Genomic DNA, 57,671 nt, shown 5'->3' with positions numbered 1-57,671 from the left:
GAGAATCTCCGCAGCCCAGCGGGCCGAGAACGAGAACCGCATCCGGGCCGCCATGGACCGGCTCCTACGCGGAGAGATCCCACCCGGCGGAAAGTGCGACGTCAAGACCCTCGCCCGCGAAGCGGCCGTCGATCGCACCGCGTTCTACGGAACCCGCCCCTACGCTCACCTCCGCGTCGAGCTCGAACGCCGCCTGCAGGCCCTTCAGCAGGCTGGGGAGATCCCCGATCCGCGCGAGGCTCAGATCGCCCGGCTCAAAGCCGAGGTCTCCGCGCTCAAGACGCGGCTGGCCACTGCGGAGAAGACCAACGAAGAGCTCAGCGAGTTCCGCACTCAGGTCCTGGCCCGGCTCGCCGCCCAGCACGACGAGATCCTCCACCTCCGCAGGTCGGCGGCGACGGTCAGCGGCGTGACACGCCTCCCAACAGTCCGAACCACGACGATCGGATCCTGCAGTTAGGCAACCGTCCCGACCTGCGGCGCCGTCAGCAGCGGATGCGATGATCTGCCCATGGGTGTTCTCTACGGCTACTTCGCCGCCGCTGATGACGACGACGCTGTTCGAGCCGTCGTCCGAGACGACGGCGAGCCCAGCGGGACCGGCTATGACCAACTGGTGATCAAGGGCATCGATCCGGTGGTGGAGCTGACGCCCGCCGAGGCGCTCATGACAGGACGGTCCGCCGCCGATGTCCAGTCCGCCCCCCGACACGGCAGCCTCATCGGGATGCTGGGGGACGGCGAACTGGTGGTGGTGTCGCTGACGGACGCCTTCCGGGACGCGCTCGCGACCTGCGAAGCCACGTCTTTGCGCGACATCGCCTCCAGCTGGTCGAGCACCGAGGGCGTCTTCTACTACCCGGCTGATCCAGAGAACCTCGCCAGCTTCCTGGAACAGCTGTCCGAACTCGCCGGCCGAGCGGTCGCCCGAGATGCCCGTCTCTACTGCTGGATCTGTCCCTGACCCCGTCGCCGCCCCAATGGGCCCGCGAGACCGCGACCCCGATCCGCGAGAGAACGGACTCATGACCAGTCTCATCGAAGTGAGCGAACGCGAGTACTTCTCCAACGTCGGCAAGCGGCCTGGGATGTTCGTCGGCCGACCTACCTTCCACGCGCTGACTGCGTTCCTCACCGGATACGACCAGAACGCGGCCCGGCACGGGTCTCCAGGACTGGCGGGATGGCGCGAGTGGCTTGTCTCCCGGCGAGGACAGGGCTGCAACCACGCATGGCCCGGTCAGGTCCTGCACATCGCCCTTCCCGACGGCTGGGACAACCCCTGGGCCCTGCCGCCCGAGGACGAAGCCCGCGCGATCGAGGTTCTCTTCCAACTGCTCGACGAGTTCCTTGCGGATCGCGAGAACAACGAAGAATCCCAGGTCACCTGAGCATCGAGGCAGCAGTATCCAGGAGGAATCGCATGTTCGACGACGTTCACGGCCTCACCCCTGACCGAGCCGCCCGCCTTACCTCTCTGGTCGAGCAGAGCCTTTCACTGCTCGGACGGGAGCATGGGATGGAGGCCGTCCAACGCTTTCTGCACAGTCAGGGGGCCAGCGTCATCGACTCCATCGTCGTCACCCGCGAACTGCTCGGCGCAGGCCAAGGATCCCTCGGGACGGCGAAGGAGATCGTACTCACGAGTGCTGCCCGGGCCACCGAGCTGAGGGAACATCAGCGGCTCGTCCAGGGCATCGAGGAAGCGTGATCAGCACGCTCCAGGGGCGTCACCCACAAGTGTGCTCTGTCTCACATCTGGGCGGCTGCAATGCAACACAGCCCGAGAGAAACGCGGCGAATGACCCCGCCCAGTCCCGCCAGCTCAAAAACAACACGGGCTGATCCGCACACGGCCTCTGCGGACACAAGACACATCTGCGCGTCCGAGCTCTACCGAGGTGGGCTGGATCTCGTCGCAATTCAGGAGGTATTGGGACATTCCTGGATCGCCACGACGATGCGATACGTCCACGTCCAGCAGACCCGGGTCGAGGACGCCTGGCTGGCCGGGCAGCAGCGGGCCGCGAAGCGGCTGGAAGGACTGATGGGATGAAGTGGAACCTGCGGCTGACCGCCGCCAACAGGGGCATCTGGAAGGCGTCCGAGCTGCACCGGAGCCTGGCCGAGCACGGCCTGGTCATCTCGGCCGGGAAGATGTCCGGGTTGTGGTCCGGCCAGCCGGTCTCCCTCAAGCTGGAGGACCTGGACGTCATCTGCGTCGTGCTCGGCTGCGAGATCGGCGACCTGCTGATCCCCGAGCCCGCGAAGGTCGTCCGGCCCGGCGAGCAGACCGCTTCGCAGACCACCGTCGCAGCGTCGGGGCCGGCGGTGGTGCCCCGCCGGCGTGACGGGCGCTCGCTGCCCCCGATGTGATGGCCTACGTCCTGCCGGCGGGGAGATGCAAGCCGCCGTCCAGCTGCCCGACCTGCTTCGGCTGGGGCGTGCTGCCCGGCCGCGCCTGCGGAGCGTGCGCGAGCTTCCGCCGCACCGAGGAACCGGCCGAGTGCAGCGGATGTCACCGAGTCGTGCGGCTGAAGAACGGCTATTGCCGCCTGTGCTGGCATCAGGCGAGCCAGGATGCCAAGGGCGAAGTCACCGTGCTGCAGCCATACTTGGAGAAGGTGCGGCATCACCAACTGTTCCTGACCAACCTCCACCGCCCGCGGTGCCCGGGCCCTCCGCGCGGCAAGCGCCGGGGGCGGCCCCGGCTTCCCGACCCCGCCCCGGCACATCCCCCGGCCTCCGGCTGGTTCCAACCGGCTCTGTTCGAGGCTCGCCGCGACTTCACCTGGTTCGACCGCCGCGAGCACGCACGGCTCGACAACCCATGGCTGGCCTGGGCCCGGCATGCCGCCCACCGCCTCGGCGAGGCCCACGGTTGGCCCCGACGCGTCCGCCTGGACGTCGACCGGGCCCTGGTCATCGTGCTGTCCGGCCACACCGGCGGCGACGTTGTCCGTTACTCCGAGGTGTTCCCGGCCCTGCGGTCCCGTGGGCTCAGCGTCGAACGCACCGCGGAAGTGCTCGACCACATCGGCGTCTTCCTCGACGACCGGCCATCCTCCTTCGACCTGTGGCTGGAATCCAAGCTTGACGGCCTCGCGGCCGGCATCCGGCGGGACGTCCAGGGCTGGGCGCGGCTCCTGCGCGACGGCGGCCCCCGCTCGCAGCCCCGGGACGTGGCGACCGTCTGGGGCTATCTCAACCGACTGCGGCCAGTGCTGCTGGAGTGGTCGAACCGCTACGACCACCTGCGCGAGGTCACCCGCGACGACGTCCTCGCCCACCTGGCCACCGTCCACGGCTCGCAGCGCAAGCACACCCTGGTCGCTCTGCGGTCGCTGTTCACGCGGGCCAAGAAGAACGGCACGATCTTCAAGAACCCGACCAGCCGCATACGTGTCGGCCAGCAGGAGAGCGGTGTCATCCAGCCCCTGGAATCCAAGGACGTCCGGTCCTCCGTCGCCGCGGTGACCCGCCCGGCGGACCGGCTGATCCTCGCCCTCGCGGCCGTCCACGCAGCCCGGCCCGGGGCGATCCGCCGCCTCCAGCTCGACGACCTCGACATCGGCAACCGCCGGCTCGTCATCGACGGCCGCGTCCGGCCCCTGGACGAGCTCACACTGCAGGTCGCCCTCGCCTGGCTGGAGCACCGGCGGCAGCGCTGGCTCGACACCGCCAACCCGCACCTGCTGATCAACAAGCAGACCGCGCTGGAGACCGGCCCCATCAGCGGCGTCTCCGTCTCCGCCGCGCTCCGCGGCCAGACAGCCACACTGGAAAGGCTCCGTGTCGATCGCCAGCTCGAAGAAGCCCTCGTCCACGGCCCCGACCCGCTCCACCTCGCCGAGGTGTTCGGCCTGGCCGAGAAGACAGCCATCCGCTACGCGGAGTCGGCGCGCGTGCTTCTGGGTGAAGCTGCTGAGCAGTCAGCGCAGTGAAACCCGCTCGACCTGGCTACCTTCTTGAAGGGACCCTACGGGCATGGAGTTCTTCTGCTACCACCGCGACCGACCCGGCTCCGTAGCGTTGCGCAACGAACTGCGGGAACAGCATTGGTCCTACATGGACCGATACGCGAAGGAGCTGATCGCCCGGGGCCCGACCCTCACCAGCGACGGCGACGCCCCGACCGGCAGCGTGCACATCATCGACCTGCCCGATCCCGTCGCTGCCCGCGCGTTCGCCTTCGCCGAGCCGGGCTACCAGGCCGGCGTCTACCGGGACGTGCTGCTGCGGCGGTGGAGCAACACGCTGGGGCGCACCATGTGGGACTTCCCCGGCGGCCGCACTGGTGGCAACCGGTACTTGGTGCTCGGCCTAGGCACAGGGCAGGCCGCCGACCTCGCCGTGCCGACCGACCGGGACGAGCTGATCGCCTACGGGCCGCTGTTGTCCGACGACGGCACCGCCTGGCTGGGCACGGCCGCGTTGCTCCGGGCGCCGGACCCGGATACGGCAGGAGCCATCCTGACTCGGGACCGATACGCCGAGATAGAGGTGCACAACTGGCAGTTCGGCGGGCGGCCGTCATAACCCGAGGCCGTCCAGACCGACGTCACGCGGGATGCCCTTCGGATCGCTCCGTCCTCGTGTTTCATCCGAACTCACGGGTCCGTCGGCCTGAAGCACACCGGTGGACCCGTGAGTTCGCGCTGAAGGACCTTCGGTTTCCCCGAACCCACGGGGGTCGGGGGGTGCCGTTAACGATCGTGTCAGGGGCCCAAAACGGGCTGACGGCTACTCGGCGGCCGTGATGCGCGTGGCGTAGACCCCGTAGGCCTTGCGCTCGGCGGGCCCGGCCCTGTCGGCCGCGAGGGCGGAGCACTGCTGCAGCGCGGCGCGGTGGAGGTCGAGTGGGGCGGTGATTCGGAGCGAGTGGCCTTGGCCGCGGCGGATGGTCCGGCCGGAGGCGAGCGCCTGGCGGACGGTCTCGTCGCCAGCGGTGGCGAGGTGGTCGGCAAGCAGGCCGGGCAGGTCGAGGACCACCACCGGGTCCGGCGCGGGCTGCTGGTCGCCGGTGTCGGTCGGGGCGACGTCAAGCTGTTCGGGCAGTTCGCGGGCGCCGGCGGCGTCCAGAACGCGGCGGATGGTCTTCGGGGCGACCTTGCTGCCGGGCGAGGGCCTTGACGGCGGCGCCCTGCTGGTACGCCTCCACGACGTCGGCGGCCTGGGCCTCGTCCAGCGCGGCTGGGCGGCCCAGCACTTTCCCGGCGGCTTCGGCGGCGGCGACGCCTTCGCGGGTGTTCTCGCTGATCATGTCGCGCTGGAACTCGAGTACGGCGGCGAGGACGGAGACCATCATCTTGGTGCCGGGGTCGTCGGAGGCAAGGTCGATGCCGGACAGCAGCCCGGACTCGACGCGCAGGTGCAGGCCGCGGCGGATCAGCACCGGGCGCAGGGCGAGGATGTCGGCGACGGAGCGGAAGAGGCGGGCGGCGTCCGCGATGCGGATAGTGTCGCCGACGGCGGCTTCGTGCAGGAGCTTGGCGAAGCCGGCTCGGTCGGGGGAGAGCTGGCGGGTGGAGGTGGCGGGGTCGTCGTAGACGGGGACGCCGGCGGCCAGCAGCGGTGCGAGGGCGTGGCGCTGGCGGGCGTCGGTCTGCTTGTCGGTGGAGTGCCGCAGGTAGATCCGGTCAGCCTTCCCCGGGGTGGGCCGGGCGGCGCCCGGCGGTGTCCGCAGCCCTCCTTGGGGGGCGAAATGGGGAGGCGGAATCATGGACCGGATCCGATTGGATCGGCGCGGCGTTTCCGCTGGTCGGCGTCGCGTGCCGATTGGATCGGCCGCTGGGGGCGGAATTGACCAATTCAGCCCCCGCGTGTCGCCCGACCGTCCCGCGGGCCCCGAGTCGGCCGTCACCATGGCGTCACGGTGGCGGTGGAGCGGACGGGCCGGGTCGGGAACCGGCTTGATTGTTAAGGCGGCGTCGGTCGGGTGGGTGTGGGAGGCTTCGGGGCGTGCCAAACGGGCTTCTGCTGACGGCGATCGGCAACTCGGTGGACGACCCGGAGCTGCGGTTCACGCCCGGCCGGGGTCCCGGCGGCGAGGTTCGGCATGGAATCGACTCCGGCAGGTGAAGGTGATGAACGCCGTGCGATCAGGCCTGACGCGCCGCCGCGAGCGGCATCACCCGGGCATGGAGGCGGTCCAGGATGTCGTAGTACCAGCCGAGGTTCGGATCGCCCTGCCAGGTCTGGATTTTGGCCCAGGTGGCCGGGTTCAGGATGTCCCACATCTGGACCAGACTCAGCTCGTTGTCTCCCGGAGCGTTCGGGTATGCGGTTGGCAAATGGATCTGGTTGTATTGCCGTATCGTTCCGGCTTGGATGTCACGGGCGGCCTGTGCGGCCTGGGCCAGGGAGATGGCGCCGGCGTTGTTGACGAGTACGTTCAGATTCGCCATGGTGGTGCTGATATATGATGCGGAGTATTGAGATCCTGACGGATCCTGCCACGTGTGAAAATCTGTGACGGGTTGGCCGGCGACTGAGTATCCCGTCTCCTCCCAGAATTCGCGGAACGCGCCTGCTTCCACGGTCTCGTTGACCAGCTCGCCGCCGGGCAGGCAGTTCAGGGTGGCTCCATGGGAGCGGAGGCCGTTCGCGTACACTCTGCCCCGGCTGGTCAGAGAGTCCCCGAAGAAGTAGCCCCGCGCGAGCTTGGTCGCGACCAGGACGTAGCAGCGGTGCGGAGGCGCGTCGTCGTTGTACACCACCGCGTAGACGTAGTTGCTGGGCATGATGGGTCCTCAGATCGGATATGGGTGGTCTGTCTTACGGGCTGGGTCCGGCCAGGGACGGGATCGGCCGGCGATAAGGGGCGTGGTCATGAGGACGAGCAACTGCCGGTGAGCTGGCAGATCGCGGTCACGATCGCAGGTACCGCGCTGGTGCCCTTCTTGGCCAGCGAGCCGATGAAGGCCAGCGTCGCTTCTGCACTGATCCCGGCCAGGTCGGCCAGCCAGATCACGACCGCGGATTCCGGAGCCAGCATCGCCACGCCGTAGGCGATCGCCCCCGCGACCAGCAGCGCGCCGGCGTACGCGCCAAACCGGCAGGCCGTGCAGCCCCAGGACAGGTCGCCTGCGGCGGGTCCGGCACCGGCCAGGGTGTCCTCACCCATCTCCTGCAGGGTCGCCGCGATCGTCTGCTGCACGTCGAGGACCGGCAGGGTCGTCAGTGTCACCTGGAAGTCCTCGTCGTCCACCTGCGCGCCGACCACTGTGACCTTCCAGAGCCCGGGCATCGGGGCTTTGATCAGCATCGAGGTGACGTAGCCGTCGTCGTTGAGCTGGACGACCGCGTTGTCGTTGTTCGGCAGGCTCGGTTCGTCCACCACCGTTCCGTCCGGCCGCGTCACTGTAAGGCCGATGCCCGGAATCGACTGGCCTTCCGCGTCCTGAACTGCGGCCAGCAGGAAGGTGGATGTTTCCTCAACCGTCAGCGTGAACGTGCTGTCCAGCACGACCTCGCCCCGTCGCAGCCGTGGGCGGCCGGGCGCCGCCTGTGCGGTGCCGGGCGCCGCGACGCTGACCGAGTATTGCTGCTCACCGTTCCCGGTCACCGAGCGCAGCGGCAGGGCCGTGCCCACGGCGGCGAGCGGCACCCAGCCGCCGCCCTGTCCCTCTATGCAGTAGACCGTGCCGTTGACCGCAGGCGCCAGCACGGTCAGCCCGCCGCGCGGTGCGGCGCGCAGGCCGGCCGACAAGGCGGCGGCCAGCGGGGCGGCCTTGGGCTGTCCCAGCGGCGTGAAGACGACCGGGCTCTTGGCGAGCGGCGCAGTGTAGCCGTTGTTGTCGGTGCCCACGGCGAACGCGGTCAGCTGGCCGGCCGAGTCGGCCGCCACGGCGACCGGTCCTTGAAGCAGTGCTGACTTGGGGTGCCCGATGCAGGTCCAGGCGCCGGTCAGTGCCGGAAAGAGCGCGTAGAGCTGCCCGTCCGAGGCGGTGGCCGCAGCCGCCAGCCCGCCGCCGGGCACAGCGGACAGCGCGCAGGGACCCGTGAGCGAGAGCCCGGGCGGGGAGCCGTGGCTGACCCAGGACGACCAGGACCCGCCCGGCGGGCACGCCACGCTCCACAGGCCGCCGTCGGTGCCGACTGCGGCGGCGTACGAGGTCGCGCCTGCGTCCAGCGCGATCGCGCAGCCAGCGTTCAGGAGTGCGGAGGGGGGATGGCCGACAGGCGTCCATGAGGTCGACCAGCCGGTCGAGGCCGGCGAGTCGGCGTAGTAAAGCGCGCCGTCGGTACCGCCCGCAACAGCCGCCATCACGTCACCGGACTCGATGCCCGCGATGGCGGTGCTGCGGAACGCGACCGGCGCCTTGGCCAGCGCTCCCCAACCGCTCCACTCCTCGCCGGGCAGCGCCTGGAAGCAGAGCGAGGCGACACCTCCGGCCAGGCCGATGGCGACTGCGTTCGTGTCCGCACCGCCCACCAGCCCGGCCGCCGTTATCGGGCCGCTCACGAGCCCGCGCCAACCGCGTGCGAGACAAACACCGACTCCGCCGCGCCCGCCTCACCGTTCCCCTCCACGGCCGCATTGGAGCCCTGGTACGCCACGATCCACGCGTTCACCGAACCGCTCCACGGGCGCTTGTTGACGTTGTTGTCGCGCAGGGTCACCGTGGCCTGAATCTGCTGGGTGCTGACGGCATTCAAAAAGACCTGCAGTTCACCGAACCCGAACTCCTGGTTGTTCGTGTAGGACAGGTCGAATCCCTGCAGGTAGGCCATCACAACGTTGGTCCCGGGCGGAACCTGGATGGAAGCCGACGCCGTGACGGTGCTCTGGGTGGTGGGCCCGAAGTTGAAGGTCACGCCTTGCATAAACTGAACGGTGTACATGGGGGTCCTCTCGGTTCCGCGCAGACCCGGCCCCGACGGCCGGATGTGAGCAACGCCTTGCACACAGATGCCTTCTGAGCATGGGTCCGGTGCATCCGCACGCTTGAGGACGGCGCCGATCCGGACCCCATGACAATTCCTTCGTACCCCACCGACACCGGGTGCGCAGCTTCATTCGCCTGTCAGGGGGGCGCATTCGGCAAGCGCGTATACGCTCCCCGAACGGCGACCGCCGAGTGCGCGTCAGCGCAGTCGATGTTGGGTGCAGCTCGGGCTGAGCGAGCCGCGCTTCACGACCGGCGCGCTACTGCTCGCAGGTCAACCATGTGGGCCTTAAGACCGTGACTCAGCCCTTCAAGATCATCCCATGGCACGGGCGCCGCCGATCCACTCGATGCAGACCTCGGTCTCGGTGTCCCGGGTCAGGTCCCGGGCGAGGCGGTACGCCTGGCTGCTGCGGCTCACTGTGCACCGCCGGCCGCGTCGAGCCCGCCCAGGTCGGCGCGGCCGATCTCCAGGCGGGAGGCGAGGTTGAGCTTGACCTCGCCGTAGGGGCGTACGTGGCCCCAGACAGCGGGGTCAGGCCGCGCCGGTCGGCCGGTCCGAGCAGGTCGGCCCAGGCGGGTTCGGCGAAGACAGCCTGCAGCATGCCCGTGCCCGCCTGGCTGGAAGGATAGGGCGGGCAGCCGGAGGGCTACTGCCACCGGCAACTGGTCGACGCCGTGCGCTACCTGGTCGCGGACGGCATCGCCTGGAGGGCGGTGCCCGCGGACTTCCCCGCATGGGACCGCGTCTACGCCTTCTTCCGGCGCTGGCGCGACAGAGGCCTGGTCGCCGAGTTCCACGACCGACTGCGCGACCAGGTCCGGAAGGCAGAGGGCCGGGATCCGGAGCCGACCGCCGGGATCATCGACGCCCAGTCGGCGAAAGGGGCCGCGTCGGTGCCGGCCGCCAGCCGGGGGTTCGACGGAGGGAAGAAGGTGAACGGCCGCAAGAGGCACATCGTCGTGGACACCCTTGGGTTGCTGCTGGCCGTGATGGTCACCGCCGCGTCCGTCACCGACCGCGAGGCCGGCCGGACGCTGCTGGAGCGACTGCGGATACGGCACTGGCGCATCTCGCTGGTGTGGGCCGACGGCGGCTACACCGGACGCCTGGTCGACCTCGCCCGCGATGTCCTGCGGATCGCGCTGACGGTGGTCAAGCGCGGCGACGACGCGACAGGCTTCGTGGTACTGCCGAAAAGGTGGCTGGTTGAACGGACGTTCGCATGGCTGATGCACTCACGCCGCCCGGCCCGCGACTACGAGACTACCCGCTGCCGCGCAGCACGCTCGCGCTCCTCCGGCAGCCCCATCACCGACGGCATCCGACACCTCCACAGAACGCCTACCCGGACGCCCGCCGCCTGCTGATCACCGCGGACAGCGGAGGCTCCAACAGCTCCCGCGCCCGGGCCTGGAAGGCCAACCTCGCCGTTCTCGCCACCGAGACGGGCTTGGAGATCAGCGTGTGCCACCTGCCGCCGGGCACACAATGCCGTTGCTTGAATTTCGAGAACAACTGCCGCGGAACGGGTGACGGTGTCGGGGCGGGGTCGTTGGTCCGGTTGTGCATCCGTGGAGTGGCTTGTCCGACGAGGTACGGCTTGGTGTCCTGACCGAGTGGGTGCCGCCGGGGTTGGTGGACCAGGCGCTGGCGGAGTGCCGTCGGCGGGACCGGCGTCCGGGGGCGCTGCCGTCCCGGTTCATGGTCTACTACGTGCTCGCGTTGGCGCTGTTCCATCAGGACTCCTACGACGATGTCGCGGAGAACCTGGTGGGTGCATGGCCGGATATGTACGAGGCGATCCCGAACAAGTCCTCGTTCACGCGGGCTCGGCGGCGGCTGGGCGAGGCGGCGCTGGAGGCGGTGTTCCGGAAGCTGGCCGGGCCGGTGGCGCCGCTGGGGCTTTCGGGTGCGTTCTACCGTGGGATGCGGGTCGCGGCGGTGGACGGGTTCGTGCTGGATGCGCCGGACACACCGGCCAACCGGGCCGAGCTGGGCGGGCTCCTGGACGTGCGAGGTAACCCGGCCGGGTTCCCGCAGGTGCGGGTGGTGACCTTGACGGAGGCCGCGACGCACGCGTCGGTGGACGCCCGGGTGGGCGCATTCAGCGGCGGGGAACGGGAGTTGGCGGTGGCGATGGCTGGCAGCGCGGCGGGGATGCTCGTCATCATGGATCGCGGCTTCCCAGGCGTCGAGCTGTGGAAGGCCTACACGCGGGCCGGGGCTCACCTGCTCCTGCGGGCCCGCTCAAGCGTGGCCCGCCGCCCGGTCGAGCACCTGCCGGACGGCACCTACCTGGCGCGGATGAACCTGGCCGGACAGAAGGGGAACCACCCCGGCGGGGTGTTGGTGCGCGTCATCGAGTACCGGGTCGACGGCGGCGAGGTCATCCGCCTGCTGACCGATCTGATGGACCCTGACGCCTTCCCCGCCGCGGAGTTGGCGGCCCTGTATCACGAGCGCTGGGAAGCGGAGACCGCCTATCGGCAGATCAAGACGTTCCAGCGCGGTGGTCTGGCGATCCTGCGCTCCGCCGACCCGGAACTGGCACGCCAGGAGGCGTGGGCGCACTTGATCATCCATCACTGCCTGGCTCGGATTGTCATGCGCGTCGCCGACCGCGGCCGGCTCGACCCCGACCGGATCTCCTTCCTCAAGATCCTCAAGCACGTCCGGCGCAGCGTGGTCCGGCAGAGCCAGCACACCCCGGCCAGGATGAAGCAGTTCCTGGCGAACATGGCAGCGAAAGTCCGCCGCAAGCTCGACAGCGGCCCCAGGCGGCTCAGGGAAGCCGACCGGCTCCTGAAACGCGCCGACGGCCGCTACTCAATCCGCAAGGCAGGTCAACCACGTCGACCGACCCGACGTGTCCCAGCGAAGACCATCACCCTGAACCCTGTGATAGTTCACTGAGTCAAGCAACGGCATTGGCCGAGCGGGTGCCAGTGCGGGGCGACGGGGCCCTACCGGACGGGGTCTTCGACGCGGGCGGCACCGGCTGCCGCCCGCCGCGCTCAGCGGTCACCGCCGCCACCGCCGTTGCTGTGCTGGGGGCTGTGAGGCGTGACGTTGGTCGGAAGCGGCCGGAGCGGCCTCGCTCGGGAGCGCATGACGCCGGGCTGCACCCCCGCCCGCGGCGGCCGGCAGAAGTAGCCAGGGTCCGCTAGTTCTGCCTGTGTTACTGCCTGGTAATGCCCGATGGGCGGGCCGTACCGTACTGGACGGCGCGCGAAACCCGGCGGCCGGGGAGCCGTCGGCACGCCGCCAGGCCCCGGCGCCCGGTTCTCCCGCGCACATTCCCTTTGTCGGCCCTGCCGGAATCCGAGGTCCCCCCTTGCCCCTTGCCACCCTGTCCCGCCTGCGTACCCGCACCCGAGCCTTCGCCGCCCTGCCGGCCGTGGCCGCGCTGGTCGGCGCGCTGGTCGTCCTGCCCGCGAGCGCGGCCCACGCGGACACGCCGGACCACCACTCCACAGCGTCGTACAACTCCCAGGGCGCCCGCTGGAGCGACGTGCGGGCGATCAGCAACGACAACGACATCGTCGCCGTCCAGGAGGCGGGCTCCAACCCGCACCAGTACGGCATGTCGCTGCTGAGCACGACCTCCCACAACGGCTACACGGTCTACCTCTTCCGGTGGGGCTCCCGTTACGTCTACTGGTTGGACACCGACCCGACCGGGCACCGGGTCACCCTGGCCACCGTCACCCACACGATGGCCCACGAGATCTTCGTCGCCCCGCCCGGCCGTGCCGGCAACCGGCCCGCGCTCGGACTGCGCTTCGACGACGACATCTACTACAACGTCCACGCCGCCGCCTCGGGCGCCAACAACGAGGCGCCGCAGCTGCTCGCCAGCATCGCCCAGCAGGCGACCGCCGCCGGACACGCGTGGACGGCGATGGGCGACTTCAACCGCGACCCGAATCAGGGGATGTTCACCGCGGCCGCCGGCCTGCACGGCTTCGTTTACCACAGTGGTGTGGCGACCCAGCAGAGCGGGGGCGAACTCGACTACATGATCTCTTCCCGCACCATGGGCAACTTCCGCGGGATGCGGGCCGCCGGCCGCAGTTCCGACCACTACCCGATCTACTACCGGACGCAGATCGTCGGTGCCGGGTCGGTGGTCGACCTGGTCGACGACACCAACCCCGGCAGCTTCCTCGGCTTCGAGAGGCGCAGCAACGCCAACGGCACCCGCGTGGTCGCCGGCGCCTACGACGCACAGGGGAGCCTGTGGACCATGCGGCACGTCGCGGGCGGCGGCCAGTGGGACTTCAACTTCGTGAACAACGCGACCGGCAAGTGTGTCGACGTCGAAGGCGGCCCGAGGGCCTCCGACGGGTCGCCGCTGAGCGAGGGGTTCTGCCAGGGGACGTACTCCCAGATCTTCACCTTGACCTGGTGGCCCGAGGAGCCGGGCGCCTGGATGATCACGCATAAGAACACCGACCTGTGCGTGGACAACGCGGGCATCCTGATGCTGCACCCCTGCTACGCGAGCACCCCGAGCGAGCGCTTCCTGCCGCACTTCCACTGACCCGTCAGCCCACCGCCCCGGCCCCCGACGGGCCTGGGCGGTCGGCCGTCGACGCGAGTCGAACTCGCCAGTGGCGACGCTTCTCGGCCCGCCACCACCCGCCGACCGCAACGCGGTACCACCGCACGGGGTGCAACACGGGGTGCAACACAGGGGTGCAACGCGGCTCCGTGTTGCACCCCTGACCTGGCCTTTCCCCCTCGGGCGGGCTGGCCGGGCCGTGATAACACCTCGGTGGCCCGCTCGCGGGATCGGCCTGCTATTCCCAGCGCATGCCGAGTTCGGTGAGGCGTGCGGCGCGTTCGGCGGGGATGTCGGCGCGTCGGCTGCGGCTGTTGGCGATGAACAGGCCCAGGCTGATCTGGACGGTGCTCCCGTCGGCCAGGACCAGGGTTCCTTGGGCCTGCGGGGGACGTTGAGGTGTCCTTCGCGGGTCCGGTACTGGGCGGCGGCGGCGAGGTTACGGGCCTCCTTCTCCGCGTGCGAGACCTTCCCGGCCGGCTTCTGTTCGGCGGGCAGCGGCTCGAGTCCGAGGACGTGTTCCAGCGCCCACTGCTGGGCGGGGGCGAGCTTGTCCCAGCCGGCCTGCTGGGCGCGGCCCCACCCGGCGAGGTCTTCGCCCTGGCCTGACGGACGGCCGGGATCCCGGCAATGGCATACCTGATCGATCACTTCCTCCCCAGCGCCCTCGTCTGGGGCCGGCCGCGAATACGCGACACCTGAACATGCGAGCTCACCAGTCAAGTCCCCGCCGCTGGCCTGCGGTTCCTGGTCGTTCTGCCCCGTGAGGTCGGGACGCGCCGGCGAGTGGCGTGCCTGCGGGTGCAGTGTGTCCGCGCGGGCACCGGCCACCGCAGTGATCACGGAGCGTCGCAACTCCGTGATCACTGCGGGCAGGCCCCCGCCGCGGCTGTCCGCGCGACCTCCCACCCGGTCTTTCGTTCGGACCGTCCTGCTCAGCGGGCCAGGAGCTTGCGGAGCAGCGCGGTGATCTGCTCGCGGGCTTCCTCCGCCATGATTTCCCGGCCCAACGCCCACCGCGCGTTCACGGGGACTGCGGCAACCGGGTGGAGAGCAGGTCCCACCATTCGGCGAGGGTCCGGCGTTCCGCCAGCTCGACGAAGCTCAGGTCGATCCCTGCCCGGCGCCAGCCCTCGACGAGTTGCATCAGCCGGATCGAGTCCAGGCCGAGCAGCTGGAGTTCGTCGTGATCGGAGATGTCGGCGGGCTCTTCACCCAGCAGGGTGGCGACGGCTTCCTTCATCGTCTCCTGGCTGAGCGGGTTGGGACTGTCGGACATGATGGACCCCTCGGGTGGTTGTGGTGGACCGGTGGATTGCGATCACTTGGAAGGCCGGATACGGGCCGAGGTCAGTTCGACCTGTTGTCGCCGGTGCCGAGTAGTTGTCGGGCTGTCCGCGCGGTGGGGAGCACGACCGCACAGCGGCCAGCCGCCCATTCCAGGGCGCGGCGGTGCTCCTCGGCACTGAAGTCGGCGACCGCGTCGGCGACGAGGAAGGCCTGGATGTCCCGCTGGAAGGCATCGGCGGCGGTCATCAGGCAGCCGATGTGGGCGTAAATGCCGGTGACCACCAGTTGGTCGCGGCCGTGTGCGGCGAGGAGTTCGGCCAGCGGCGTGCGGTGGAAGGCGCTGTAGCGCCATTTGGTGAGCACGGTGTCGCCGGGTTCGGGGGCCAGCTCGTCGATGACGGCTGCCCGGGCCGGGTCGTCGCCGACCCCTGGACCCCACCAGTCGAGTTGCAGGCCGCGTTGGCGGGCCGACTGGCCGCTCGGTTGGGCGCAGTAGATCACGGGCACGCCGACAGCGCGGGCGGTCCGGACGAGCAGGCGCATGTTGGCGATGGCAGGTTGGATGGGTTCGGTGCCGGGGGTGAACGCATCGACGAAGTGCCGTTCCATGTCGTGCACGAGCAGGACGGTGCGGGCGGGGTCGACCGTCCAGCGAACCCGGTTGTCCGGCAGGTCCTGCTCGCGGGGGAGGGGGTAGGAGGCGATGGCCGGGAGCGCCATGGGAGTCGGCCTTTCGAGGTGATGGATCGGGAGGGTGGGGTCAGAAGGTGGCGGCACCCGGCCGCTCGCGCAGCAGCCGGCGCAGTTGCGCCTTGCTGACCTTGCCGACGCGGGTCTGCGGGAACGCTTCGAGGACCACGACCCGGTCAGGGATCTTGTAGTCGGCCAGCCCCCTGGCGCGCAGGAACTTCTTCACGGCGAGGGAGGACGGCGCGTCACCTCGAGGCAGCAGATACGCGCAACTGCGTTCGCCGAGCCGCTCGTCGGGGATCGCGACCACTGCGGCATCCAGCACCTGCGGGTGGGCCAGCAGGTGGTTCTCGACCTCTTCCGGGGCGATCTTCTCCCCGCCTCGGTTGATCTGGTCCTTGGCCCGGCCTTCCACCACGAGGTGCCCCCCGGCGGTGCGCCGCACGAGGTCGCCGGTGCGGTAGAAGCCGTCGGAGGTGAAGCTGCCGGCGTTGTGGGCGTCGGCTTGGCCGTCCGGGTTGTAGTAGCCGCGGATGGTGTACGGGCCGCGCGTGAGCAGGTGGCCGGTGGTGCCGTCGGGCAGCTCGCGGTCCGCGTCGTCGACGATCCGTATCTCGTCGTCGGGGCTGATCGGCCGGCCCTGGGTGGTGCAGCGGACGTCCTCGGAGTCCTCTGGGCGTGTGTAGTTGACCAGCCCTTCGGCCATGCCGAAGACCTGCTGCAGGGTGCAGTTCAGCACCGGTCGGATCTGGCGAGCGGCCTCCTCGCCGAACTTCGCGCCGCCGACCTGGAGCAGGCGCAGGCTGCTCAGGTCGGGCGTGCCCGCGCGCTGTGCCGAGGCGGCGGCCTCGGTCCAGACCAGAGCCAGCGGGGGTACCAGGGAGGTGACGGTGACGCGTTCGGACTCGATCAGGGCGAACGCCTCGTCGGGGCTGGGGTTCGCCGCTAGAACCAGCCTGGCCCCCGCGTACAGGGCGCCGAGGAAGCCCGGGGAGCTCATCGGGAAGTTGTGCGCCATCGGCAGCACGCACATGAGCACGCTGTCCTGGTCGAGTTCGCAGATCCGGGCACTGGCTCGCACCGAATACAGGTAGTCGTCATGGGTGCGTGGGATGAACTTGGGCAACCCGGTGGTGCCACCGGACAGCTGCAGGAAGGCGACATCGGCGGGATCCGGTTCGGGTACCCCGGCGAGTGCGGCCGGTCCGGCCCGGTGGCCCTCGACGCGCAGGTCGTCCAGGCTTACCGCACCGGCGGCGGCGCCGGCGTCACCGACCACCACGAGGTGGTGCAGCGTGCCGCATCGGGCCGCGGCCTGGCCGAGCAGCTCGCGGTGATCGAAGCCGGCGTGCTGGTCGACGGTGATGTATCCGACCGATCCGGTGCCGTTCACGAAGTGCAGGATCTCGCTCAACCGGTGGCCGGGCAGCGCGTACACGGGTAGCACGCCCAACCGGAACAGGGCGAAGACGACCTCCAGGAACTCCGCGCGGTTGGGAAGTTGCACCACGACCCGGTCGCCGGAGCGCAGCCCGCGCCGGTGCAGCGCCGCGGCCAGTGCCTCGGAGCGGGTGGCCAGCTGCGCGTAGCTCCAGCGGTCCGATCCGCTGACCACCGCGAGACGCTCGGGGTGATCGGCGGCCCGCGCGCGGAGCATGCCGTGGAGGGTTTCGCCGCTCCAGTGGCCGGCCGCGCGGTAGCGGTCGGCGAACTCGCGGGGCCAGGGGGTGAAACCGGGCAGCGTCATTGGGAATCCTCCTCCGGAGGCGGTGGCGTGATGGCTCGGGGGGCTCGGCGGTCAGCCCGGTTGGAGCGGGCGGTGGGCTCAGAGCGATCGCGGGTCGACGCCCGCAGCCAGCAGGAACGTGCGGAACTTCACGTCGGTTTCGACGAGTTCGGCTTGCGGGTCGGAGCCTGCGACGATCCCCGCGCCCGCGAACAGGCGCAGCCGGTCTCCTTCGGCCTCGGCGCAGCGGATGGTGACGGCCCATTCGCCATCGCCCTCGACGTCGCACCAGCCGAGGGCTCCGGTGAACCATCCCCGCTCGAAGGGCTCCAGCTCGCGGATCAGGGCGCGGGCCCGGTCCGGCGGTGTGCCGCACACGGCGGGAGTCGGGTGCAGCGCGAGGGCGAGGTCGAGCGAGCCGATGTTCCGGTCGGCGACGTGACCGGTGATCCGGGTGGACAGGTGCCACAGGGTGGCGGTGCGGATCAGCGAGGGCTGGGCGGGCACGTGCAGTTCGCGGCAGAGCGGGGCCAGCGCGTCCCGGATCGCGGCGACGACGACGGCGTGTTCGTGGCGGCACTTCTCCGAGGCGAGCAGCCGCTGCCCGATCTCGGTGTCCTCGACCGGGTCGGTGGACCTCGCCGCGGACCCCGCGAGGGGGTTGGCGGTGAAGACGTCGCCGTGGCGGGCGACCAGCAGCTCGGGGCTGGCACCGAGAAGGGTTCGCGGCGCGCCGCCGGGGGAGGACGGTAGGTCGAAGGCGAAGGTGTAGCCGTTCGGATCGCGTCCGGCCAGGTTCCGCAACATGCGCGGCAGGTCGAGCGCGGACCCGGCGGGTCGGTCCGAGACGGGATGCTCCGAAGCGGAACGGGTCAGAAACAGGGAGCGTGACAGTACGGCCTTCTCCAGGTCTCCGGCGCGTATCCGGCGGACGGCTTCGGCGACGGCCGCTCGGTAGGCGGCGGCAGCGGGCTCAGCGGTGACGTGCCAGTCGGCCGCTCCGCCGGTCGCCGGTGTGCCGTGGTCGGCCAGCGGGGGGTGCGCCGCCAGTGGCGGGGCGTTGCGGACGGCGCGCGGCACCACCAGGTGGGCGGGATGGTTCGGGTCGGCGGGGTCGAAGGGGATGGCTCCGATCGCCAGTGGTCGGTCGTCCGGCCCGCGGCGCACGGCTTGCAGCGTCGCGGTGATCCGGTCGGCGAGCCGGTCGTGGCCGACCGATTCGCCGGCGGCGGCCGGGATGGTGGCTCGGACGCCCTCGGCGAGCAGGGTGCCGCGCGGCGAGGAGAAGAACCAGGCCGCTCCGGGGCGGTAGTCGGCGAGCAGGTCGGCGGCCGTGGCCTGTTTCGCGCGGGGGGCTGCCGTGGCGGCAGGACGGCGAAGGGAGTCGGTGTGCTGGCGCGCGGTGGGAGTGGTCATCGGTACTGCTCCGTTGGTGGGTGACGCACGATCGGGAATGGATCTGATGGGTTCGGTCAGATGTGCAGGGTCGCGCCGCCGTCGACGTAGAGGTCCTCCATGACGATGTGCCGGGCCCGGGTGGAGAGCAGGAAGAGCACCGCGTCGGCGATGTCGTCGGCCTGGGCGATGCGGCCCAACGGCACCCCGGTGCGGAACGACGCCGGGTCACCGGCCAGTACCCGTTCCAGCGCCGCCCGTTCGCTCGCAGGGGTGTCCTGGTGGCCGGCGGGCCACAGCGAACGCTGCATCGGGGTGTCCGTGGAGCCGGGTGAGACCGTGTTGCACCGGATGCCGTGCGGGGCGAGTTCGAGGCCCAGGCAGCGCATGAGGTGGGCGGTGGCAGCCTTGGACGCGGGGTAGGCGCCCATCGAGGCCCGCGGGGTTCCGGCCGCGTTCGAAGCCACGGTGACGATGGCGCCGCGGCCGTGCGCCAGCATCCGGCGGCCCACCGCGCGGCAGGTGTGGAACACGCCGGTGGTGTTCACCGCGAAGGTCCGAGCCCAGTCCTCGTCGCCGAGGTCGAGCAGCAGGCCGGGGCGCAGCACCCCGGCGGCGTTGACCAGCAGGTCGATGGGGCCGAGCCGCCTCGTCATGTCGTCGACGGTGTGCTCCACGGCGTCGGCGTCGGTGACGTCCAGGGCATGGGCTTCGGCGGTGCCGCCCGCCTCGCGCAGGGCACGGGCGGTGTGGCGTGCGCGCTCGCCGTCCACGTCGGTGACGGCGACCGCGACGCCCTCAGCGGCGAGCGCCCGGGCCACGGCCGCGCCGATGCCCGAGGCGGCCCCGGTGACCAGGGCGACGGAGCCGTCGATTCGCAAGTCGGCCACGGTCATCGCCCCGCGTTGACGAGGACGGCCATGTTTCCGGTGGGATGCTGGTTGTCGTGCAGGAGCTGGTGGGCCGCACCGATCTCGTCGAAGTCGAAGGTCAGCGAGAGGCAGGGGTTCAGCAGGCCCTGGTCGACCAGCCGGGTGACCTCGCGGGCCTCCCTGGCGTTGGAGCAGTGCGAGCCCTGCAGGCGCTTCTGCCGCATCCACAGGAAGCGCAGGTCGACGTCGCCGTTGTAGCCGGTGGTACCGCCGCAGATCACCACCATCCCCGCGTTGTCGCACAGGTACATCGAGGTCGGGATGGTGTCGGCGCCGGAGTGCTCCAGGACGATCCGCGGCGCGCGGCGCTCGCCGAGGACCTCCCAGAAGCCCCGGCCGAACGCCCGGGCGCCGGACAACCAGGCAGCCATCGCCTCGTCGTCCGAGGCGTCCGGCAGCCGGCCCCAGTGGTCGAAGTCCCGGCGGTTCAGGTAGCCCTTGGCGCCGAGCTTGACGCAGTGCTTGCCCCGCTCGTCGCTGGAGACCACGGCCACCGGGACGCCGCCGGCCCAGCGCACCAGCTGGATGGCCATGCAGCCGAGTCCGCCGGCCCCGCCCCACACCAGAACGGGATCGCCCGGGCGCACGGTGTGGGGTGGCCAGCCGAACAACTGGCGGTAGGCGGTGGCGGCGGTCGCCAGGTAGCAGGCGGACTCCGCCCATGACAGGTGCTCCGGCTTGGGGTGGCACTGGTACTCGTCGACGACGGTGAACTGCGCGAAGGATCCGTAGTTCTCCTCGTAGCCCCAGATGCGCTGGGAGTTCGACGTCGACGGGTCGCTGCCCAGCCGGATGTCATCGGCGCTCTCGTCCCACTGGTTGGCGAGCACCACCACCTCGTCGCCCGGCCTCAGGGTGCGCACGTCCTCACCGACCGCCCACACGACGCCCGACGCGTCCGAACCGCCGATGTGGAAGTCCTGCGGCTCGCCGCGCCGCTGCCGAGCGGCGATCACGTCGAGCGGTTCGCCCAGTGCTGCCCAGACGTTGTTGTAGTTGACGCCGGCGGCCATCACCTTGATGAGTACCTGTCCGCGGCCGATCGCGGGCACGTCCACGACCTCGGTGCGGAAGGCGTCGAGCGGGCGGCCGTAGCGATCGGGGCGGATCAGCGAGGCGTACATGCGCTTCGGGGGCTGCCCCAGCGGCGGGGCGTCGCCGAGTTCGTAGAGCTCCTTGGTCACTGCGGTCACTGTGGGCTCCTGCGGTTCTGGTAGGGGACGGGTGCGTGAGCGGTCGGCGCGTCGGGGCCGACGGGGTCGGCCTGCTCCAGGCGGGCGAGGCAGGCGCGGTGGCTGGTGGCCGGCGTGGTGACGGTCCAGCCCGCCGGCACCCGGGCGAACGCGGGCCACAGGGACTGCTCCCCGGCCGCGTTGGTGAGCAGTAGATGTGACGGCTCGTGGTTTCCGGGATCATCGAACGGACTCTGCACAAGGGCTCCTCGTGGCTGTGGTGTGCGGGCGCGGTCAGCGGGTTGATCGGGCCAGGGCGGCTGCCAACACCGCGCCGATGCGGTCGATCGGCTCGGACCGGGTCATCTCGTAGTGGCCGCAGGGCACGGCGTGGTCCTCGACCCTGCCGTCGACGTAGCGGCGCCACCCGTCGGCCTTGGCCGGTGCGAGTGCCGGATCGGCGCGGTGGCCGGGGTGGGCGGCGGCTGGGGCACCCGTGGCGCTGAAGAACAGCACGTCGCCGTGGAAGACCTCGCGGTGGAACTCGGGGGCGATGCGCAGGTTGTTGCGCATGACCCGGGCAATCGCGCTGATCTGATCGGGTGTCACACTCGCCGGTCCGTCGGCCGCGCCGCCGGCCTGGCCGAGCAGCTGCAGCGCCCGGGTGACGTCCAGCGGCCCGGCGTCGTCCGGCAGGGTGATGCCGGCGTCCCCCAGCAGCAGCGCCGCCACCTGACGCTCCGTCTCCTCCTGTGTGGGGACGTGGTGGTCGGCCGACGAGTCGACCAGCGGGGCGTCCAGCAGCGCCAACAGCTCCACCTCTTCGCCCTGGTGCTGCAGCGCGGTGGCCATCGCGTGGGCGACGATGCCGCCGAACGACCAGCCCAGGATCCGGTAGGGCCCCCGGGGCTGCACGCTGCGCACTTGTGCGAGGTAGTCCTCGACCATTTCCGTCGCGCCGGCCGCCGGCCGGCCGACGCCGTCCAGGCCGCGAGCCTGGATTCCGTAGACCGGCTGGTGCGCCCCGAGCCGCGGGAGCAGTCCGGCGTAGCGCCAGGCCATGCCGCCGCCGGGGTGCACGCAGAACAGCGGGCGCTGGTCGCCGTCGGGGCGCAGCGCGAGCAGGGGGGCGAAGGCGTCCCCGGCCCGGGTGCCGGCGTGTTCCAGGAGACCGGCGATGGTGGGGGAGGCCAGGAGCGCGGCGACCGGGACGTCCAGGACCGAGGCACTGCGCAGTCGCCCGGTGAGCAGGACGGCACGCATCGAATCGCCGCCGAGGTCGAAGAAGTTGTCGTGGATCCCGATCCGGTCGATCCCCAGGGCCTCCTCCCAGAGCTCGGCCATGGCGCGTTCACGGTCGGTGCGCGGGGCGACGAAGGCGGTCGCCAGCAGACCCCGTGGGGTGCGACCGCCGGCCGTCGCGGTCGTCCCCGCCTGCGCCGGTGCCTCGTGGGGTTCGGCGGTGGACGGTTGGGGTGCGGTCGGCGCCGGGATCCAGTGCCGGCGGCGGTCGAACGCGTAGCCGGGCAGTTCCACCCGGCGGCCGCCGGACCGGGCCGCGCCCAGCGGAGCGAGATCGACGGGCACCGCGTTCGCCCAGAGCCGGCCGAGCGCTTCGGTGAGCACCTGGAGGTCCGGGCGCTCGGCCTTGGCGTGGCGCATGGCCGACACCGCGGTCGCCGACCGGGCGGCCGGTCCGGTGAGCGCGAGCCTGGTCAGCGCGTCCCCCGGGCCCACCTCCACGAGCAGCGGTTTGCGGCGTTCCCACAGGCAGCTCACGCCGTCGGCGAACCGCACGGTGCGTCGGGTGTGGTCGAGCCAGTGTGCGGGGCTGGTCGCCTGCTCGTCGGTGGTCCAGGTGCCGGTCACGTTGGTGACGTACGGGATCCGGGGCGGGCGCAGGGTGACCGCGCGCAGTGCCTCGGCGAAGTCGGCCAGGATCGGGTCGAGCATGTGGGAGTGGGCCGCGGCGGGCATCCGCAGGCGACGGTGCGGGACCTGCGCGGCGGCCAGACGCCGCTCCAGCGCCGCCACGGCTCCCGACGGTCCGGCGGCGGTGCAGGCGCTCGGACCGTTGACCGCGGCCAGCGAGAGGTCCTCGGTGAGGTACTCGCGCAGTTCCGCCTCGCCCAGCATCACGCTGACGGTCGCTCCGCCGGCGGAGGCGATCAGCCGGATCCGTTCGGCGACGAGTGGCAGCATCTCCTCCAGGGACATGACCCCGGCAAGCGTGGCTGCGGTGTACTCGCCGAGCGAGTGGCCGATCAGGGCATCGGGCCGGACCCCGCGCTCCATCAACACGGTGGCCAGGGCGAACTCGGTGACGACCAGGGCGAGGAAGGCGTCCACGCTGCCCGGTTCGGCGTGCTCGTAAAGCGCGGTGCGCAGGTCGCGGCCGAGCACCGGCCGCAGGATCGCGGCGCAGCGGTCGACCGTGTCGCGGTACAGCGGGAGGTCGCGGTACAACTGCGCGCCCATTCCGACGTACTGGGTGCCACCGCCCGGCAGCAGGAAGGCCACCGCGGGGGCCCGTTCGGCGCGCGTCGCGGGGTTCGCGGGCCGGGAGTGGCGCAGAAGTTCGGCGGCGTCGGCGACGCCGGCCGCGACCACGACGGAGCGGTGCGCCATGGCGGGGCGGTGGACGCGCAGGGTGTGGGCGACATCGGCCAGCGCCAGGTCCGGCCGGGTGGCCAGGTGGCGGGCGAGGCGTTCCTCCTGGCCGCGCAGGGCACCCGGGGTCCGGGCGGACAGCGCCAGCGCGTGCCACTGCGGGACGTCCTCGTGCGCGGGCGGGTCCTGCGGTCGCGGGGCGGGGGCCTGTTCCAGGACGAGATGCGCGTTGGTGCCGCCGATCCCGAAGGCGCTGACGCCCGCCCGACGCGGTCGTCCCTCGCATTCCCACTCCTCCAGCGTTGTCGGCACCCGGAAGGGGCTCGTCGCGAAGTCGATCAGCGGGTTGGGCAGGCCCTGGTGCAGGGTCGGCGGGATCTGGCCGTGCTCCAGCGCCAGCACCGTCTTGATGAAGCCGGCCATCCCGGCGGCGGCACCCAGGTGGCCGACGTTGGTCTTGACCGATCCGAGCGCGCAGTACTGGCGGCGGTCGGTGCTCTCCCGGAACGCCGCGGTCAGCGCGGCGACCTCGATCGGGTCGCCGATCCGGGTGGCGGTGCCGTGCGCCTCCACGTAGGTGATGGAGTCCGCGTCGACGCCGGCCGCGGCCTGGGCCGCGAGGATCGCCTCCAGCTGGCCGTCGGGGCTGGGCGCGCTGAAGCCCACCTTGCGGCGGCCGTCGTTGTTGATGGCCGAGCCCTTGATGACGGCCCGGATCCGGTCGCCGTCGGCCAGCGCGTCCGCCAGGCGCCTGAGGACCACGACTCCGACTCCGTCACCCGAGGAGGTGCCGGCGGCGGCGGCGTCGAAGGTGCGGCAGCGGCCGTCCGGGGAGAACGGACCGTCTGGGATGTAGCGGTAGCCGAGCATCGCCGAAGGGTTCAACGACGCCGCGCCCGCCAGTGCGAGGTCGCACGCGTGGTTCAGCAGGTCCTGGCAGGCGGTGTGGATCGCTACGAGGGCGGTCGAGCAGGCGGTCTGCAGGGACAGGCTCGGGCCGGTCAGTCCGAGTTCGTAGGAGATCCGGGTGGCCAGGGTGCCCAGTGAGTTGGCGGTGGCGGCGTGCACCAGCGCGACCGAGGCCGGCTGACCGGCGAACTTGGGGTGGACGTGCGCCGGATAGTAGCGGCTGTCCCCGGCGCCCGCGTAGACGCCGACGGTCTGCTCGGCCAGGTCGGCCGCGTAGCCCGCCTCCTCCAGGGAGTGGTAGGCGCACTCCAGCAGCAGGCGCTGCTGGGGGTCGATGATCTCCGCCTCGGCGGGGCTGTAGCCGAAGAACGCGGAGTCGAAGCGGTCGATCCCCTCGATGACCGAGGCCATCCTGACCAGGTGGGGATCCGTCAGGTCGGCCGGGTCCCCACCGGCAGCCAGGAACTCCTCGTCGGTGATCGGGCGGACCGATTCCCGGCCGGCGGCGAGGTTCGCCCAGAACTCCTCCACCGTGTCGGCGCCAGGGAAGCGGGCCGCCATGCCGATGACCGCGATGTCGTCGTCGGTCGCGTACTCGCTCAGCGCGGTGTCAGCCATTGTTCTCGCTCCTCCTGCTCGGTCGGCTGGTCCGGTTGCGCGCCGTCTGCCGGCGCTGCGCCTGCTGCCTGGCCCTTTCCAGGGCCGCGCCGGGTGCGGGTCGGACGTCGGCGACGCTGCCGCCGGCCCGCGCGGTCCCGCTCTCGTCGAGGTGACGGGCCAGCGCCTTGACGGTCGGATGGCCGAACAGGTCCACGACGCTCAGTTCGCAGCCCAGTTCCCGGTTGACCGCGGTCTGCACGCCGACCAGCAGCAACGAGTTGCCGCCGAGGTCGAAGAAGTTCTCCTCGACGCCGATCCGGTCCCGTCCCAGGGCGCGGCACCAGATCGCGGACAGCGTCTGCTCCAGGCCCCGGCGCCTGGCCGCGTCCGTGGCGTCGCGGGCCGCCGCGGCATCGTCGGGCCCGGCTTGCGGCGCGGGCGACCCGGCCGCGCGCAGCACCCACCGGTCGTCCACGCCCAGCCGCCGGGCGGCGTCGGAGGCCGCCTGGTGGAGGGCACCGAGGTCGGCGCCCTCCGCCAGGACCACCTGGCCCGCTAGCCGGTGCACCGGCCGTGCGGGTGCGAGGAGATGGCCGCGCACCCAGGGAGCACCGCGGTTCACACCGATCAGCACGTGCGGCTCGGCCACCCGGCGGGCCAGCTCGAACGAGCGCAGTGCCGCGGTGGTGTCCAGCACGTGGTAGCCACGCACCCGGGTGAGCGCTTTGAGCTCGAAGCCCCGGCTCATGCCGAGTTCGTCCCACATGCTCCAGGCCAGGCTGCCGGCGTCCATGGCGCAGTGCCGACGCTGGTGCGCTGCCAGGGCGTCCAAGAAGGCGTTGGCGGCGCTGTAGCCGCCGCTCAGGGAGCCGCCGAAGAACCCGTTGACCGAGGAGAAGGAGAGGAAGGACATCACCGAGAGCTCCACCGCCAACCGGTGCAGGACCCAGCCGCCGGTGACCTTCGCGGCCAACTCGGCACGCCACCGCACCAGGTCGTACCCGGCGGCGGGCTGCTGGTCGACGGTGCCGGCCAGGTGCAGCACCCCGGCCAGTGGCGCCGACCAGTGGGCCGTCGCCTTCTCCACCGCGGCCCGCACCTGGGCGGGATCGGTGATGTCGGCGGCTGCGTACAGGACGTCGCCCTGCTCGCGCAGGATTCGGTAGGCCTCGATCCGGCGGCCGAGCTCGCCGCCGCGGGTGAGGTGGTCGGCCCAGGTGTGCTGCTCGGGCAACTCGGTTCGCCCGAGCAGCAGCAGCCGGGTGCCCGGCGTCTTGAGCAGGTGCTCGGCGAGCGGTACGGCCACGCCACCGAGGCCGCCGCTGATCAGCTGGAACCCGTCGGGCGCGGCGGGCTCGGTGCGGGGCAGCGGGGCGGGTAGCTGCGCCAGCCGGCGCACCCAGCGCTGCTCGTTGCGGTAGGCCACCTCACGGTCGGTCACCGGCACCGCGGCCTCGGACAGCAGCAACCGGGCTGTCCGCTGCGGGTCGGTGCCTGACATGTCCACCAGGCAGGTACTCAGCCACGGCAGTTCCTCGGGCAGGCTCTTGAGCAGCCCGCCCGCGGCGGCGTGGGCGTAGCCCGTGGCGTCCTCGGGCAGCACGGCGCTGCTGTCGCTGGTCACCAGGTGCAGGCTGACCCGGTTGCCGGGCGTATGCGCCGCCGCCAGGGCCTGGGCCAGGCAGAGCAGGCTGTCGGCGCCGTCGCGTTGGGCGGCCAGCAGGGCCTCGACGGAGTCCGGTTCCTGTCGCCCGGCGCCGAAAGCACCCAGGTGCAGCACGGCGTCCACCGGACGGTCGTCGCCGGTCAGGCCGCCGAGCAGCAGGTGGTGGTCCTCGACGGCGTCGACCCGCAGCTTGTAGCGGGCCGCGCCCAGACGCTCGAAGGCGTCGGCCGCAGTGACGATCGTGCACCGGCTGCCCTGTTGGCGCAGCCGCGCGGCGAGCGCCTCGGCCACCTCGACGGCCGGCGCGTGGCGCCCGGCCAGGACCAGGGTGTGGCGCGCTGTCCACTCCGAGGAGTGCACCTGCTCGGCGCGCTGCCATACCGGGCGCAGGAACCAGTCGGGCACGGTGGCCGCGCTGTCGAGCAGGAGCTCGGAGCCTCGGGCGGCGTCGTCGAACGCGCCCGCCTCGAAGAGCTTGCGCAGCCGGGTCCGCTGGATCTTGCCGATCTCGGTCTTGGGTATCTGTGCCGTCTCGACCGGTACCAGGTGGGCGGGGCTGACGCCGATCTCCCGGGTGACCTTCCCCCGGATCGCGCGCAGGGCCTGAGCGAGGTTCTGGCCCGCTTCGAGGTGGAAGAAGAGCGCGAGTTCGTCGGTACTGGCTGCGGGGTCGCTGCGCACCGCACAGGCTGCGGTGAAACTCCGTACCACGAAGGGGAGTTCCTCGACGCACGCCTCGATCTCGTGGCTGTGGTGATTGACGCCGTTGACGATGATGACGTCCTTGGCGCGGCCGGTGATGAACAGCTCACCGGCGCGCAGGAAGGCCAGGTCCCCGGTCTCGAACCAGCCGTCGACGGTGAAGGACTCCGCGTTCACCTGCCGGTTGTCGTGGTAGCCGGAGGTCACCGAGCTGCCGCGCACCTGGAGCCGGCCGACGGTTCCTTCGGCCACCACGACGTCCCGCTCGTCCACGATCCGCATGGCGAACCCCGGGTAGGGAAGCCCGCAGCTGACGAACGTCTCGTCCGCGTCGCCTGGTTCGGCGGGCAGCCGGGCGTCCGTCACGACCGAGGAGGTCTCCGACATGCCCCAGCCCGGATGCATGACGTCCTGCGCCAGCCCGAACGGCGCGAGGGCCTTCAGGAACCGCCGGGCGGTGGCCGCCACGACCACCTCGCCCGCGTTCGTCACCAGGCGCATCGGCGTCAGGTCCCAGTCGCGCCCGGCCATCCGCTCGGCCTGTTCGGCGACCAGGCCGAAGGCGAAGTTCGGTGCCCAGGTGACACTGACCCGGTGCCGGTGGGCCAGGTCCAGCCAGCGCAGCGGGTCCTGAAGGACCCAGGACGTGGGCGCGTGGACCTGCCGGCAGCCGAGGAAGACGTCCCGCAGGTGGAACATCACCACGCCGGTGACGTGGTCGAGCGGGATCCAGTTGAGTGAGACGTCGTGCTCGGTCAGGGAGTTCATCGCTGCGGTGGCCGCGGCACGGGTGAGCACGTTGCGGTGGCTGAGCCGGACCGCCTTGGGCAGGCCGGTGCTGCCGGAGGTCAGCAGCAGGAGGAGCGTGTCGTCGGGCTGCGCCGGGTGCCAGTGGGAGTCGGCCGCGCCCTGGCGCAGCGCGTCGACGGTGGCGAGCCGCAGCCCGGACCAGTTCCGTCGCCCGGCCAGCTCGCGCAGGTCCGCCTCGCCGGCTGCGGAGGTGACGATCCACGGTCGGTGCAGCATCTGCCAGACGCCCTCCAGTTTGGCCGCCGCAGCGGAGGCCACCTGGTAGGAGACGGGGACGGACAGCGGCACGGCCACGAAGCCGCCCAGCACGCAGCCCCACAGCGCGGCCAGGAAGTCCTCGGTGTCGTCGCACTGGAGGATCACCTGGTCACCGGGGTGCAGGCCCAGTGCGCGCAGTCCGCCCTGCACCCGGGAGGCCTCCGCCAGCAGTGCGGCGTAGGAGCGCCGGGTCTCGGTGCCGTCAGGGCGCACGTGGACGACCTCGGCGTACTCGCCGCCCTCGGCGGCTTCGCGCAGCGCCTGGCCCCAGGTGCGCAGAGCGGTCTCGGGCAGCTCCGGTCCCTCGCTCAGGGCGGGGCTGGCGGCCACCGCGGGCTGAGCGGGCCGGACCGGCGGCCCAGCGGGGCGCCGGTCGGCCTGTGGGCCGACGGAGAGCCGACCCGGTTCCTCCGGGACCTCCTCCAGGGCCACGCTCACGCGCTGGACACCGGGCAGCGCGGCCAGGGCACACTGCCACTGCTCGGCCGACTCGCCGTCGAGCAGCGGCAGCCGCTCGAGCGCGGCGGTGTCCACCGTCCCGTCCGGGTCTCTGGGAAGGTCCGAGACGGCGACCACCCGCGGGGCGCGAGCGGGATCGGTCGCGCTCCGCCGCATGGCCTTCGCCGCTTGTTCGACCACGCCGCTGCGAGTGGGTACGGCGAGGAGACGGGGCCGGCCGGGCCCGTCCGGTGCGGGCGGCAGGGCAACGCACTCGCGGATCCCGCCCAGCGTGAGGAGTTCGCGCTCCAGCGGTGCCGGGTCGAACCCGCTGTCCCGGTCCGCTAGGGGCTCGGCCGACCGGTCGGGGGAGGGCAGGGCGCTGATCGGCAGCGCGGGGTCGTCGGCGACGGCGGCCAGCAGCGCGTGCAGGGCGTCGGCCATCCGCCGCACGGTGCCCGGGTCGAACAGGTCCGTGCTGTACTCGATCCGGCAGGCCAGACCGGCTGGGGCGGCGTCGGCGGTGCGGCGCTCGCGCACGTCGACGAAGAGGTCGAACTTGGCCGTACCGGTCGAACTCGGCTCCAGCGGCGCCTGGTTGCCGCCCAGGCGCAGGACGGCCTCGGAGTTGTTCTGCAGGGCCAGCATCACCTGGAACAGCGGGTGCCGTGCCGGGTGCCGAACCGGATTGAGTTCTTCCACCAGCAGGTCGAAGGGCAGGTCCTGGTGGTCGAAAGCGGCAAGGTCGAAGGCCCGCACCCGAGCGAGCAGGTCGCCGAAGCCCGGGTCGCCCGAGGTGTCGGTGCGCAGCACCAGGGCGTTGGCGACCAGCCCGATCAGGTTGTCGAGAGCCTCGTCGGACCGTCCGGCCACCGGGGTGCCGATGGCGATGTCGGTGCCCGCGCCACAGCGGGTGAGCAGTGCGGCGAGGGCGCCGTGCAGCACCATGAACAGGCTGACGCCGCTCTCCTCGGCCAGGCGCAGCAGCCCGCGGTGAAGATCGGGGCCCACTTCGAGCGCGAGGGCGGCACCGCGGTGCGTGGCCGGCTGGGGGCGGGGCCGGTCGACCGGGAGCGGGGTCTGTTCGGGGAGACCGTTGAGTGCCGCCCTCCAGAAGGCCAGGTGACGGGCCGTCGTACTGGCGGTGGTCGACCGGTCCTGGAGCAGGTCGCGCTGCCACAGCGTGTAGTCGGCGTACTGGACGGGAAGGGGCTGCCACTGCGGCGCCCGGCCCTCCAGCCGGGCCGCGTACGCGGCGGAGAGGTCCGCTGCCAGCGGTCGCAGCGACCATCCGTCGGCTGCGCTGTGGTGGACGACGACGACCAGCACCCGGGTCCCGGGCTGGGTGCCGTACAGGCCGGCCCAGAGCGGCGGGTCCTGCGTCAGGTCGAACGGACGCCGCAGCGCGTCGTCGACGTGCGCCTGGACTTCCTGCTCCGGGCAGTCCACCACCCGTAGCTCGGGACGGACGGTGCCCGGCGCGCGGATCTCCTGGCGTGGCGAACCGCCGACCTGCGGCAGCAAGGTCCGCAGGCTCTCGTGCCGGTCGGTGACGTCCGCCAGCGCCGCCCGCAGCGCATCGTGGTCGACGTCCTGTTCCAGCCGCACCACCAGCGGGATGTTGTAGGTGGCGGCCGAGGTGTCGAGTTGGTTCAGGAACCACATGCTCTGCTGGGCGAAGGAGAGGGGGAGCAGAGCGGGCCGCGGCACGGGGCGCACCGGTGGCCGGGCGGGCAGCGCGCGGTTCAGCCGGGCAGCCAGCCCGGCGACGGTCGGCTCCTGGAACAGGTCGCCGATCGAGACCTCCACACCCAGTGCGGTACGGGCCCGCGCGGCCACCCGGGCGGCGCTCAGGGAGTGCCCGCCGAGCGCGAAGAAGCTGTCGCCGGTGCCGACCCCGGGCAGTCCGAGCACCTGCGCGAACACCTCGCACAGGATCCGCTCGTGCACCGTGGCCGGCCGCTCGTCCTCGGTGGCACCGGGCAGTCGGGGCGCGGGCAGGGCGGCGCGGTCGACCTTGCCGTTGGCGGTCACCGGCAGGGTGTCCAGAACGGTGAAGACGGCGGGGACCATGTACTCGGGCAGCGTGCGGGCCAGGTGGGCGCGCCAGACCTCGTGGTCGGGCTCGACGCCGGGGTGGGGCACCACGTAGGCGACCAGCATCTCCCGGCCCTCGGCCGCGGGCGCCCCCGCGCCCGTGCCGTGGTCCGCGCGCAGCAGCACCACCGCCGCGTCGATGCCGTCATGGGTGGTCAGAGTGGACTCGATCTCGCCGAGTTCGATCCGCAGCCCGCGCAGCTTCACCTGGTGGTCGGTTCGGCCCAGGTACTCCAACTCGCCCTGCGGCAACTGACGGACCAGGTCGCCGGTGCGGTACATCCGGGTCCCGGGCGGCCCGAAGGGGTCGGCGACGAAGCGTTGTGCGGTCAGCGCGGGCCGCCCCAGGTACTCCGTGGCGAGCTGGACGCCGGCCAGGTAGAGCTCACCGGCTTCCCCGGGCACGACCGGCTGCAGGAACGCGTCCAGCACATGGGTACGGGTGTTCCAGACCGGTCGGCCGATCGGCACCGACACACCGGTGCTCCCGGGGGTGTGCGCCCAGGCGGTGACGTCGACGGCGGCCTCGGTGGGGCCGTACAGGTTGTACACGGGCGCACCCATGACCTGCGCCGCCCTGGTGGCCAGGTCCGCGGGCAGTGCCTCACCGCTGCAGATGATCCGCCGCAGCCGGGTCGGCCGGGCACAGGCGGGCTCCGCCAGGTACGCGCTCAGCATGGCGGGCACGAAGTGGGCGGTGGTGACGCCCTCCTGACGGATCAGCTCGGCCAGGTACGCCGGGTCCTTGTGCCCGCCGGGCTGTGCGACCACCAGGGTCGCCCCGGTGATCAGCGGCCAGAAGAACTCCCACACCGACACGTCGAAGCCGCTGCTGGTCTTCTGCAGCACCCGGTCGTCCTCGCCCAGGCCGTACGCGTCCTGCATCCAGCGCAGCCGGTTGCAGATCGCGCGGTGCGAGAGCGCCGCGCCCTTCGGACGGCCGGTGGAGCCGGACGTATGGATGACGTAGGCGGTGTCCTCCGGGGCGGGACCGCCGGGCGAAGACCGGTCGGTGCGCAGGTCCCCGTCGGCCAGCGCCGCCGCCTCCGCCGCGGTGGACGGGTCGTCCAGCAGCACGGTGGGCGAGCCGCCGGGCAGCACCGTGCCGACCGCGGCGGAGGTGATGACGGCGATGGGATCCGTGTCCTGAAGGATCGCCGACAGCCGCTCGGTCGGGTGGTCCAGGTCCAGCGGAGCGTATGCCGCGCCGGACTTCAGGACGGCCAGCAGCGCGACGACCAGGTCGATCGAGCGGGGCAGCGCCACCGCGACGATCCGGCCCGGGCCCGCGCCCCGGGCCGCCAGCAGCCTGGCCAGCTGGTTGGCGCGGCGGCGGGTGATCAGCGCCTGCCCGAAGAGCGGAGCGCGCGTCAGGTCGAACGGCCGCTGGAGGTCCTCGCGCATCCAGCGGTCGGCTGCCGACCAGGGGTCGGGTTCGCCGGACACGTCGACGGCGTGCAGCTGCCAGGCTGCCCGGCCCAGGGTCTGCCGCGGCTCGCCGCCGTCCTCGGTGAACCGGGCGTGCAGTGCTTCGGCTTGCGCGACGGCGCTGCGCAGCGCCTCCTCGAAGCGGACCCGGTCCACCGGGCCCTGGATCTCCACGAACTCGGCCGTGTTGTAGGCGGGGCTTGCGAGGTCGAGCTGTTGGCCGTACCAGACACCCCGTTGCGCGCCGGTCAGGCTCAGCGGGGTTGCCGCCGAACCGTTGGATCCGTCTGTGTCCTGATGCACGATGCGTGGTCCTTCTTCGAGGGGTGGGAGGTAGCGGTCCGGGCGGGGGAAGCCCGGGAGGGGCCGGTTGTCGGTCGTCCCGAGGGGCTCGCCCGGCGGGTGCGCGCAGCGACACGGGCGGCAGCGGTGGTACGCCGTGGTGGTTGCCGCCCTGCGGGCGGTGGCTCAGCTGCGGCTGAGCCAGAGGTCCGGGCCGAAGACCTCGTAGGTGATCGCGTCGGCTGGCACGCCCCGGTCGAGCAGGGCGGTGCGCAGTGCCTGCATGAACAGCAGCGGTCCGCACAGGTAGGCCTGGACCCCGGCGGGGAGCGGGAGTTCGGAAACGTCGATGCGACCGGTGCGGTCCGCCGGCCAACCTGGTTCCGGCCGCACGTACCAGACGTGCGCGCTGGCGTTGGGCAGCAGCGAGACCAGGGCCTCGAGTTCAGCGCGCAGTGCGTGGTCGGCGGGGGAGCGTTCGGCGTGCACGTCCGGGCGCCGCCCCGGGTTCTCGACGAGCATGCCCGCGAAGGCGGCGATCGCCCCGGCCAGTGCGCCGCGCTGGGTTCCGTTCGCCTGGTTGGCGCGGTTGAAGAGGCCGTCCAGCAGCCCCGGGTGCTCGGCGAACATCGTGGGCGTAGAACCGGGCCGTGATCTCCGGCAGGTTCGCGCCGACAATCGGCAGGGTGGTGCGGACGATGGGGACGGAGTCCGGGGACAGCACGGCACACCTCACGGGAACGGGAGCGACGGGCGAGCGCGGCATCGGGCCGAGCAGGATTCAACTGCGCGGTCCGAAGGTGTCGTTCGGCCTTGGGCGGCCCCGATTGCGCAGACATCTGAAGCCTAGGTGCGCTTAGAAGAATACGCAAATAAAATACGTATTACGTAAATAGATAAAACGCCCGCGATGGGTCGGGGCCGTTCGGTCAGTCCTCCCGAAGTGGGTGGTGGGCTGTCCGGAAGGCCGCGCGATGGGCGGAGGGGCTGGTGGCGTAGTGGGCCTGAAAGGCCTGGCGGAGGGTTTCGGGGGAGCCGAAGCCGCACTGGCGTGCCACGGTGGCCAGGGGGAGCGAGGTGGACTCGAGGAGTCGGGCCGCGGCCTCCGCGCGAGCGGTGCGGATGAAGCGGGCCGGTGGTTGGCCGAGTTGGTCGAGGAAGAGTCGGGACAGGTGCCGCTCGCTGACGCCCGCCCGGGTGGCGAGGGCGGCAGTGGTGAGGTCGCCGTCGAGGTGGCTGGTGACGTACTGGACGGTCTCACGAAGAAGTTGGTGGCTGGGCGGCTTGGCCTTGACGAATATGGACAACTGGGCCTGGTTTCCGGGGCGTTGCATGTAGGTGACCAGCCAGCGGGCGATCGAGCGGGCGAGCTCGGGCCCGTGGTCGGCCTCGACGAGGGCCAGGGTGAGGTCGAGCGCGCTGGTGACGCCGGCGGAGGTGCAGACGTCACCGTCGATGATGTACAGCGGGCGCTTGTCGACGATGACCGCAGGGTGGCGGTCGGCCAGCTCCCGCGCATGGGCCCAGTGCGTGGTCGCCCGCCGTCCGTCCAGCAGGCCGGCCGCGGCCAGGATGCTCGCGCCGGTGCAGACGGACGCCACCCGGCGGCTGCGGGCGGCCAGTTTGGCCACGTGGCTGACGAACCCGGCGTCCGCCGCGGCGGCGGTGTGGCCGGGCCCGCCGGCGACCACCAGGGTGTCCAGCCTGCCCCGGACGCGTTCGATCCCGGTGTGGACCGCGAGCACTAGTCCCCCCGCGGAGTGGATCGGCCGGTTGTTCGGGGAGGCCAGCTGCACGCGGTACGGGGGGTCCGCGCCCAGCCGGTTGGCCGCGGACAGGGTGTCCACGACGCAGGCGATGTCGAGGAGCTCGGCCTGCTCGTAGCCGATCACCAGCACGTGCCGGGCTTCGGTCGTCATGGCTGCCAATCTAGCCGATCGTGTCCGACGGACAGGGAACACAGGATTCCGGACATTCCCCCCCGGTGCTGCTTGCCGGTGCGGACGGGGTCGGAAACGGTGGGGTGACGGCCGGTAGGAGCCGGCTTCCCGTCCCCGAGAGTCAGGAGTTGCCATGACCCAGTGGTCTGCCGAGCGGACTGCATCGCCCGAAGTGACGATCGCGTTCGTCGCCTACCCGGGTATCACCGTGCTCGACCTCGTCGGCCCGCTCCAGGTCTGCGCCGCGCTGGCGGACCTCGCGCCGGGCTACCGCACGGTGGTGCTCGGCGAGCGGATCGAGCCGATGGGCACCGACACCCCGCTGGCCGTGCTGCCTAGCCACACCTTCGACGAAGTCCCCGACCCAGACGTGCTTCTGGTGCCCGGCGGCCTGGCACCCACGCTCGCCGCGATGGCGGACGAGGAGCTGCTCGGCCGGCTGCGCCGGGCTGCGGTGGGGGCGTCGGTGGTCGGTTCGGTGTGCACCGGCTCGCTGCTGCTGGCCGCGGCCGGGCTGTTGGAGGGCCGCCGGGCCACCTCGCACTGGCTGTTCCGCGACCTGCTCGCGCCGTTCGGCGCGAGCCCGGTGGCCGAGCGCTGGGTGGAGGACGGGCGGTACGTCACGGCAGCGGGCGTGGCGGCCGGTATCGACATGGCGCTGCACCTGGTCAGCCGGGTGGCTGGCGAGGATGTCGCCCGGCGGGTGCAACTGCTGATCGAGTACGATCCCCAGCCGCCCTTCGGCAGGATCGATTGGGCCGACGTCGACCTCGCGGATCACGCGCCGTTCAGGCGGCACGTACTGGACCAGGCCCTGGGCGGCCACCCCGAACTGCTTGCCCGGCTCGGCGGCTGAACCCCCGGAGTCTGAACGGCCCGGCCGCCGGCCGGGCGGGTACGCAGAGTCATCATCACAGCCGGCACCGGCACGGCGGCCGGACGGCGATCGTGCCCCGGCGCCCGGGGCAGGCCGGCAGAGCGAAGCGAGAGGACTGAGCATGGCGGATCCGCGGATTCTGCTGCTCGGGCCGGTGGAACTGTGCGAGCCCGGCGGTCGGCGGCCGGTCGTGGCCGGGGCGAAGCGGAAGGCTGCCCTGGCCCTGCTCGCCCTGCACATCAACCGGACCGTACCCGTGGAGAGGTTCTTCGGCGCGCTGTGGGAGGCCGACCCGCCCGCGCAGGCCCGGGCCGCGCTGCAGGGCCACATCGCCGCGCTGCGCAAGATGCTGAGCGGCCACGGCCTCTCGGTAGAGACCCGGGCCGGCGGCTACGAGCTGACCGGTGACCCCCTGACGGTGGACGCGCACCGCTTCGACGCGCTGCTCGGTTCCGCCGCGCAGGCGGACGGCACCGAGGCCTTCACCCTGCTCGACCGGGCACTGCGGCTCTGGCGCGGACCGGCCCTCGCGGACCTGCCGGACAGCGAGGTGGTACGCGCGCTCGCCCGACGCCTGGACCAGGCCCGCCTGGCGGCGACCCAGGCCTGGGCCACGACCGCACTCGGCGAGGGCCTCGGCGAACTGGCCGTCGACCGGCTCCGGGCCGCGGTCGCCGCCGACCCGCTGCGCGAACCCCTGGTGGCCGCGCTGATGCTGGCACTGGATCAGGCCGGACGGCGCACCGAGGCGCTCGACGTCTACCGGGACGTGGCCGAGCGACTCGCCGACCGGCTCGGCACGGAACCCGGCGAGGCCGTCGCCGGCGCACTGCACACGATCCTCGGCACGTCCGGGCAGCGGGCCGCCGTCCCGGCTGGCGGAGCCCGGCCGGCGGGCTACCTCGCCCCCCGGCTGCTTCCCCGCCGCCTGCCCGGCTTCGTCGAACGCCCGGGGGAGCGCGGCTGGCTCGACCGGATGTGCGGCCCGGATGCCGGCCGGACCACCGGGGTGGCCATCGTGGCGGGCGCGGCCGGCAGCGGCAAGACTTCGCTGGTGACGCACTGGGCCCATGGGGCCGCCGACCGCTTCCCCGACGGTCAGCTGTACGGAGACCTGCGCGGATTCAGCACCGGCGGACCGACCGATCCGGCAGAACTCCTGCACACCTTCCTGCGTGCCATGGGCGTGCCCGAGGACGAGATCCCGGACGGGGTCGAGGAGCGTGCCAGGCTGTACCGCGACCGCACCCGCGACCGGACCCTGCTTGTGGTCCTGGACAACGCCACGTCCGCCGCCGAGGTCGAACTCCTGCTCCCCGACAGCGCTTCCGCCACCGTCGTGGTGTGCAGCCGGCACGCCTTGGGCGACCTGATGGTACGTCAGGGCGCCGGTTTCCTCCCGGTGGGGCCCTTCACCGCCGCCGCGGCCGAGGAACTGCTGCGCCGCCGGATCGGCACTCGCCGGGCCGAGGAGGACCCGCAGGCCGCACGCCGTCTGATCGAACTCTGCGACCACCTCCCGCTGGCGCTGAGCATCGCCCTGGCCCGGCTGGCGAACCACCCCGGCTGGTCGGTGTCGGATGTCGTCGACGAGCTGGAGGACGAACGCAACCGGCTCCGCCGGCTCGGCGCCTCGGGCGATGTCAGCGTGGCCCGCGAACTCACCCTGAGCAGACGTCACTTGCCGTTGGATGCAGCCGAGTTGCTGCCGTTGATCGCGCTCCACCCGGGCGTCGGCGTCGGCGTCGACGCGCCGGCGGCGGCGGCCCTGCTCGGGCAGCCACTGGCCACTGGACGAAGCGCCCTGAACGCGCTGGCCGCGCTGCACCTGGTGACCGAGGCGAGTCCGGGCCGCTACCAGCTCCACGACCTGGTCCGGCTGTACTGCGCGCAGCTGCTGGACGAGGAGCTGACCCAGGATGACCGCGACCTGGCCTTCGCCCGCCTGGCCGACTACTACCTCGCGGCGACGGCGGCCGCCAACACCCTGGTCTCCGGCCGCGATCGCGGTCTGCACCACGCGGCGGAGCACACCCCGCAGGCGCTGCCCCGGCACCGGGAGATCGGCGACGCGCTGCGCTGGCTGGCCGAGGAGGAAGCAGCTGTCCGGGCGATGGTCCACCGCTGCGCCGGCTCCGCGGAGTACGAGCGGGCCTGGCGGCTCGCCGACAACGCGACCGGCCTGTTCCTCGCCTCCGGCGCGTACCGAAGCTGGCTCGCGTGTGCCGACGTCGGCCTGCGCGCGGCCGAGCACTCGGCGGACCGGGCCGCAGTGCCGCGGATGCTCTCGTCGCTCGGCTTCGTCCACAAGGAGATGAACCGGCTGCCCGAGGCGGTGCGCCACCTCCGGCAAGGGCTCGACGCGCATCCGGACCACGCCGATCCCGCACACCGGGTCCGCACCCTCGTCCCGCTCGCCGGTGCCTGCCTCGCCCTGGGGGAGGACCAGCTCAGCCGCCATTACGCGCAGCTCGCGCTGGAGGAAGCCCGGGTGGCGGAGGACCCGTGGTGCGAGGCGTACGCCCTGCACGTCGTCTGCTACGTCGACCTGCGCTCCGGGGCGCCGGCCGAGACCCTGCGGCGCGCCCGGCGGGCCTCGGTCCTGCTGGCCGGCCGCCCCCCGGGCCACGTCCGGCTCGCCGCGATCGCCTGCGAGGCGCTGGCCCTGGGGCAGTTGGCGCGCCCGGCGGAGGCAGAGGCCGCCTGGCTGAAGCTGGTCGACCTCAGTACGCACGAGGGCAACGACCACGTCCGGGCCATCGCCGAGAACGGGTACGCCGAGCTGCTGCTGGAGCTTGGCCGGCGGCAGGAGGCCGCGGCGCGCTTCACCGTCGCGATCGACCTCTACCGCAGCCGGGAGGACGGCCGCAGCGTCGCCGTGCTCAGCGACCGGCTCGCCGAGCTGGTACCCAGCGGGTACCAGGCGACGGTGACGGGGTAGCAGTACAGGCTGATGGGACGGTGGGCCCGACCGGGCAGCGGGCGCGGGTTCGGGCCTGACCGGCCCCGAGCAGCTCACGGGTTCACGGTTCACGGTGTGGGCGTGCATCGACGGCCGGCACGTCCGGCACCGCGTCCTGCGTCCCCAGCGCGAGCCGGTAGCGCTCGGGACGTGGCACCGGGCGCTGCTCGCCGCGGGCGAGGGCGTCTCGGCGCCGCAGCCAACTGCTCAGCCGGTCGAGGGCTTGGCGGTCGCGGTCGGGGCCGCGCTCGTCGGCGGCGGGGCCGGTGGGGGAGGGGGTCTCGCGCAGCAGGACCCGGGCCGGATGCTCGTCGCCCCGGGGGTGAACGGCCAGGACGGTGAAGCGCGTGCCGGGAGGGAAGACCACCTCGGGTTCGTCACCGGCGGCGGCGAACGCCGCGGTGCGCCGGCCAGTGGTCGACCAGACCGCGAACTCCACGGCGGCCTCCAACAGGGCGTCGTACGCGGGCAGGGCGGCCACCGGCGCGGGTTCGACGAGGACGCGTCCCGGGACGTAGCCGCCGAGGTCATCCGCCGGGTTGTCGGCACCCAGCAGGACCGGGCCGTGGTGGCTGGGGAGCCGGTGTAGACCCGAGTTGAGGCAACCGAGGTAGGCGGTGAGCGGCCCGGGGTCCCCGTCGCGGGCGGCGGTGACGAGTTCCCGGCGGGTGGCGGGCCGGCCGGGGTCGGTGTGGTGCAGCAGGACCGCTACCAGGTCGGGCTTGACGTCGTCCTCGGGGGCCGAGCGCAGCGCGGGGAGGCGGGTGACGGCCAGTTCGGCCTGGCTGGCGAGACGGTGGTAGTGGTCGCCGAGCAGGGTCCTGAGCGCCTCCCGGTCCTTTGAGCGGCTGGGGTTGGCGAACGGGTGGCAGTGCTCGGCGGTGAAGAAGACGCCGGCGCGGTGCACGGCCGCGGCTGGCGCGGCTGCCGCCGGTGCGGCGGTGTGGGAGGTCGCCGGTGCGGCGGTGGGGGAGGGCGTGGCCGCGGGCGGGCCGGTGAAGTCGAGGCCGTGGCGCAGCGCAGCGTCGCGGGCTGCGGCCTGGGTGTCGGCGTCGGCCGTGGGGTCGAGCAGCAGGGCGGGGCGTTCGCCGCCGAGCCGGGGCAGCTGGGCGAGGAGCAGGTCCAGCCGGTGCCAGACGTCCGCGGGGACCGGGTGGCCGCGTTCGCCCACGCACAGCAGCGGGCGCCGGGGATCGGGGCGACGAAGGCGCGGCGCGGCGTACCGGGGGTGGCCTTCGGTCCGCAGCCACCATCCGGCTGGGATGGCTTCGATGACCCAGCCGGACAGCGCCCGGAAGACGGCGGGGCCCAGCTGGTCGGGGCCCGCTGTGCTGCAGCGCCAGCTGGAGGCGACAACCCTGCCACGGGCGGCCGAGACGGTGAGTTCGACCAGGCTCGGCTGCCAGCTGGGCGCGCCTGAGGCGTCGAGGAACGTGCTGTCCGGCCCGCCGTCGGTGTGCGCGCCGCTGCGCACGGGCAGCCCGACGGCGGCGCGGATGTCGCGGTCGAGGTGTGTGGAGAGCGCGGTGGCCATGCCGACGAGCGCGGCGGGGTTGGCCCAGGGGGCGCTGAGCAGGATGCCGCCGGGCGGCAGCGGGGCCAGCGGGGTGATGGCGTCGATCAGGCGGTGTGCCGGCAGGTGCGGCCGGGTGGGGGTGCCGACGGCCAGCAGGAGCATGCCCGGGGGTACGGACACGGTGGCGAGCGTGTCGGCCGGGACGGGCAGGCGGGTGTCGGTGGTGACCCAGTGGCCGCCGGGGACGGCCAGGAGCGGCGCCGTGCCGGCAAGTGCCGAGGGCGATGACGCCGGCCAGCGGGGGCCGATCCGGTGAGGCCGGCCCGTCGGCGCCACCCACCACCACGACCCGCGGTCGCCGTCGGGTGCGGTGACCACCAGTGCGCCGTCGGGCTCGATGGAGACCACGCCGTCCGGGGCGATCACGGGAAGCCCGGCGGTGCTCGCCGCCACCTGGGCGGGGCTGCGCTTGCCGGCGACCGTACCGGCCAGCCCGGACGCGGCCAGGACCAGCGTGGTCGCACCCCGTTCGACGGCGGTGGCCGCCAGGCGGGGCAGCTCCCGGCGCAGAGCCGGCGCGGCGTGCGCCGCCGCTGCCAGCACCAGCAGGGCCTCGGGCGCGGGCGGCAGCCCGGCGAGTGCGGCGGCCAGGGAATCACCCGTACCGTCAGGGTCGGCGTCGACGATGGCGAAGTGCGCACCGACGGATCGCAGCACCGCGCTGTCCGCGGGGTTGGTCGGCACACTCATCGGGTTGCTCCGACCGTCCGGAGCCTCGCGGCGGGCGCCGGGGAGGTGGAGAGGGGGGACATTCTGCCGCCTTCGCTGGTGGGGGCAACCGGCCCGGGGGCCGGGCCGGTCGCCTGGGTCTAGGTCCTCGGCACGAGCCGGGGTTCAGCCCGCCGGTACCGCCGGATGCTCCTTGGCGAGCAGTGCCGTCTGCACCTGGACGGTCCGTCGCCGGGTGATGTACAAGCCGCGTCCGGTGGGCAGTTGACGGGGCTTTACGTTGCCGAACAACGCGCCTTCCGAGGGCGGGCAGGACAGCAGCAGGGCCGGGGTGTTCACCTCCTGCAGCTTGCGCAGCAGCGGGTCGCCCAGGGCCCGGCCCGCGCCGTTGGCGCTGCGCGCGACGATCACGTGCAGGCCCAGCTCGGTGCCCTGCGCCAGGTGCTCCAGCAGTCCCGCGAACGGATGGGCGCCGGCGCCGGCGCCGACCAGGTCGTAGTCGTCCACCACGACGAACAGCTCGGGCCCCTCCCACCAGTCGCGCAGCTTGAGCCGCGCGGGCGGGATGTCGGCGGACGGCACCCGGTTCCCCATCGCCCTCGCCGCGCCGTCGACGATCTGCCGGAGCACGTCCACCGCCACGGCGTAGCCGAGCCGGTACTCCTGGGGTACGCAGTCGTAGAGCTCGCGCCGGAAGTCCACGAACATGATCCGGGCCTGCTCCGGCGAGTATCCGGCGACCACCGAGTCGGTGATCAGCTTCAGCATGTTGGTTTTTCCCGATTCGCTGTCACCGATGACGATCAGGTGCGGCGACTCCTCGAAGTCGTGCCACAACGGTGCGATCTCGGTGTCCTCCAGGCCGATCGGCACCCGCAACCGGCCGGACGGCGCGGGCAGGGCGGAGGACTCCACGAGCAGCGGCAGCATCCGCACCTCGGGGGCGGCCGGGCCGCTCCAGTGGTCGTTTACCGCCTCGACCAGGTCGGCGACCGCCTCGCCGAGGTCCTCGGTGGTACCGCTGCCGTCGGTGCGGGGCAGCGCGGTCAGGAAGTGCATCTGGTCGTCCGTCAGGCCGCGACCGGGGAGCTTGGGCACGGTGCCCGCCGCCCGCATGTTGACCACCGAGTCGACCGGGTCGCCGAGCCGCAGCTCGAAGCGGGTCTGCAGCTGGTCGCGCAGTCCGCCGCCGATCTCGCTCCAGCGGGTGGTGGCGATCATCAGGTGGACGCCGTAGTTGAGCCCGCGCTGCGAGATCAGGGTGAGCACCTGCACCAGGTCGTTGAACTCCTGGCGCAGGGTGTTCCAGCCGTCGATCACCAGGAAGACGTCGCCGTGGGTTTCCTGTGGCAGCTCGCCGGCGGCCCGGCGCTGACGGAAGGAGGCGACCGAGTCGATGCCCAGCTCGGCGAAGTACTTTTCCCGGCGGGTGATGACCGCGTTGACCTCGGCGACGGTGCGCAGCACCCGCTCACCGTCGTGCCGTCCGGTCACCCCGCCCAGATGCGGCAGGCCACGCAGTGAGGCCAGTGTGCCACCGCCGAAGTCCAGGCAGTAGAACTGCACTTCGCGTGGGGTGTGGGTGAGCGCCAGCCCGGCGATCAGGGTACGCAGCAGGGTGCTCTTGCCGCTCTGCGGTGCGCCCGCGACGCCGACGTGGCCGCCGGCGCCCGACAGGTCGGCCGTCAGCAGATCGCGCGCCTGCTGGAAGGGGCGGTCCACCACGCCCACCGGCACGGTCAGCGACCCCCGCCCGGTGGCCTGCTCGGTCGTCAGCCCGTAGTGCGGGTGCGGCGCCAGCGGGGGGAGCAGTTCGTCCAGAGTCGGCGGCACATCCAGTGGCGGCAGCCACACCCGGTGGGCCGGCGGGCCGGCGTCCACCATCTGCTGCGCTGCGATCTCCAGCAGCGAACGGGTCTCCTCGACCGGCTGGGGTTCTACCACCACTGCGGCCGGCAGCTCGCGCGGCGCCACGTACCCGGTGCCGTACGCCACCACCTGCCCGGCCACCACCGTCTGCTTGACGGCCCGGCGCGGGCCCCGGTACGGCCCGGAGACGTACGCGGCCTTGAACCGGGTGAGGGTGGAGGTGTCACTACGCAGGATGCCGTGGCCGGGCTGGCTGGGCAGCTGGTAGGCGTCCGGTACGCCCAGCACGCCGCGACTCTCCATGGCGGAGAAGGTGCGCAGGCCGATCCGGTAGGACAGGTGCGACTCCAACGCGTTCATCCGGCCTTCGTCCAGCCGCTGCGAGGCCAGCAGCAGATGCACGCCCAGCGACCGGCCCAGCCGGCCGATCATCACGAACAGGTCCATGAAATCCCGGTGTGCGGCGAGCAATTCGGAGAACTCGTCGACCACCACGAACAGCGTCGGCAGCGGGGCCAGCGGGACGCCGGCGGCCCGCGCCTTCTCGTACTCCAGCAGTGAGGCGTAGTTGCCGGCCGCGCGCAGCACCTCCTGGCGGCGGACCATCTCGCCGTGCAGCGCGTCGCGCATCCGGTCCACCAGGGCCGCCTCGTCGGCCAGGTTCGTGATCACCGCCGAGGTGTGCGGTAGTCGGTCCAGTCCGAGGAAGGTCGCACCGCCCTTGAAGTCCACCAGGACGAAGTTCAGCACCTCGGAGGAGTGCGTGATCGCCAGGGCCAGCACCAGTGTGCGCAGCAGTTCGGACTTGCCGGAGCCGGTGGCGCCGATCAGCATGCCGTGCGGGCCCATGCCGCCCTGCGCGGACTCCTTGATGTCCAGGTCCACCGGCGTGCCGTCGGTGCCGAGGCCGAGCGGGACGCGCAGTCTGTTCTGCTGGGTGCGCAGCGCCCAGTGCGCCTGGACGTCGTGCTTGTGCAGGTCGTGGATGCCGAGCAGCGCGGCGAGGTCGAAGTCGGCCGCGAGCGGCTCGCCGGCCTCGGCGAACTCCCCGACCCGGTACCGGGCCAGTTGCACCGCCAGCCGGGCGGCGGCCGGCCGCGACAGCGCGTCGGGTCGGCCGAGGTCGGTGACCTCGTCCCTGCGGTTGCGGTCCGCTCCGACCATCTCCAGCCGGCCCGCCCCGATCCGCAGCCGCAGGGTGAACCGGGCGGGCTTCCACTCCAGTGCGTCGGCGAGATCGACCATCACCGCGTTGCGGTAGCCGGTCAGCGCCCGCCCGGAGGCGGGGGGCCGGGGCCCGTCCAGTACGACGACGGTGAACGGCTCGTCCCGGCCGGGCACGGCGTCCGCCTCGTAGCCGGGGCGGCCGGTGAACTCGTCGCCCAGCAGCTGCTCCAGTTCGTTCAGCGAGGCGGCCACCAGCCGCACCGGCCCCGCGCCGTCGGTGTCCACGGCGTGCAGCGCGTGCGGAAGCCATTTGATCCACTCCCACTCGGCCCGGTGATCGGCGTCGGTGACCACCGCGATCCGCAGCTCGTCCGGGCCGTGGAAGAGCGCCAGTTGGGCCAGCATCGCCCGGACCATCGCCCGCCCGGCCTCCGGCGCTGCCCCGCGCACCAGCAACTGGGCGAACCCGCGCAGGTAGATGGCGATGGGCTGATCGGCCAGCGTGCCGTAGGCGTGGATGAAGCGCCGCAGCGCATGCGCGCACAGCGGCTCCAGGTCCGCCACCGGCTTGGTGGCCAGCGGTGCCAGTCGCACCGCCAGGCGCTGCGCGCCGGTGCCGATCCGTACGTCGCTGAAGTCGGGGTGCGCCGAACGCCGTTCCCACAGTCGCGAGGTGCGCACCAGCGAGCCCAGTTCGTCGGGCGCCGGATGCCGCCAGGCCAGGGCCAGCTGCTGCTTGCCGATCACTTTGCGGACCTGACGCCGCATCTGGGACAGGTAGCGCAGGTAGTCGCGCCGTTCGGCCCGCAGCTGGCGCTTGCGGTCGCTGGAGCCGCGGATCAGCTGGGTGAGCAGCATGCCCACCGCCGACACCGCCATCATGCCGATCGCCACGTACGTCAGCGCCCCACTGCCGGGCCGCAGGAACATGAACACCATCGACAGTGAACTCAGCGCCATCGGCACCATGCCGATGACGGCCCCCATGCCGCCCTGGGATTCGGGAAGGCCTGGCGGCTCCTGCAGCTGGATCTCCCCCTCCGGCATCTCCGGGCCGGGTCGGCGGGCCGCGCGCTTGACCATCACCACGCTCAACGAAGGTCTCCTCACCTGCCGATGCGCATCTGCGCCCGGTTCGACGGGCGCCGCCCCGGCCAGGGTTCACCGTTCCACCTCGTCCCGGACGTGTGAACTCTCCGTTTCCTCTCCGCCGTTCACCCTGACGGGCGCCGTGCGCGCCGACGAGAGCGGTCGCACACCGGGTGCGGCCGAGCCCAGACGGGAGGCGGATCGGGCGTGAACGACAACGCGGTCGCGGGGCTGTGCCGGTTGAGATTCCATGCGCCGCAGGTGCTCTTCGAACTCGCCGTGCCCGCCGACATCCCGCTCGCGGACCTGCTGCCGGCGATCCTCGGCCACGCCGGGGCCGACTTCGAGGAGCAAGGGCTGGACCATGCGGGCTGGGTGCTGCAGACGCTCGGCGGCCCGCCGCTGGACGAGGAGCGGACCTGCGAGGCGTTGGGACTGCGCGACGGCGAGGACCTGTACCTGCGTCCGCGGCGCGCGGTGTTGCCACCGGTGCACTTCGACGACCTGGTGGACGGCGTCGCCACCGGGATGCAGGAACGCGGTGACTCCTGGCGGCCGGTCACCACCCACCACGTCGCGCTCGCCCTGGCATTGGCCGCCCTGGCAGCCGGCCTGGCCGTGCTCGCCCTGCCGGGCCCGCAGCAGCTGCGCGAACTCGCCGCTGCCGGTACCGGCACGCTCCTGCTGCTCGCCACCCTCAGCGCCGCACGCGCGGTCGGGGACGGCGCTGCCGGTACCGCCTTGGGTGGCGCGGCCGTCGCCTACCTGGCCCTGGCCGGCCTGCTGCTGCCCACCGGCGCCCCCGGCGCCGAGTTGACCGGCGCCCGGCTGCTGGCCGTGGCCTGCGCCGCGGCCGGCGCGGCCGCTCTCGCCCTGGCCGCCGCGGCCTGCGCGGCGCCGTTCTTCCTCGGCCTGATGCTGCTTGGCCTGCTGGGGATCGTGGCCGGAGCACTGGCCCTGGCCGGCCTGCCACCGCAGCACTCGGCTGCGATCATCGCGACGCTCGCCGTCGTCTTCGGCGGTTTCATCCCCTCGATCTCCTTCCGGTTGTCCGGCCTCAGACTCCCGGTGCTACCCCGCAACGCCGAGGAGCTCCAGGAAGGCATCGAGCCGTTCCCCGCCGACGACGTGATCGCGCGCAGCGCGATCGCCGACGGATACCTGACCGCCTTCCATCTGGCCGTCACGGTCGCGTGCGCCGCGGCCCTGACCCTGCTCGCCCTCGGCCGGGGCTGGGCCGAACTCGGCACGGCCGCCGCCCTGAGCCTGCTGCTGACCCTGCACGCCCGCGCCATCGGCAGCCGGCGGCAGCGTTTGGCGGTCCTGCTGCCGGGCGTCTACGGAGTCGCACTGCTGATCGTCCGCCTCACCCTCGCGCAGAGCCCCGCGGGCCGGCTGCTGGTGCTGGCCGGCCTGCTCGCCGTCACCGCGGCGCTGCTGGTCGCGGCCTGGACGATCCCGGGCCGTCGGCTGCTGCCCTACTGGGGCCGGGCCGCCGACCTGTTGCACAACCTGGCGGCGCTCGCCCTGCTGCCGCTGGCCCTGGCCGCGGCCGGGGTCTTCCACACTCTGCGCGCGCTGCACGGCTGACACCGCCGGCGCGCGCCCGGCTCCCCGAGGAGGAACCCCGATGCAGACCCGACGCGACCAGGTGCAAGCCCACCTGTTCGTCCTGAGCAGGCTCGCCTCCGGCATGTTGCGATCCGATCCCGACACGCCGGACACTCCGGTCGGCCGCACCATGCGCGGCAGCGTCGCCGGGGCCGTACTCGCGGCGCTGATCGCCGCGGCGGTCACCGTCTACGGGGTGATGCGGCCCGGAGGGGCGACCAGTTGGGCCAAGCCGGGCACGCTGGTCGTGGTCGACGAGACCGGGGCACGCTACCTCTACCTCGGCGACACGCTGCACCCGGTCCTCAACGAGACCAGCGCCAAGCTCTTGGCAGGGGATCGGATGACGGTCGACCACGTCAGTGAGCACTCCCTCGCCGGCTCGGTGATCGCCGCCCCGGTCGGCATCGTCGGCGCCCCCGACGCCCTCCCGGACGCCTCCGCGCTGCGTGCCGCCCCCTGGCTGGCGTGCGCCAGCCAGCAAGCCGAGCCCTCCGGCGCCGGCACACCCCGGCTCACCCTCGCGATCGCACCGCGCCAGGAGGGCAGCGCACTCGCGGCCGACCAGGCCGTGCTCGTTGGCGAACCCGACGGTACCCGAGAACTGCTCTGGCAGGGAGAGAGGTTGAGGGTCGATGTCAGGGGTGGCGCGGTCGACGCACTCGGCTGGGCCCACGCGACCCCCTTCCCGGTCACCGCGCCCTTCCTCGACACGCTGCCGGCCGGCCCCGACCTGGCCGCCCCGCGGATCGACGGCCGAGGCTCGCCCGGCCCCGTCCTCGCCGGTCAGCGGACCAGGGTCGGTCAGCTGTTCAACGGCCCCGGCGGCGACCACTACGTGCTCACCACCGCGGGGCTGGCCCCGCTCACCGTCACCCAGTTCGACCTCCTGCGCGGCGACCCGCGCACCCAGCGCGATGCCTACGCCGGCGCCCCGCCGGTGCCCGTCGCGGTCGGGCCGGCCGACCTGACCGCCCATCCCGCCGACCCGCTGCCCGTCAAGGGTCTGCCCGCCGACCCGCCCCGGCTACTGACGCCCAACCCGTCCGCGGGCGTGTGCGCCGACCTGCATCCCGCCGCCGGCCCGGCCCTCACCGTGACCGTCCTCGCGGACGCCGCGTCGCTCGTCGGCCAGCCGCCCGCGGTGCAGCCGGGCGTGCCCGCCACGTGCACCTCGGCGGACCGGATCGCCGTGCGTCCGGGCAGCGGAGCACTGGTACGGGCCCTGTCCGGAGCCGGCACCGGTGCGACGCAGTACCTGGTGACCGACAACGGGGTGAAGTACGCCCTCCCCTCCGCCGCCACGGCCGGACAACTGGGCTACGGAGCCGTCGCGCCCGAGGCTGTCCCCGGCGGCCTGCTGGGTCTGCTGCCCAGCGGACCGAGTCTCGACACCGCCGCGCTCGCCGGCGGCGGCATCGTGCCGGCGCTGCCGGCGAAGGCGGGTTGTGCGGGCTGAAGGCACCGCCGAAAACGTGAACCCCATTGCCAGTAGGCCGCGTTGAACGAATCGAGGCGGGTCGACCGACTCGCCCGCACGATCCGCCAGGGAAGGAAACCCCCCGATGGCCAACCTCCTGCAGACAACCGATGGCGCTGTCGCCCGGGTCCTCGCGAGCCTGACCGACCAGGTCGACTCGATGAGCCGGGCGGCCCAGGGCGTGGAGGACATCAACCAGCAGATCACCCAGGCGTTCCGGGCTGAGAGCGCCGGTCTGTACTCCCAGAAGCTCCAGGACTGGCGGGAGAACTACAACCGCGTCATCCAGGCCTACCAGCAGATGCACGAAGCCATGCAGACCGGTCACGGCTACCTGGACCAGGCCGAGGAGCAGGCCCAGCAGCGCATCGTCCACACCGGTCCCGCCGAGGACGTCTTCAGCGCCCTCTCCGTCAACTGACCGCTGCTCATCCACCCGAAAGGAAGCACACCATGGCCGACGTCGCCATCCAGCACGCCGCCCTCGACTCGGCCGTCGAGGAGCTCCTCCAGTCCAGCAGCCGCATGCACCAGAGCATGGAGGACTGCATGCAGGCCATCCAGGCCGCCGGCCAGGAGCTCTCCGGCGACCTGCAGACCGCCGCGAACACCTTCTACAGCGCGGTGCAGCGCGCCGACGCGCAGATGACCCAGGACATCGCCGCGGCCGCCGAGACCCTGCGCGAGGTGCACACCGGCTTCCGCGACGCCGACCGCCGCGGCGCCCAGGGGTTCGGCCGCTGAACGGCGGCGCATCCCTGCCCGGTCCCAGCCGAAAGGAAGGTGAAGACGGGACATGGCGGACAGTCACGACCAGGCCGACTCGGGTGACACCCTCAAGGTCACGGACGCCTACCTCCAGGACTTCGCGCTGCACCAGATCGCGAACCTCCTCGAGGACATCCGCAACAACGAGATCGTCGCGCGGGTGAACGAGTTCGCCGCCGCCGCGGGCTCCGGCACCGGCACCAGGCCCGGCGACTACAGCAAGCTGCTGTCGGGCAACTCCACGCAGCAGATGCCCAGCCCGGGACAGCTCCAGGCCAGGTTCCAAAGCCTGTGCGCCAGCCTGAAGAGCGAGCTGGACGGCCTGCAGAGCACCGTGAGCGGGCTGTCGCTGGACCTGCAGCAGGCCCGCACCACGCTCAACAACGCCGAGGACGACGCGCTGAGCGCCGTCCAGATGATGAACGTGCTGCAGGACGTCTACGGCGGGCTGAGCGGCACGGGCACGCCCTCCACCACGAGCCTGCCGCCGATCACCTAGCCGCGGCACGGACTCCGTCCAGGGCCCGGGCGGGGTCCACGGCCCCGCCCGGGCCCGCACCACCATCCTCACGACGCTTCGAGCGGCGCCGTCACCACACCTTGGGAGTCAACGAGCCATGCAATGGGAAGACGCGTTGGGGGTGTTCGCCGACAAGAACCAGTCCACCATCACCCACCGCGACCAGGTCGCCTTCGACGGCCAGTCGGCCAACTGGCTCGCCGACTGGAAGGTGGAAACCGCCACCAACCCCAGCACCGCCTACGACGTCTGGTTCTCCTACAACTTCACGTGCGGTGTCCAGGGCTACGACGACGGCATCACCCACCAGACCAACTACTCCACCGTCGTCGGTGTGAACCTGGACTGGAGCCAGTTCAAGGACGACAGCCCGCTCGGCCTGTTCGACCGCAACCCGCTGAACATCCTCACCCCGCTGCTGTGGTCCCCCTACCAGAACGGCACCACCAGCGTGTGGAGCTTCGACGCCGCCTCCCAACTGCTGCGCGACGTGGACGGCTGGCTCACCGGCTGGATGCCGACCATCCGCGGGTGGGCCGACAAGGTCAACACCGGCGACAGCGACTTCCAGGGCAGCGCGGCCGGTGCCTTCAAGTCGGCCCTGCTCGGCATCGCCGGTGAACTGGACAACCTGCACACGCAGTTGAACACTCCCGCGCCGTACTCCGCCGTCCTCGACCAGACCAGGCAGGACATCGGTGCCGCGCAGCGCGCCCTGTGGCAGGGGTACACCGCCTGGCGCAACCGCCTCGCGTGGCCGGTGAACTGCGTCCACGACGCCTTCCTGACGGCGATGAGCGGCACGGTGCCGCACATCGAGCAGGGCCCCGACGGTGTCCCCAACCGGGTCACCATCAGTACCCCGCAGGGCGACCCCACCACCCAGGACTTCTGGGACCGCGTGCAGCACAACGCCAAGGTGCTGTGGCTACAGAACGTGAGCACCACCCTCGACGCCGCGGCTGGCCCGGCGATGGCCATGCTCGACCAGAGCTACCAGCACGCCAACACCGCCCTGGTGGACCTGCGGCCCACCCGGCTGCGCCCCCCGGCCGCCTTCAGCACCACCATCGACCCCGGCTCGGGCGTGCAGAACGACCTGAACAGGCTGCTCGGCGACCTGACCGGTCAGGCCGGCGCCGGCGGCCCGTCGGACCTCACCGGCCCGGACACCAACCAGCTCGCGCTCACCCCCGACGGTGTGGGCACGGGCTCCGTGACCGGCTCGGACCCCCTGCCGGCCGGCGGAGCTCCCACCGGCCTCGGTCCGGCACCCTCGGTCACCCTCGGCAGCGGGCACTTCGGGGCCGGCCCGGGCCCGGTCCGTTCCCTCCTGGCCCCGGGCGCGGAGGGCATCGGCGCCGGTGGCGTTCCGGTCCTGGACGAGCACGGAAAGCCGCTCACCGACCCGGCGACCGGACTGCCGACGCTGGTGCCCCTGGGCACGACCATCGGCGCGGACGGCAAGCTCCTCGGCCCCGACGGCAAAGCGATCGCCGGCCCCGACGGCCGGCCGGAGCTGGTACCGCCGGGGGCGGCGATCGGCGCCGGTTTTCCCGGCGGCCCGAGCGCGGCGGTACCCGAGGGCTCCAGCATCAAACCCGACGGTACGGTGGTCGGTCCGGACGGCAAGCCGGTGCCGGACGCCAACGGCAACCCCGTGGTCGTGAGCAAGGGCGTGACGATCGGCAGGGGCGGCACGCTGCTCGGCGCGGACGGCAAACCGCTCCCGGAGGACAGCCAACTGCTGGCCAACGAGGAGCACGCGATGCTCGGCCCCGCCGCCGGGTTCCGGCCCAGCACCAGCTCCTCGGGCCCGTCGGGCCCGCTCGGCGCCGGCAGCCCGGAGGGCCGACTGCTCGGCTCCCCGCCCGCGACGGGTACGGGCGGCCCCGCGACGGTCGGTGGTGCCCGGATGCTGGGGACGGCCACCGGCCTGAGCGACGAGGCCCTGGCGAACGGCGGCGAACTCCCGCCGGAGGAGGCCGCCGCCCGCGAGGCGGCCATGGCCGAGAACGCAGCCGCCGAGCAGCGGATGGCCGCGCCTGGCGAGGAAGCACAGTTGACGGAACCACGGATCGCCACCACCAGTGGCGGCGGCGCACCGATGATGCCCGCGGGCGGCGGCATGCCCGCCGGTGGCCCCGGCAGCCAGGACCGGCAGCGGACCACCTGGCTGGCCGAGGACGAGGAGACCTGGGGTACTGACACCGGCGCGGTCAGCGGTGTGATCGGCCGCTGAGCCCCGGGTCCGGCCGGGTGGTACCCCGGAGTGGTGCCCAAGCCACCCGGCCGGGCCGGCCGTTCCGGTGCCGGTCGCCGGCCGTGGACCGGAACGGAACATCAATTCCCTTCGCCCCCAGGGGAGTCGGGAGCTGGAAACGAAAGGTGGAAGCCATGACGTCTCCCTTTGCGGAGCAGATCGAGCAGGCGATGGTGAGCCTCCGGGAACAGCAGACCCGGATGGACGAGGCCCGCCGGGAACTGATGGCGGTGACGGCCTGCGCGACGTCCAAGGACCGGATGGTCACGGCCACGGTGGGCCCGCAGGGGAAGGTCGTTTCACTGACCTTCCACACCACCGACTACCGCTCGATGGCCCCGGCCCAACTGTCGGGCGCGCTGATCGACGTGCTGAACGAGGCCATGGCCCGGATGGGCGAGCGGGTCATCGAGTCGATGCGGCCGTTCGAGGGTCTCGGAGACTTGCTGCGGCAGTCGATGACCGGCGGTACCGACCTGGACGAACTGCTCGCTCCGCTGCGGGCGATGCGTCCGGCGGCAGTGGAGGGCGACCAGGCGCGCCGCGCCGGAAAGCAGGAGGAGTTCCGTGGCTGACAAGCTCACCGCGCTGTCCGACCTCAAGAAGGCCTTCGGCGACTTCGACCGGATGTCGGGCCTGGTCGACCAGATGCGCAGCAAGATCGACGAGATCAACACGTACAACAAGAACGCCGCGGGCAACGACGACATCGGCAAGCAGTACCACCAGACCGTGGACGATCCGACCAAGAACCTGACCGACCTGCTGGGCAACGTGCGCGACGCGGTCGACGCGGCAGGAACGACCGGTCAGGACACCTCCGACCAGTTCCAGAACGCCGACCAGAACGCCACGGATCTGGTCAACGGCATGTAGCCGACCGGCCCGGCGGACGAAGACCGGGTGTGACGGTCCCACCGGACAGCGAACAAGCAAGCAGACAGAGGTAGTCGGTATGTCGGGTTCCATCAGCCTTCCGCCGGCGCTGGCGTCCCTGTTCTCGGCGGTCTCGGGGATGCCGTGGCCGGAGGCCGACGAAGGGGCGCTGCGGACGGCGGGCGACGACTACCGGGCGATCGCCGACGACATCCCCACACTGAAGAACTACATCGTCGAGCTGGTGAACGTCTGCCTGCTGCGCTTCGAGGGGGACGCCGCGGACGCGTTCGTCACCTCGATGCGCGAGTTGATCGGGCAGTCCGGCGGCGCCGACTACCTGGGCGAGGCGGCTGGGCAGGCGGCCAAGCTGTCGCAGACTGCCTATGACACGGCCAACCAGGTCGAGTACAGCAAGTGGATGATCATCGCCCAGCTGGTGCAGCTGGCGGCGGAAATCGCGTTCGCGTCGGTCTGGGCGCCGTTCACCGGCGGTGCCTCCCTGGCGAACCTGACGTGGGAGTACGCGGCCTGCCGGGAGGCGATCGCCAGCATCCTCGGCTGGCTGCTGAAGTCGATCGCGATGCACACCGTCGTCGGCGTGGCCGGCGGCCTCGCCCTGGACGGCGCCATCCAGGGCATCCAGTTCCTGCAGGGCAACCGGCACGAATGGGACCTGTCCGCGACGGTCCAGGGGCTGGAGTTCGGCGGGATCGGCGGCCTCACCTCCGGTCCGCTGGATCTCTTCGGCATGGGGTTCGGCAAGGCGCTGGGCAACCTGATCGGCCGGAGCGCCGGCTCGATCCTCGGCCACGACCTGGGCGACGTGATGGCGAACGCGGCCCGCGACGCGTTGGAGGGCGGCGCCCACGACGCGCTCCCGGCGCTCGCCCACGACGCGGGCCGGGAGTTCACCGACAGCGCAGTGCACGACGCCGGCAACGAGCTCACCGACCTCGTGCGGCACGATCCGGCCGCGGGCCCCCTGGGCGGCGGTGGTGTCTGGCTCGACGGGCCGCAGGCGAAGGCGTTCGCCAACGACCTCGGCCGGCTGCTCGGCGCGACCGTCCCGCAACTGCAAGACGGGTTCCGCAGGTTCGGGGAGGGCTCGATCGCGGACGCGTTCGCCAAGCGGATGGGCGGGATCTTCGAGAAGCACCTCGGCGGGATCCTCGGGGACGACGCGATCGCGCGCGAACTCGGCCACGACTTCGGCGAGGCGTTCGCCGGGAAATGGGTCAGGACCGGCGCCGACCACTCGCTCCTCAGCGAGCACTTGCACTCGGTGCTGGAAGCCGCCGCCCACGACTCGGCCCCAGCGCTGAGTTCCGGGGGCGTCAAGGCGCTGGCCGAGTCCCTGCCGGCGCTGGCCGACTTCATGCACGAGGGCAACCGGGTCTACCAACTCGGCTACGCGGCCGGGGAACTGCTCAAGGGCGGCGTGCACAACAGCCTCAACGAGGGCTTCTACAACCTCGTCTTCTCCGACAGCCACCAGTTCTCCACCTCGTGGTCCACCTTCGTCTCCGGGCTCACCATGGGCCTGCTCGGCCACGTCGGACACCACCTGGCAGCCCCGATAACCGCCAAGTTCACCAATTTCGTGCGGAGTTGGGAGCACGAGCCGATCGCACCGGGGGACAGCGAGTACTTCCCGCCGCTGCACCCGCTGACGCTGCTGTCGCTGGCCACCAACCTCAGCGGCCACCCGGCCCCCTTCCCGGTCCCGCGGCTCGGCCCGCGCCTCGACGCACCCACCGAGACCCCGCACGCCCTGGCCGACGCTCCCGCCTTCCGTCCCGTCAGCACCGGCGGACCCGACCGGCCCGCCGGCGACGACACACCCACCCGCCCGGCCACGGCCCCGGCCGACACCGCGGGGAGCGGCAGGAGCACGTGGTCCGAAGCAGTGGAGACCGTGATGGCGGCCGCGCCGGTGGCCATGACCGCCGTGAACCTGGTGCTGGCGGTCGCAGGCCTGGTCTCCGGCACACCGGTCGAACTCTCCGCCGGCGCGTTCGGCAACGGCTCGCCCGGTCACTCCACGAGTGGTTTCACCGAGTCGGCGGACCCGGCCCCGAAGCGTGCGCCGGTGCCCACCGCGTCCGGTGGCACGGAGGACGACCGGCAGGACCCGGCCACCGCGCACCCGGAGCCCCGAGTGCGGACGCAGTCGACCGAAGGGCCGCCGGTTGAGCCGGGCGCGGACGCGCCGGACGGCGCCGGCGCTCCGGTGCGCACCGAGGCCGCTGTGGACGAGGTGCTCGCGGACCTCGGCAACCTCACCGTGCCCGCCCACCTCCCGGAGGACCCGGGGGTCGGCACCGGGACCGCGGCCGACGCTGCCGTGGCCGGTCGGCTCGCCGAGCTCGACCGTCACCCCGCGCCGGCGCAGGAGCCGCGGACCCTGGCGCAGCGCCTCAACGATCACCTGCGTGACCTCAACCGGAGCGCGAAGGACCTCGGCGTGCCGCGGCTGGAGTCCGCGCAGCGGCAGGAGATCCGCACGTCCGCGGCGGCAGGGGACTGGCACACGGTCACGAGGAAGCTGGAGGCGTTCTCGAGCTCGCTGGCAGATGAAGCCCTCTCCGCCCGCCTGCGTGACTTCCGTGCGCACGTCGAGCAGGGCCCCGACCGGATCCTGGAGCTGGGGGGATCGCGGCAGGAATGGCTGGACCGCGTCGCCGGTGTGGAGGACCGCGCCGAGGCCGGTGGGCCGGCGCTGCAGTCCGCGCTCGACGACTACGAGCAGTACGCGGCTGGCCTCGGCCAGGGGGAGCGGATCCGGCAGCTGTTCCGCGACGGGCCGGGCGACGACGTCCGGCCCCGTGAACTGGCGGAGCAACTGGCAGCCACCGACGACCCGGTGCGGGCCACCCAGCTGCTGGCCGACCTCGAGGAGAACGCCGAAGTGTCGTCGATCCGGCAGCGGCTGGCCGGCCTGCCGGACGTCGGTGGGGACCTGGAGGGGGCCGCCGGCGATGGCACGTCCCGCGGGGCCGTCACCGACGCCGATCTGGAGCGACGGCTGGCGGCGCTGCGCGAGGATTCGCCCCTGCGGCCGTCCGACGGGGAACTGTCCGAACGCCTGGCCGAGTTGCAGCGGTTCACGCCGTCCGCCGGCGCCGCGGCGGAGGACCTGGACCGGCGTCTGGCCGTCCTCAGGTCCGACCCGCCCGCCCTGCCGACGGATAGCGAACCAGCGGAGCTGGACGCACTGCGCACTCGGCTGGCCGGTAGCGTGCCCCACCGGCCGGACGGCTTCGCCGACGCGCAACTCGACAAGGGCGTGTCGGCCAGGCGCGCCCGGCAGCAGGCCGAGGAGGCGGACCTGCACGCCCGGCTGGACCGCCTGACCGGGGAAGGGTCAGCGGACGGCCTGCCGGCGGAGTATGCGCGGCGCATGGCCGCGCTGTTCGACGACCGGCCCGCGACGACCTCCGACGCCGAGGCGGAGCAGGTCCTCGCCGCGCTGAACGCCCTGGACCACCCGACGCCTACGGTCACGCCGCGGCCCCGGCCCACGACGGACCCCGGACCGATCGCGACCACCAGCCGGGACGCCGACGGGATGCGCGACCTACTGGCCGCCATACCGCCCGTGCCCACCGGACGTCCCGGTGACACGGACCCCGAGGACCAGCCGCCGCCCGTACCCCCCGCCATGCCCGGCCCTTACCCCGGCGACGCCGCCGCCCTGCCCGCCGCCCCCCGTACCGACCTGCCGGCCCCCGCCCCCCACCGACCTGACGCGCCCTCCCCGGGCTCCGCCGACCTGCAGGCCTCGCGAGAGCCCCTCGACCGCCCGGAGCCGGCGGGCCGCCCGCTGCACCCGGCCGGACCCGTCCCGGACGGTGGCGGACTCGACGACCTCCTGGCCCGGCCCGACAGCCACGCCCCCGGGCCGTCCGGCGACCGTCCGACGCCGCACGACCCGGTGCTCAGCCGGATCGCCTCGGCGTTCGACGAGCCCGGCCCGGCCCTCGACGACGTCCTGCAGGACCGGCACGACGACGGCGTACCCGTCGTGCGGGACGTGGCGCGGCACGCACCCGAGCTGGTGCAGGTGCCGCAGAGCCTCGATCGGGCGGCGAGTCACCCGGCCGTGGTCGAGCCGGCCCCGATCCCGGAGGCGGCGGCCACCGGCAGCCGTCCGATCGTGGAGGCGCCGCTGGCGCCGGCCGTCCGCGACGGCGGGGAGAACGTCACCGAAAGCGTCGCGGCGGCCCTGAACAGCCCGCCCGTACCGCCCCCTGCGGAGCCGCACGGGCCGGAGCCGGACGCGAACCGGCCGCTCACCGCTCCCGCGTCCACCCGCCACTCGCCCGAGAACGACCCGAACGTCTCCGCCCTGCTGCGACGCCCCGCCGGGAGCGAGCCGCCGCAGCGCCCGGGTACGTCGTCCACCGCACCCGTCCACGACGCACTGGAGCCCGGCACCGGGGCAGGCGCCGACCGCCCGGCCCAGGTGGCCGTCGCATGGCCGGACCCCCTCGACAGCGTTCGGAAGTACGACCGGGAGGGCGGTCTGCGTCATCCGGAGCCGAAGGACCAGAGGAAGCTGGAGGCGGTCTTCCCACACGAGCCCGGGGGCGCGTTCCGGAAGTTCCCGGACCCGACGGGTGTCGCCTTCCGGGGCAGCAGAACCCTCCGGGCCTTCAACCGCGCGCACCCGACGAAGGCCGTCCTCGCCCAGCTGGGCAGCGCCGACTGGGTGCGCCGGATCAACAGCAACAACCTCAGCGGAGCGGCCCACCGCTGGAACTGCCTGGATGCGGCCTGCTCCCTGCTGCAGTCCTGGTACGGACGGCCGACCGTGGCCGCCCCGGTGTTCGGCCGGAACGGCCGCCCCGCGATGGTGGAGGACGGCACGCCCGCGATGGCGAGGTGGCTCAACACCGGCTGGCGCGTCAACCGCGGAGACGATCAGCTGCCGCTGCCGGCCACCGAGGCGTTCGAGGTGATCGGCGGCCGGCTGCGCGGCGGCGGCCCCGGTTCCATCGCGGTGGTGGTGTTCCAGCGGCCCAACGGCAACGTCCACGCCGTCAACGCGGTGAACCACGACGGCAGGATCCTCTGGATCGACGCCCAGCAGGGCCGGGTGAGTGACGAGCCCCTGTACGAGGTCGGCGGCAGCCTGATGTCGATGGAGTTCGATCCCCGTTTCCGGCCGATAGACCGGGTGCCGCTGCCAGGCGTGCCTGGCAGCGGCACCCGCCAGGGTCCCCCGCGGCCTTCCGCCACGCCCGCCGAACCGTCCGACCGCCCCCAGGAGCAGGTCCTCCGCACCCCGTCCGCCGACACGCCCGAAGTCCCGCGCACCGAGCCGGGCAGTGCGGCCCCCGTCGCGGACCGCGTCTCCGGCTCCGTCCTGCAGGACCCCCGCCGGCTCGACACCGTGCAGCCTGCCGCCGACCGCGGGCCCGGGACGGGGGAAGGGAGCCTCCGCGAGGTGCCGGACCCGGTCGACGGACGCGGTGCGTCGGCGTCCGGAACGGAACGGTTCTCCAACGGCGTGGCCGCAGAGTCGCCCGACCGGG

Annotated in this window: 41 protein-coding genes and 2 pseudogenes (2 of these 43 only partly in view); 25 read left to right on the top strand and 18 right to left on the bottom strand. The window is 72.4% G+C overall.

The features are described from left to right. Window positions 1-2: a 2-nt sliver of a site-specific integrase gene (locus ACZ5ON_RS31370; RefSeq protein WP_465599783.1), read on the top strand. The gene continues 2,191 nt to the left of window position 1, outside the view; only 2 of the gene's 2,193 nt are visible here; the start codon falls outside the window, past its left edge; only part of the stop codon is in view: it crosses the left edge, with 2 bases visible at window positions 1-2. After that, window positions 1-460, top strand: the 3' portion of a protein-coding gene (locus ACZ5ON_RS31365; RefSeq protein WP_465599781.1) for a hypothetical protein. It extends 2 nt beyond the left edge of the window; the window shows 460 of its 462 coding nt (coding positions 3-462); the start codon is cut by the window's left edge — 1 of its three bases falls inside, at window position 1; its stop codon occupies window positions 458-460. Before ACZ5ON_RS31370 ends, ACZ5ON_RS31365 begins: the two co-directional genes overlap by 4 nt. Window positions 461-511: 51 nt before the next feature. Further along, window positions 512-964, top strand: coding sequence for a hypothetical protein (locus ACZ5ON_RS31360; RefSeq protein ID WP_465599779.1), 453 nt, complete (start codon window positions 512-514; stop codon window positions 962-964). Between the two features lie 61 nt (window positions 965-1,025). After that, window positions 1,026-1,391, top strand: coding sequence for a hypothetical protein (locus tag ACZ5ON_RS31355; RefSeq protein WP_465599777.1), 366 nt, complete (start codon window positions 1,026-1,028; stop codon window positions 1,389-1,391). A 32-nt stretch (window positions 1,392-1,423) separates the two neighbouring features. Beyond that, on the top strand, window positions 1,424-1,711 hold the full coding sequence (locus ACZ5ON_RS31350) for a hypothetical protein (RefSeq protein ID WP_465599775.1): 288 nt from the start codon (window positions 1,424-1,426) through the stop codon (window positions 1,709-1,711). Between the two features lie 60 nt (window positions 1,712-1,771). After that, on the top strand, window positions 1,772-2,056 hold the full coding sequence (locus ACZ5ON_RS31345; protein WP_465599773.1) for a tyrosine-type recombinase/integrase: 285 nt from the start codon (window positions 1,772-1,774) through the stop codon (window positions 2,054-2,056). Next, complete coding sequence (locus tag ACZ5ON_RS31340; RefSeq protein WP_465599771.1) at window positions 2,053-2,376, top strand: helix-turn-helix domain-containing protein; 324 nt, start codon at window positions 2,053-2,055, stop codon at window positions 2,374-2,376. Before ACZ5ON_RS31345 ends, ACZ5ON_RS31340 begins: the two co-directional genes overlap by 4 nt. 224 nt (window positions 2,377-2,600) lie before the next feature. Beyond that, window positions 2,601-3,944: a hypothetical protein gene (locus ACZ5ON_RS31335; protein ID WP_465599769.1), complete on the top strand. Its 1,344-nt coding sequence runs from the start codon at window positions 2,601-2,603 to the stop codon at window positions 3,942-3,944. A gap of 43 nt (window positions 3,945-3,987) precedes the next feature. Continuing rightward, window positions 3,988-4,539: a YciI family protein gene (locus tag ACZ5ON_RS31330; protein WP_465599767.1), complete on the top strand. Its 552-nt coding sequence runs from the start codon at window positions 3,988-3,990 to the stop codon at window positions 4,537-4,539. A gap of 204 nt (window positions 4,540-4,743) precedes the next feature. Here ACZ5ON_RS31330 and ACZ5ON_RS31325 read toward each other — a convergent pair whose 3' ends face one another. The 5 genes from ACZ5ON_RS31325 to ACZ5ON_RS31305 form a co-directional block, all read right to left on the bottom strand. Beyond that, on the bottom strand, window positions 4,744-4,992 hold the full coding sequence (locus ACZ5ON_RS31325; RefSeq protein ID WP_465599765.1) for a hypothetical protein: 249 nt from the start codon (window positions 4,990-4,992) through the stop codon (window positions 4,744-4,746). Window positions 4,993-5,041: 49 nt separating this feature from the next. Next, window positions 5,042-5,722 (bottom strand): recombinase family protein, encoded by a 681-nt coding sequence (locus ACZ5ON_RS31320; RefSeq protein WP_465599763.1) that lies wholly within the window; start codon window positions 5,720-5,722, stop codon window positions 5,042-5,044. A 379-nt stretch (window positions 5,723-6,101) separates the two neighbouring features. Continuing rightward, the gene (locus tag ACZ5ON_RS31315; protein ID WP_465599761.1) at window positions 6,102-6,743 is read right to left on the bottom strand and encodes an NUDIX hydrolase; all 642 of its coding nucleotides are present in this window, start codon (window positions 6,741-6,743) and stop codon (window positions 6,102-6,104) included. An 86-nt stretch (window positions 6,744-6,829) separates the two neighbouring features. Beyond that, window positions 6,830-8,467, bottom strand: a complete 1,638-nt coding sequence (locus ACZ5ON_RS31310; RefSeq protein ID WP_465599759.1) for a DUF8189 domain-containing protein — start codon at window positions 8,465-8,467, stop codon at window positions 6,830-6,832. After that, window positions 8,464-8,847, bottom strand: a complete 384-nt coding sequence (locus ACZ5ON_RS31305; RefSeq protein WP_465599757.1) for a hypothetical protein — start codon at window positions 8,845-8,847, stop codon at window positions 8,464-8,466. Before ACZ5ON_RS31305 ends, ACZ5ON_RS31310 begins: the two co-directional genes overlap by 4 nt. A gap of 692 nt (window positions 8,848-9,539) precedes the next feature. On the opposite strand from ACZ5ON_RS31305, the pseudogene ACZ5ON_RS31300 reads away from it, so the two are divergent. The 5 genes and pseudogenes from ACZ5ON_RS31300 to ACZ5ON_RS31280 all read left to right on the top strand — a co-directional run. Further along, window positions 9,540-10,262: pseudogene (locus ACZ5ON_RS31300) on the top strand (IS5 family transposase); the annotation flags it as partial. Continuing rightward, window positions 10,229-10,381: pseudogene (locus tag ACZ5ON_RS31295) on the top strand (ISAzo13-like element transposase-related protein); the annotation flags it as partial. The pseudogenes ACZ5ON_RS31300 and ACZ5ON_RS31295, both read left to right, overlap by 34 nt. A 95-nt stretch (window positions 10,382-10,476) precedes the next feature. Continuing rightward, window positions 10,477-11,808, top strand: coding sequence for an IS4 family transposase (locus tag ACZ5ON_RS31290; protein ID WP_465599755.1), 1,332 nt, complete (start codon window positions 10,477-10,479; stop codon window positions 11,806-11,808). 421 nt (window positions 11,809-12,229) lie between these two features. Further along, window positions 12,230-13,438, top strand: coding sequence for an RICIN domain-containing protein (locus ACZ5ON_RS31285; protein ID WP_465599753.1), 1,209 nt, complete (start codon window positions 12,230-12,232; stop codon window positions 13,436-13,438). A gap of 480 nt (window positions 13,439-13,918) precedes the next feature. Next, the gene (locus ACZ5ON_RS31280) at window positions 13,919-14,068 is read left to right on the top strand and encodes a hypothetical protein (protein WP_465599751.1); all 150 of its coding nucleotides are present in this window, start codon (window positions 13,919-13,921) and stop codon (window positions 14,066-14,068) included. A 415-nt stretch (window positions 14,069-14,483) separates the two neighbouring features. On the opposite strand, the gene ACZ5ON_RS31275 is transcribed toward ACZ5ON_RS31280, so the two are convergent. The 11 genes from ACZ5ON_RS31275 to ACZ5ON_RS31225 form a co-directional block, all read right to left on the bottom strand. After that, window positions 14,484-14,738 carry a phosphopantetheine-binding protein gene (locus ACZ5ON_RS31275; RefSeq protein ID WP_465599749.1) on the bottom strand — a complete coding sequence of 85 codons (255 nt, stop codon included), beginning with the start codon at window positions 14,736-14,738 and terminating at the stop codon, window positions 14,484-14,486. A 71-nt stretch (window positions 14,739-14,809) separates the two neighbouring features. Beyond that, a complete protein-coding gene (locus ACZ5ON_RS31270; RefSeq protein ID WP_465599747.1) occupies window positions 14,810-15,469 on the bottom strand; it encodes an isochorismatase family protein in 660 nt (219 codons plus the stop codon). 40 nt (window positions 15,470-15,509) lie between these two features. After that, entirely contained in the window at window positions 15,510-17,186 is a 1,677-nt protein-coding gene (locus ACZ5ON_RS31265) for a (2,3-dihydroxybenzoyl)adenylate synthase (protein WP_465599745.1), read from the bottom strand. Window positions 17,187-17,264: 78 nt separating this feature from the next. Beyond that, window positions 17,265-18,581: an isochorismate synthase gene (locus tag ACZ5ON_RS31260; RefSeq protein ID WP_465599743.1), complete on the bottom strand. Its 1,317-nt coding sequence runs from the start codon at window positions 18,579-18,581 to the stop codon at window positions 17,265-17,267. Between the two features lie 56 nt (window positions 18,582-18,637). Beyond that, window positions 18,638-19,456 carry a 2,3-dihydro-2,3-dihydroxybenzoate dehydrogenase gene (locus ACZ5ON_RS31255; RefSeq protein ID WP_465599741.1) on the bottom strand — a complete coding sequence of 273 codons (819 nt, stop codon included), beginning with the start codon at window positions 19,454-19,456 and terminating at the stop codon, window positions 18,638-18,640. Beyond that, window positions 19,453-20,616 carry a crotonyl-CoA carboxylase/reductase gene (ccrA, locus tag ACZ5ON_RS31250; protein ID WP_465599789.1) on the bottom strand — a complete coding sequence of 388 codons (1,164 nt, stop codon included), beginning with the start codon at window positions 20,614-20,616 and terminating at the stop codon, window positions 19,453-19,455. The genes ACZ5ON_RS31255 and ccrA overlap by 4 nt, the downstream gene beginning before the upstream one ends. Window positions 20,617-20,681: 65 nt before the next feature. Continuing rightward, on the bottom strand, window positions 20,682-20,924 hold the full coding sequence (locus tag ACZ5ON_RS31245) for an MbtH family NRPS accessory protein (protein WP_465599739.1): 243 nt from the start codon (window positions 20,922-20,924) through the stop codon (window positions 20,682-20,684). 34 nt (window positions 20,925-20,958) lie between these two features. Next, window positions 20,959-24,801, bottom strand: a complete 3,843-nt coding sequence (locus tag ACZ5ON_RS31240) for a type I polyketide synthase (RefSeq protein ID WP_465599736.1) — start codon at window positions 24,799-24,801, stop codon at window positions 20,959-20,961. Beyond that, window positions 24,794-32,485 carry an amino acid adenylation domain-containing protein gene (locus ACZ5ON_RS31235; RefSeq protein WP_465599734.1) on the bottom strand — a complete coding sequence of 2,564 codons (7,692 nt, stop codon included), beginning with the start codon at window positions 32,483-32,485 and terminating at the stop codon, window positions 24,794-24,796. Before ACZ5ON_RS31235 ends, ACZ5ON_RS31240 begins: the two co-directional genes overlap by 8 nt. Before the next feature lie 165 nt (window positions 32,486-32,650). Next, window positions 32,651-33,094 (bottom strand): hypothetical protein, encoded by a 444-nt coding sequence (locus ACZ5ON_RS31230; protein WP_465599732.1) that lies wholly within the window; start codon window positions 33,092-33,094, stop codon window positions 32,651-32,653. Window positions 33,095-33,393: 299 nt separating this feature from the next. Beyond that, the gene (locus tag ACZ5ON_RS31225; protein ID WP_465599730.1) at window positions 33,394-34,383 is read right to left on the bottom strand and encodes a GlxA family transcriptional regulator; all 990 of its coding nucleotides are present in this window, start codon (window positions 34,381-34,383) and stop codon (window positions 33,394-33,396) included. Between the two features lie 154 nt (window positions 34,384-34,537). On the opposite strand from ACZ5ON_RS31225, the gene ACZ5ON_RS31220 reads away from it, so the two are divergent. Continuing rightward, window positions 34,538-35,260 (top strand): DJ-1/PfpI family protein, encoded by a 723-nt coding sequence (locus ACZ5ON_RS31220; RefSeq protein ID WP_465599728.1) that lies wholly within the window; start codon window positions 34,538-34,540, stop codon window positions 35,258-35,260. Between the two features lie 142 nt (window positions 35,261-35,402). Next, complete coding sequence (locus ACZ5ON_RS31215) at window positions 35,403-38,222, top strand: AfsR/SARP family transcriptional regulator (protein ID WP_465599726.1); 2,820 nt, start codon at window positions 35,403-35,405, stop codon at window positions 38,220-38,222. 82 nt (window positions 38,223-38,304) lie between these two features. Here ACZ5ON_RS31215 and ACZ5ON_RS31210 read toward each other — a convergent pair whose 3' ends face one another. Together ACZ5ON_RS31210 and eccCa are read right to left on the bottom strand one after the other, a co-directional pair. Continuing rightward, window positions 38,305-40,509, bottom strand: a complete 2,205-nt coding sequence (locus ACZ5ON_RS31210) for a hypothetical protein (protein WP_465599724.1) — start codon at window positions 40,507-40,509, stop codon at window positions 38,305-38,307. Window positions 40,510-40,653: 144 nt separating this feature from the next. After that, on the bottom strand, window positions 40,654-44,619 hold the full coding sequence (eccCa, locus tag ACZ5ON_RS31205) for a type VII secretion protein EccCa (protein WP_465599722.1): 3,966 nt from the start codon (window positions 44,617-44,619) through the stop codon (window positions 40,654-40,656). A gap of 201 nt (window positions 44,620-44,820) precedes the next feature. Between eccCa and eccD the strand changes: the two genes are divergently transcribed. The 9 genes from eccD to ACZ5ON_RS31160 form a co-directional block, all read left to right on the top strand. Then, complete coding sequence (gene eccD, locus ACZ5ON_RS31200) at window positions 44,821-46,203, top strand: type VII secretion integral membrane protein EccD (RefSeq protein WP_465599720.1); 1,383 nt, start codon at window positions 44,821-44,823, stop codon at window positions 46,201-46,203. 40 nt (window positions 46,204-46,243) lie between these two features. Continuing rightward, window positions 46,244-47,683: a type VII secretion protein EccB gene (eccB, locus tag ACZ5ON_RS31195; RefSeq protein WP_465599718.1), complete on the top strand. Its 1,440-nt coding sequence runs from the start codon at window positions 46,244-46,246 to the stop codon at window positions 47,681-47,683. A gap of 106 nt (window positions 47,684-47,789) precedes the next feature. Then, on the top strand, window positions 47,790-48,125 hold the full coding sequence (locus ACZ5ON_RS31190; protein ID WP_465599716.1) for a hypothetical protein: 336 nt from the start codon (window positions 47,790-47,792) through the stop codon (window positions 48,123-48,125). A 32-nt stretch (window positions 48,126-48,157) separates the two neighbouring features. Next, on the top strand, window positions 48,158-48,448 hold the full coding sequence (locus ACZ5ON_RS31185) for a hypothetical protein (RefSeq protein WP_465599714.1): 291 nt from the start codon (window positions 48,158-48,160) through the stop codon (window positions 48,446-48,448). Window positions 48,449-48,500: 52 nt separating this feature from the next. Continuing rightward, a complete protein-coding gene (locus ACZ5ON_RS31180; protein ID WP_465599712.1) occupies window positions 48,501-48,971 on the top strand; it encodes an Ntn hydrolase family protein in 471 nt (156 codons plus the stop codon). Between the two features lie 118 nt (window positions 48,972-49,089). Beyond that, window positions 49,090-51,234, top strand: a complete 2,145-nt coding sequence (locus ACZ5ON_RS31175; protein WP_465599710.1) for a hypothetical protein — start codon at window positions 49,090-49,092, stop codon at window positions 51,232-51,234. A 155-nt stretch (window positions 51,235-51,389) separates the two neighbouring features. Beyond that, window positions 51,390-51,830 (top strand): YbaB/EbfC family nucleoid-associated protein, encoded by a 441-nt coding sequence (locus tag ACZ5ON_RS31170; RefSeq protein WP_465599708.1) that lies wholly within the window; start codon window positions 51,390-51,392, stop codon window positions 51,828-51,830. Continuing rightward, entirely contained in the window at window positions 51,823-52,131 is a 309-nt protein-coding gene (locus ACZ5ON_RS31165; protein WP_465599706.1) for a hypothetical protein, read from the top strand. Before ACZ5ON_RS31170 ends, ACZ5ON_RS31165 begins: the two co-directional genes overlap by 8 nt. Window positions 52,132-52,210: 79 nt before the next feature. Next, window positions 52,211-57,671 (top strand): toxin glutamine deamidase domain-containing protein (locus ACZ5ON_RS31160; RefSeq protein ID WP_465599704.1); only part of this gene is annotated, 5,461 nt, incomplete at its 3' end.

Source organism: Kitasatospora sp. NPDC032150 (genome assembly GCF_055579945.1).
The sequence above is the reverse complement of the archived record's forward strand: the minus strand, read 5'-3'. Positions and strand labels throughout refer to the sequence as shown.

Excerpts from the sequence above, each read along its gene's own strand:
- ACZ5ON_RS31240 (WP_465599736.1), bottom strand. The coding sequence starts at position 24,801 with ATGGCTGACACCGCGCTGAGCGAGTACGCGACCGACGACGACATCGCG.
- ACZ5ON_RS31260 (WP_465599743.1), bottom strand. The coding sequence starts at position 18,581 with ATGACCACTCCCACCGCGCGCCAGCACACCGACTCCCTTCGCCGTCCT.
- ACZ5ON_RS31340 (WP_465599771.1), top strand. The coding sequence starts at position 2,053 with ATGAAGTGGAACCTGCGGCTGACCGCCGCCAACAGGGGCATCTGGAAG.
- ACZ5ON_RS31180 (WP_465599712.1), top strand. The coding sequence starts at position 48,501 with ATGGCGGACAGTCACGACCAGGCCGACTCGGGTGACACCCTCAAGGTC.
- ACZ5ON_RS31190 (WP_465599716.1), top strand. The coding sequence starts at position 47,790 with ATGGCCAACCTCCTGCAGACAACCGATGGCGCTGTCGCCCGGGTCCTC.
- ACZ5ON_RS31315 (WP_465599761.1), bottom strand. The coding sequence starts at position 6,743 with ATGCCCAGCAACTACGTCTACGCGGTGGTGTACAACGACGACGCGCCT.
- ACZ5ON_RS31175 (WP_465599710.1), top strand. The coding sequence starts at position 49,090 with ATGCAATGGGAAGACGCGTTGGGGGTGTTCGCCGACAAGAACCAGTCC.
- ACZ5ON_RS31255 (WP_465599741.1), bottom strand. The coding sequence starts at position 19,456 with ATGACCGTGGCCGACTTGCGAATCGACGGCTCCGTCGCCCTGGTCACC.
- ACZ5ON_RS31345 (WP_465599773.1), top strand. The coding sequence starts at position 1,772 with ATGCAACACAGCCCGAGAGAAACGCGGCGAATGACCCCGCCCAGTCCC.
- ACZ5ON_RS31210 (WP_465599724.1), bottom strand. The coding sequence starts at position 40,509 with ATGAGTGTGCCGACCAACCCCGCGGACAGCGCGGTGCTGCGATCCGTC.
- ACZ5ON_RS31270 (WP_465599747.1), bottom strand. The coding sequence starts at position 15,469 with ATGGCGCTCCCGGCCATCGCCTCCTACCCCCTCCCCCGCGAGCAGGAC.
- ACZ5ON_RS31220 (WP_465599728.1), top strand. The coding sequence starts at position 34,538 with ATGACCCAGTGGTCTGCCGAGCGGACTGCATCGCCCGAAGTGACGATC.
- ACZ5ON_RS31225 (WP_465599730.1), bottom strand. The coding sequence starts at position 34,383 with ATGACGACCGAAGCCCGGCACGTGCTGGTGATCGGCTACGAGCAGGCC.
- ACZ5ON_RS31355 (WP_465599777.1), top strand. The coding sequence starts at position 1,026 with ATGACCAGTCTCATCGAAGTGAGCGAACGCGAGTACTTCTCCAACGTC.
- ACZ5ON_RS31360 (WP_465599779.1), top strand. The coding sequence starts at position 512 with ATGGGTGTTCTCTACGGCTACTTCGCCGCCGCTGATGACGACGACGCT.
- ACZ5ON_RS31215 (WP_465599726.1), top strand. The coding sequence starts at position 35,403 with ATGGCGGATCCGCGGATTCTGCTGCTCGGGCCGGTGGAACTGTGCGAG.
- ACZ5ON_RS31320 (WP_465599763.1), bottom strand. The coding sequence starts at position 5,722 with ATGATTCCGCCTCCCCATTTCGCCCCCCAAGGAGGGCTGCGGACACCG.
- eccB (WP_465599718.1), top strand. The coding sequence starts at position 46,244 with ATGCAGACCCGACGCGACCAGGTGCAAGCCCACCTGTTCGTCCTGAGC.
- ACZ5ON_RS31265 (WP_465599745.1), bottom strand. The coding sequence starts at position 17,186 with ATGACGCTGCCCGGTTTCACCCCCTGGCCCCGCGAGTTCGCCGACCGC.
- ACZ5ON_RS31350 (WP_465599775.1), top strand. The coding sequence starts at position 1,424 with ATGTTCGACGACGTTCACGGCCTCACCCCTGACCGAGCCGCCCGCCTT.
- ccrA (WP_465599789.1), bottom strand. The coding sequence starts at position 20,616 with ATGTACGCCTCGCTGATCCGCCCCGATCGCTACGGCCGCCCGCTCGAC.
- ACZ5ON_RS31275 (WP_465599749.1), bottom strand. The coding sequence starts at position 14,738 with ATGTCCGACAGTCCCAACCCGCTCAGCCAGGAGACGATGAAGGAAGCC.
- ACZ5ON_RS31170 (WP_465599708.1), top strand. The coding sequence starts at position 51,390 with ATGACGTCTCCCTTTGCGGAGCAGATCGAGCAGGCGATGGTGAGCCTC.
- ACZ5ON_RS31330 (WP_465599767.1), top strand. The coding sequence starts at position 3,988 with ATGGAGTTCTTCTGCTACCACCGCGACCGACCCGGCTCCGTAGCGTTG.
- ACZ5ON_RS31185 (WP_465599714.1), top strand. The coding sequence starts at position 48,158 with ATGGCCGACGTCGCCATCCAGCACGCCGCCCTCGACTCGGCCGTCGAG.
- ACZ5ON_RS31230 (WP_465599732.1), bottom strand. The coding sequence starts at position 33,094 with ATGTTCGCCGAGCACCCGGGGCTGCTGGACGGCCTCTTCAACCGCGCC.
- ACZ5ON_RS31305 (WP_465599757.1), bottom strand. The coding sequence starts at position 8,847 with ATGTACACCGTTCAGTTTATGCAAGGCGTGACCTTCAACTTCGGGCCC.